Source organism: Neisseriales bacterium (assembly GCA_016699915.1).
Lineage (GTDB): Bacteria > Pseudomonadota > Gammaproteobacteria > Burkholderiales > Q3-R57-64 > Q3-R57-64.
Map to the genome: position 1 here is coordinate 865,071 of CP064990.1, position 47,393 is coordinate 912,463.

A 47,393-nucleotide genomic window follows, 5' to 3' on the forward strand; every position below is an offset into this window, starting at 1 on the left:
TTATTGCCATGTAAATAACTGGCTAATTGATGGTCTGTCTTATAGCGCACAAAGCGACGAATAGAAATATTTTCACCCATCTTCGCAATAGCTTCTTGGCGTAATGCCTCAACTGTCACACCTTGATCAGTCAGGATAGTATGGAGTGCAGCAATATCAACAGGATTGGCTTGCTGTATTGTCTTGATAATTTGCTGCGCAAAAGCAACAAAATTGGCGTCTTTGGCAACAAAGTCCGTCTCACAGTTAATCTCCACCAAAACACCAATAGTCTGATCAATAGATGCAGCCACTAAACCCTCTTTTGCACTACGATGAGCCAATTTTGATGCTTTATGTCCTGATCTAATACGCAAAATATCTTCAGCCTGTCGCATATCCCCGTTTGACTCGACCAGTGCTTTTTTGCATTCCATCATACCCAAGCCCGTTGTTGCACGAAGGCTAGCAACCATACTTGCTGTGATTACAACCATCTTCTTCTTTCTCAATAAAATTAGGTCATTGTTGCACTGATGGGATTATCCATATTTTCAGTAACCGTTTCAGTAACCGCATCCAATGTTTCCTGCAAGGATTGGGCGCGCCCCTCTAGCACAGCATCTGCAATACCTCTAGCGTACAAATTAATAGCTCGACTAGAGTCATCATTACCAGGAATCACATAAGTAATTCCGTCAGGAGAAAAATTCGTATCCACCACACCGATGACAGGAATCCCCAATTTATTCGCTTCAATGATAGCGCCGCGTTGATAGCCCACATCAATCACAAAAATGGCATCGGGTAACCCTTTCATCTGCCGGATACCACCGAGCGATCGCTCGAGCTTCTGAACTGCTCTTTGCAGCATCAGTTGCTCTTTTTTGCTGTACCCTGTTCCTTGAACTGAATTAAGCAATAAGGTCTTCTCTTCCAAGCGTTTAACGGACTGTCGTATCGTTTTAAAATTAGTGAGTGTGCCACCTAACCAACGTTGGTCGACAAACGGCATATTGGCTCGTATCGCCTCTTCCCGAATAATAGATCTAGCTTGACGCTTAGTTCCCACAAATAAAATCGTCCCCTTATTGCTTGCCAAGCGCCTAACATAATCGCGCGCTTGCACAAACATAGGCAAGGTATGCTCAAGATTGATAATATGAATCTTATTGCGACTACCGAAGATATAAGGCGCCATCTTTGGACACCAAAAACGCGTTTGATGCCCAAAATGCACACCAGCTTCTAGAAGCTGGCGCATAGAGATAAGAGTACTCATAAAATAAGTCATTCCTTTTTCAAAGGGTTAAATCAGTACCCGCAAGAACCCTATTTAGGCACCCCTGAAGCGGCGGGTATCTTCGAGTAAGCCAGCATTAGCGCTCACCCTTAACTTATACACAGTGTTTGATGATAGCATTGATTGGAAATTGGCTCAAATATAATTAATCCGATCATGTAGTCAACATTTTTAAGAGTTTATTGATGGGAAATATAATGGCGGATAGTCTTTTCAATACCCGTCGCATCTAATCCAATACTTGCTAACTGCTGGCAAGCTTCGCCTTGCTCAATATAACTATCTGGTAATCCCATTAATAAAATGGGTTGGATGATCTGTTCTTGCTGTAACCATTCTGCGACACCTGACCCAGCTCCGCCTTTGATTGTATTTTCCTCAACACAAACCAGTAATTCATGCTGCTTTGCAAAAGTTCGAATCAGCCTAGTATCCAGTGGCTTAACAAAACGCATATCAGCAACACTTGCATCGAAAGCTTCGGCTGCCTGCATAGCGGATGCCAACAAGCTTCCAAAAACTAAAATCCCAACTTTTCCTTTACCCTTTCGTCTAACTACACCACGACCCCAAGGCAAAATTTGCATCGTCGTTTCTACTGTCACACTAGATCCGCTCCCTCGAGGATAACGTACCACACAAGGACCATCATGCAAAAAACCAGTGTAAAGCAATTGACGGCATTCATTTTCGTTAGAGGGTGTCATAATCGCTATATTGGGTATACAACGTAAAAAACTCAAATCAAATGCACCCGCATGTGTTGGGCCATCGGCTCCGACTAATCCTGACCGATCCACCGCAAATAATACGGGTAAATTTTGTAAAGCAACATCATGAATCAATTGGTCGTAACCACGCTGTAAAAAAGTAGAATAAATGGCCACAACAGGCTTGAGTCCTTCACAAGCCAAACCAGCTGCAAAAGTAATCGCATGCTGCTCGGCAATACCAACATCAAAGTAACGTTTAGGAAACTGTTCTGCAAACGCAACCAACCCCGATCCCTCTTTCATAGCAGGCGTAATGGCAACCAACCGATCATCGGTTGTAGCCATATCACATAACCAGCGACTAAATACTTGCGTATAAGTCAATGCTTTAGCAGTATCTTGCTTCCCTAAGCCATACTTGGGATCAAAACGCACAACACCATGGTAAGCAATCGGATCCTTTTCAGCTAAAGCATAACCATAGCCTTTTTGGGTGACTACATGCAAAAATTGCGGGCCATTTAGTCGACGAACATTGCGCAGTGTTGCAACCAAGCCTGTGACATCATGACCATCAATAGGACCAATATAGTTAAAACCAAACTGCTCAAATAATACACCGGGAGTAAGCATGCCTTTGAGGCTTTCTTCAACTTTACCAGCCAATGTTTGCACCGCTGGCACAACGCTTAATATCTTACGAGAACCCTGTCGCACAGCATTGTAAAAGCGACTGGCTAACAATTGTGAGAGATAATGGGTTAAAGCACCAACGTTATGCGAAATGGACATGGCATTGTCATTTAAAATCACCAGTAAATTGATATGCCGCATGGTACCTGCGTTATTTAGCGCCTCAAAAGCTTGTCCAGCAGTTAAAGCACCGTCCCCAATAATGGCAACATAGCGCTTGGTATCCTTAGGATCACGCAAGTAATTAGCAACAGCCATGCCCAGCGCTGATGCAATAGAAGTAGAAGCATGTCCCACACCAAAAGCATCGTAGGGCGATTCTGCGCGCCTCGGAAAACCAGATAGCCCACCTTGTTGACGTAATGTATGCATGGCCGCACGACGACCTGTTAGTATTTTATGAGCATAAGCTTGATGTCCCACATCCCATACCAATTTATCTTGCGGTGTATTCAAAACATAGTGCAAGGCAATGGAAAGCTCAATTGTGCCTAAATTAGATGCTAAATGACCCCCCGTTTGGCCAACTGATTCGATCAAAAATTGGCGGAGCTCATCGGCAAGTTGTGGAAGTTGCGAAACAGCGAGTGCACGCAAAGAGGTAGGATAGTCAATCGTTTCCAGTAATGTCTTCATGTTATTTAAAACGTCCGATGCGCGATATAATCAGCCAAATATCGCAACATATCAGCTGCTGCATCAAAGGAGTGCAAACAATCTAGTGCGTCATGATGAAGTGTGCGTGCCATTTTTTTAGCACCTGCCAGACCTAGTGCACGCACATAAGTGGGTCTATAACATTGAGCACCATTCGATGGCACAGAAAACGTTTCGGTGTTGTCATCCAATATATCATCCGTCACTTGGAATAATAAGCCGACAGATTCAGCAAATTCATTCAAAGCAGCGTGTTGCGAAGCTGTCAATCGCTGTCCACATAATGCTCCTAACAAAATAGAAGCTTGAATCAGTCGACCAGTTTTAAGTTGATGCATCGCTTGAAGTTGTTGGATGGATAAGAACTGACTAGTGCTGGTTAGATCAATCGCTTGGCCTTGTGCCATGCCCTCTTGACCAATTGCCTGGGACAATAGATGGATCATCGTCAATTGTTGATTGGGCGCTACCGACTCAAGAGGGTTTGAGAGTACTTCAAACGCAAGCGATTGCAGAGCATCTCCTGTCAAAAGCGCAATCGCTTCACCAAAAGCAATATGACAAGCTGGTTTATCACGGCGCCAAACATCATCATCCATACAGGGCATATCATCATGAACAAGCGAGTACGCGTGGATCAGCTCAATCGCACAAGCCACTTGCGCTAATGCATTACTTGCAGCGTGCGTGATGGTGCCAGACGCAAAAACTAAAAGCGCTCGAACCCGCTTGCCTTCTCCGAGCGCAACATAAGCCATGGCCTCAGTTAATTTTCGATCAGAACGATTATTGACCAAGACACAATTTGTCAAAGCACGATTGACACACATTTGATGGTGACGCATCCATGCTTCGAAGGCATGTTCAGTCATCTGATAGCTTTAAGGGCTTTAAAACACCCTCATCGAAAATTTTAAGCTGTTGTTCTGCGGCAACTAATTTATCTTGGCACAACTTCACAAGCTCTACCCCACGCTGGTAGGTTTTAAGGGATTCTTCCAATGTAAGATCGGTGCGCTCCATCTTTTCGACCAGTTGCTCAAGCTCCATAAGTAATGCATCAAAATTAGCGGTAACCTGCTGATTGTCGGTAGTCATGGATTGATCTTAAAAAAATCTATCCTCAAAAAAATTAATTTAGGGAATGCATGATCTATCAATCATAGCACAACAGCATTATTCTAAAACCTAACAGATCATGTTATGATTGGCGCTTGCCCCTGTCTCGTTGGCCGAATCTGCCTAGCATGTTCGGCTACGCTGGTGGTTGGCTTGTGCAAACCAGGGTATTTTATGGAACTTGATAAAAACTTTCAACCAGGTAAGATTGAGCAGGATTGGTATCGGCAATGGGAAGTTTCAGGTCATTTTTGCCCCAATCTTAACCCTCAAGCACACTCCTTCTGTATTCAGCTTCCACCGCCTAACATAACAGGTACATTGCATATGGGGCATGCCTTTGGCCAGACTATTATGGATGGTTTAATCCGATACCAACGGATGAAGGGTAGTAATACGTTATGGATACCAGGAACAGATCACGCAGGTATTGCGACACAAATTGTGGTGGAGAGACAATTATCTCAGCAAGGTATCTCCAAAACTGAGCTCGGTAGGGAAAACTTTATTCAAAAATTATGGGCATGGAAGAAAGTCTCCGGTAATACCATCGCCAGCCAAATGCGACGCATAGGCTGCTCAGTGGATTGGTCAAAAGCTTATTTCACTATGGATCCTACCTATGTTGACAATGTACTGTCCGTATTTATGCAGTTATATCAAGAAGGGTTGATTTATCGCGCTAAAAGGCTAGTCAATTGGGATCCAGTGCTAGGAACAGCAATCTCAGATATTGAAGTTGAAAACCTCGAAGAAACAGGCCAGATGTGGTATGTTCGCTACCCGCTTTTAGAACAACCTGACCAGTATATTGTTGTTGCCACAACACGTCCCGAAACAATGCTTGGTGATGTAGCCGTTGCGGTACATCCTGATGATCCGCGCTATCAGTCTTTTATCGGTAAAAAGTTGTTATTACCGCTTACCGATAGAGCCATTCCAGTCATTGCTGACATGTATGTGGAAACCACTTTTGGGACAGGATGTGTCAAAGTTACGCCTGCACATGATTTCAATGACTATGAAATCGGCAAACGCCATCACACTGATTTAATTAATATTTTAACGCTTGATGGTAAAATACGTGCCAAAGCAGAAGTCTTTGATTGTCATCATCAAACAAAATCTGTTTATCCGATACCTAGAGCCTACATAGGGCAATCCTGTGAAGTTGCGCGTCAAAAAATTGTTGTTGATCTGCAGCAAGCAGGTTGCTTGGTCAAAACTGAGCCCCATCAGATAAAGGTGCCAAGAGGCGATCGAACAGGCGTTGTGATTGAGCCGATGCTTACTAATCAATGGTTCGTTGCAGTTAATAAAGCTATTGATAGCGATCCCCAAAAACGCACACTTGCTCAAAAAGCGATACAAGCTGTTGAAAGCGGGCAAGTACGTTTCGTGCCAAAAAACTGGACTAATACTTATGGCCAGTGGATGCAAAATATACAGGACTGGTGTATCAGTCGACAACTATGGTGGGGGCACCGTATCCCAGCTTGGTATGACAAGGAAGGCCAAGTTTATGTCGCGCGTGATGAACAGCATGCCTACGCACAATATGCTGCACAGCTTGGTTTAACAGACCCTCAAACTGCTCAACCTTTATCAATGGCGCAACTGCAGCAGAAAGGATGGATGCTGAAGCAAGATGAAGACGTCTTAGATACTTGGTTCAGTAGTGGCATTTTGCCCTTCGCAACACTGGGCTGGCCAAAAAAAACCCCGGAAATTGATCAATTCTTACCTTCCAGTGTGCTGGTTACTGGCTACGAAATTCTGTTTTTTTGGGTCGCACGCATGATCATGCTAACCACCCATTTTACGGGCAAAATACCTTTTCGAACAGTCTATATTCACGGTATGGTGCGGGATCACGATGGCAAAAAAATGTCCAAATCGGAAGGCAATGTCATTGATCCTGTAGATCTATTAGATGGTATCACACTTGAAGATTTACTGGCTAAACGGACAGTTGGACTTCGCCGTCCCGAAAAAGCTTCGCAGATCGTTCAAGCCACAACAAAACTATTCCCAGAAGGGATTCCAGATTATGGTGCTGATGCATTACGCTTCACCATGGCCAGTTACGCGAATCTAGGTCGCCAAGTTAATTTTGATTTTAAACGTTGTAGGGGCTACCGCAACTTTTGCAATAAGCTCTGGCAAGCAACCCGCTTTGTGCTTATGCACACAAAAGACCAACCAATCACCATGTCTGCACAATGCATAAATAGGACACATTGGATTAACCAATGGATGCTCAGTTGCTTACAGTCCACCATCATGGACGTGACAAAAGCATTGGATAACTATCGTTTTGATTTAGCTGCTAAGGCATTGTACGCTTTTACATGGGACGAATATTGCAGTTGGTATTTAGAATTTGTCAAAATCCTTTTCAATCATGCTGACGCAACTGAGCAACAAGCAACCCGCTACACCATGCTCTTAACGCTTGAGACCCTATTGCGACTCATGCATCCAATCATGCCATTTATTACAGAGGCATTGTGGCAGGATGTTGCACCGCGTATTCAAGCCAAGTTGACGCCGTTTATCATGAACGCATCCTGGCCAACCGCTGAACAAAGCTTCATAAACGAAGACGCCTTATCCAAAGTCACGCTGCTAAAAGAGATGACCGAAGCTGTTCGTCATTTGCGCGGCGAAATGCAAATAGATCCTGCTCAAAAAATACCACTCTTTATTGAGGGCAATCACGCTTGTGATGAATATCGACCTTTTCTTCAAACATTAGCTAGACTATCTATGATAACAGTGGTAGACAAAATCCCTACCCAACATCATGCACCCCATATATTGACCAACGGCATGCGTTTGATGTTAGACGTTCAGGTTAATCAAGCTATGGAAAGTATCAAACTAACAAAAGCTATCAGTCAGTTAGATAAAGAGATCGGCTTGCTAACCGCTAAATTGAAGGTGCTACAGCAATCACCAACACCACTTTCAGCGCTCGTTCAGCAAACTCAAGCACAGCGGGTGGATCGACAAAATAAAAAAGCAGTCTTTATAGCTCAACTAGCACATCTAGGTAAAAAATAGATAGGTGATGTGATGATTACAATAAAAAATGGGTGACGGTGCATTTTAGATTGCCACGTGGCATCAAGATGAGACGACAGGTCATCTTACGAGGTGATGAAATAGACAATGAGGAATTAATCAAGCGTAAGATTATTTGCTACGCTTTGCGACACTTGCCTGTTGATTATAGCCTAGATGATTACATTACTTACGATCTGAAAACTTTGACCAGCAATCGTCAATTCAACCAATATGTGTTTAAGCTACTTTAAAGGGGGATGGTGATGAACAAGGCTCTTAACGTCATAGCAATCGCTACGTCTGCTGTGATAGCAGTTGCTGGAACATTAGGTATGTATATTATATATAAAGGAAGAATACCAAGCGGAGTAGAGTGGCGCGAATATGAAGAAAACTTATATCGTAACCTTTACACATGGAATTATAATTTGGAAGATCACACTTATACATTTATGGGATCAAAACTAGATCTGCTTCTGGATGGTTATTTGAAGCACGCCTATTCATTAATAGAAAGCCCAATGTTTTTAGTCTGTGGAGTTATTTTAATAGCCGCACTCGTGCTCTTGGTAGTGTTCATTGCCCAATATATACTCGATAAACTTGCTCAGCCAAAGGACAATCATGAAAATCACGCTGATTAGAGTTTCAACCGTAGCATTGCTCATCGCAGCGATGCTACCCGTTACGATATTCTACGATCGGTTTGGTGTGTACAAGCGGGATTGTATCGTTCATATAGAGGCTTGATTAAGTATTGAAGATGAAATACTTTAGTACACGTGGCAAAACATCCAGCCATCGCTTTTTGGATGTTCTATTGACCGGTTTAGCACCAGATGGTGGGTTGTTTGTGCCAGAAACTTACCCAAGAATTACCCAAGAAGATTTAGAAAGGTGGCGAACACTCCCTTATGCTGAGTTGGCCTACCAAGTCATCCGACTATTTATTGATGATATACCCGAGAAAACCCTTCGCGCCATACTTCAGCATACCTATCAACAAGATGCGTTTGATATAGAGACCATCATCACCCTTGATCCATTACATGATGGGCTTTACATTGAGGGGCTGTCACACGGCCCTACGCTTGCCTTCAAAGACATGGCCATGCAACTACTTGGCCATTTGTTAGAATACGCTCTTGCGACTAAAAATCAAACTTTAAATATTGTTGGCGCAACCTCTGGTGACACTGGTAGTGCTGCAGAATATGCTTTGCGAAACAAACGAGGTATACAGGTTTTTATGTTGTCACCATCTGGAAAAATGAGTGCTTTTCAACGTGCTCAAATGTACAGCTTACAAGACGCAAATATTCACAACATTGCTATTACAGGCATGTTTGACGACTGTCAAGATATTGTCAAAGCCGTGCAAAATGACGCACTATTTAAAGAAAAATGCCGAATCGGCACCATCAATTCGATCAACTGGGCGCGCATTTTAGCGCAGATTGTATACTATATCGCAGGGTATATTCAGGCAACCAATCACGGTCATAAACAGGTAAGTTTTTGTGTCCCTTCAGGCAATTTTGGCAATGTTTGTGCAGGGCATATTGCTAAACAGATGGGGTTGCCCATTGCAAGATTGATCGTTGCAACCAATGAGAATGATGTATTACATGAATTTTTTCATCATGGTGTTTACCGTCCAAGGAAAAACCATGAAACCTATACAACGTCCAGTCCTTCTATGGACATATCCAAAGCCTCCAATATAGAGCGTTTTATTTTTGATCTCCTAGAAAGGAAATCCAATATCATTAACGATCTTTGGAAAAATTTATCAAAATTAGGTGGCTTTGATTTATCACATAAATTACCCGATATTCATCAGCATTACGGTTTTTTTTCAGGTAGAAGTCATCATCAAAATCGCTTGGCAACAATCGCTTTAACAAAACAAAAAGATAATCGATTAATTGATCCGCATACAGCAGATGGCATATATGTTGCTCGTGCTTTACGTCAACCGAACGAAACGATAGTTGTGCTAGAAACGGCATCCCCTATCAAATTTTCTGAAACAATAGAAGAAGCAACAGGTCAGCACCAAGTACTACCATTGACCTTTCAAGCAATGATGAAATTACCGCAACGAGTAACAACCTTGCCAGCTAGTACTGCCCTTGTCAAAGATTTTATTCACCAAACATTAAAAAACCGTTAAGGCATCATGCAACCCATATAAAGCAAAAAGCACATTATTGATTTTAATAGCACGACTTAATCAGGAACAGTCATTATGGCTTCTTATATTCTTGTTTTAAACTGTGGTAGTTCTTCTATCAAGTTTGCACTCATCAATCCGGCAAGTAAAGAAACAGAAGTCACGGGTATTGCCGAAAAGCTCAATTTACCCGGTGCACGTTTAAAGTTTGCCCAACATGGCGAAAAAATAACGAGGGATATACCTGCAGCTGATCATCGTTCTGCTATGCAATATGTGTTGCAGGAACTGTCCCAGCGTCACTTATTAAGTGAGGTCATTGCTGTAGGGCATCGTGTTGTACATGGGGGAGAAAAATTTCAACACTCCATACGTATTGACGATCAAGTCCTTGATGCAATTAAAACTTGTTGTCGATTAGCGCCCTTACATAATCCCGCAAACCTGTTAGGTATTGAAAGTGCGCTTCAGTATTTACCAAAGTTGCCGCAAGTTGCAGTTTTTGATACCTCATTCCACCAAACTATGCCCAAGAAAGCTTATTTATACGCCCTACCCATGAAGCTTCACCAGCAACATGGTATTAGGCGATATGGATTTCATGGTATTAGTTATCGCTTTGTTTGCCAAGCAGCCGCTCAAATGCTTAATAAACCGCTCAATGATTGCGCTTTAATCATTGCACATCTTGGAAATGGTTCATCAGTCACCGCCGTTTTGAACGGTCAAAGCGTAGATACTAGTATGGGATTGACCCCATTAGAAGGGCTAGTTATGGGAACGCGATCAGGTGATATTGATCCGGGTATTTCACCATTTTTGGTTGATAATCTAGGCATGAATGTTGCGAGCATCAACAATCTGCTTAATAAAGAAAGCGGACTACTCGGATTGTCCGAATTAACCAGCGATTGCCGAGAATTGGAAGAAGCGGCTATATCAGGGCATGATGGCGCTAGTTTAGCACTCGAAATTTTTTGCTATCGCTTAGCCAAATATATTGCAAGCTACATGGTACCACTGGGTCGACTGGATGCTGTCGTATTTACAGGTGGAATTGGCGAAAACTCGGATATATTGCGTGCTAATGTACTAAATCAACTAGGCTTTTTAGGGATCAAGCTTGATGAAGAAGCCAATAAACGCTGTATTCGTGGTGTAGAGGGTCGTATCGACCAAAAAACAATACCTGCTGCCTTGGTAGTAGCAACTAACGAAGAATTAATGATTGCATTGGACACAGCCATTTTAATCTAAATTGATCCCATCTTGTCTGACATACACATTACAACTGCGCTAACTTAGGTTGTTGTGAGTAAGTTCTAGCAGTGATAGTGATTTATCCATGCTATGAAATTCGCTCATAGAGAAGGTACCCAAGTCTATTTGGTAACACCTGGGGCACCACATAAACCATCCATGTATGAGCATAGCGATTTATTTATCAAAATCAATACCCAACACAGTCATAGGAAGCGCTTTGTTTAATATCAATAACCTGCACAGGAATAAGCGCTCCGGCTTATCCCTGTGAACAGATCACTGTGTACTACATATTCAAAATAGACTTGTAAAGTGGCAACTTAATATTGAATTCCCATTGCCGACAACATCGTAAAAAATAAATCCGTCTGGTCAGTTAATCCCATCACATTCGCTGCATAAGGACCATAAGCGGCCACTCGCAATTGTGCTCCGGTGTGACCTTGTGAAGAAGTCTCAGAATTCCCATAACTGACCGCCATGATGGAACCGTCTTTCGTGCGCAGTGCTTGCGTTAAACCTGGCGCTTTAGAACCGGGCTCAATAATTTGACAAGAGTGCGCATGATCCGCTGTCACGATCACCAAGGTATCTTTATTTTTGCTTGCAAAATTAAGTGCAACTTGAACCGCTTCATCTAAATCAACTGTTTCACCAAATTGCCCGCATGGGTTAGCTGCATGATCTTGTTTATCAATGGATGCTCCCTCTACTTGCAAAAAGAATCCATTGGGATGCGTTTTTAATAAATCAATTGCTTTTTGCGTCATCTGGGCAAGATTCGGTATGTCAGCCGTGTGTGCCGGATTGGGTTGACAGACAACAGGCTCGTGATCAAGATTGCCGTGATAGGAGGCTTGAGGTCCTTCCCAACGTACAGGCAAATTGCCCGGCGCAAATAATCCCAATAGCGGTTTGTCTTGATTCGCTACACGCACAGCACGTAGCGATGCTGAATCACGCACGACATTGTAACCACGTGCTAGAGCTTGCTGCTCTAAAGTAATACCTTTCCATTTGCCCGCTTTGGCTTTCTCTTCAAACGTTGCCCAACCACCTCCTAACGTCACATCTGCTCTCACTTCAAGCAATTGTTCAGTGATGGAACCTAACCCACCTGCCTCCAAAGCATTCTTGGCGCAATGATCACTGGTTGCTTGAGGTCCATAACAACCTCGATTAATAACATGCGCATAAAGTGCTGCGGGGGTTGCATCTTGAATTTCAGAAGTTGTGACATTGCCTGTCGCCTTACCTGCGGCTTTAGCGATTTCCAAAATGGTTCGAATTGGCTTGCCCCGCACATCAACACTTAAGGCGCCATTATAGGTTTTAGTACCTGTTGCCCAAGCAGTAGCTGAAGCAGCAGACTCGGTAACATAATCGGGTTTACGGGTTAATCGATTAAGCGAATAATGGGTATATTGTCCTGTAAATGGCAAGGCATCTATTCCCTTAAAATAACCACCAGCACCCTCATGGTAATTACGTGCTGCGGTAATTTCTGAGTCACCCATCCCATCACCAATCAACAAAATCACGTTTTTTGCTGGATAGTTATTAATCAGCGCTTGAATCATGTCGGTTTGATCTTGATGCAAACGTCGAGCACCGCCATAACCGGTTAATTCTCCTTGTGCATGACGAGCAGATAAATCAGCGGTTTTAGCGGTTGCAGATACGGACCACAGTATCATACAACCGGTAATGAAATAGATCAGTTGCTTCATACCAACTCCTATAACAGTTGAACAGAAAAAACCAAGCGCTTAAGGTAGCAACGCCGCACCGACGCTACACTATAAACTTTATTAAAACAATACGTTTTAACAAAAATTCTTAAAAAATTTCTTATTGGAAGGTTTCGACGCGTAAGCGCACAACGTCATCTACAACGGTTGATAATCGCTCAATCGCTTGGATTGCTGAATTAATGAGATGCTCTTGCACCAAATTGGTCAACACAACAATTTGCGCAATGTTTTCTTCTGCTACTGTACTTTTTTGAATAACTGCTTCAATCGAAATAGCATGCTTCGCCAATAGCTGCGTAATATCTCCTAAAACCCCTGCACGATTAGCAACCTTAATACGCAGATAATAAGCGCTGAATATCTCTTGTATCGGTAAAACAGTTGCGGTTGGCAATAAAGCAGCCTGCATTCCTAAGTAAGGAATATGTGACAGTGGTATATCAATGAATCGTGCTATATCCATCAAATCAGCAACCACAGCTGATGCAGTAGGAAGTGATCCAGCACCAGGTCCATAGTAAAGTGTCTGACCGACCATATCCCCATTGACTAATATGGCATTGTTTACCCCATCTACCTTTGCAATTAACTGATGGGAGGGAATCAGCGTGGGGTGCACGCGCAACTCAATTTTATCGCCGACGCGACGAGTAATGCCCAAAGATTTAATGTTATAACCGAGGGTTTTTGCATAGTCCATATCAACGGTTGATAATGTATTAATTCCCTCTGTATAGCATGCATCACAATGTAACGGTACACCAAAGGCAATTGCGGCGAGAATAGTCAGTTTATGTCCCGCATCATATCCTGCAATATCAGCGGTTGGATCAGACTCTGCATAGCCAAGTTGTTGTGCATCGGACAATGCTTCATGAAAACAGGCTTTTTGCTGGCACATTGCTGTCAAAATATAGTTAGAGGTACCATTGATAATGCCGCGTATAGATTCAATACGATTCGCAGATAAACCCTCTTTAAGAGCCTTGATAATCGGTATGCCACCTGCTACTGATGCCTCAAAACCAACCATGACACCTTTTTTTTGAGCTGTTTGAAAAATCACATTGCCATGCTTGGCCAGCAACGCTTTATTCGCCGTCACGACATGCTTGCCTTGCTCAATAGCACCCATAACAAAGTCGAGTGCCGCTGTGGTTCCGCCAATTAATTCCACCACAATGGCAATAGCGGGATTACTCAGTAATTGGAAAATATCTTTCACTAAGACAACAGAATCGCCAAGCACTTGTGCAGCACGCGATAGATGATGATCCCCTGCAGCATATAGTGTAATGGGTCGACCAATACGGTGCTCAATTTCCTTCGCGTGACGCTTTAATATAATCGCCATACCGCTACCAACAGTACCTACACCTGCTAATCCAACCAAAATTGGCTTACCATTCATCGTTTGATTATCCATCCTGCCCTACATTAAAATGTAATGCTGGTGCAACCTTTACCACTTTCTGAAAATATCTACTTTCTTCAACCAATATAAAAACGCTGTGTATGCAACTTGATAAAACAAACTATGTGGGTAAAAATTACTTTACTGGCTATGGTGATCAATATGTTCTCATCAACCAAGTACGCTATGAGCAAGCACTAGTTGTATCACCCAATCATATTGAGCCTTGGTCTGTCAAAAGTTTTGATGATTTAAAGGCGAGCCATTTTACTACACTTATTCGCTACGCTCCTGAAATCGTATTGTTCGGTAGTGGTACAGTATTGCGTTTTGTGCATCCTCGTTTAACCAGCACTTTAACCCAAAAAGGGATCGGTTTTGAAGTCATGGATACACAAGCAGCTTGTCGTACATTTAATGTGCTGAACCATTCAGAGCGCAATGTACTGATCGCCTTGTTGTTGGTATAAAAAGCCTGGAGTACTATTTCGTATAACAAAGGCTTAGCAGATCAGACTTGTGCAGTAACATAAGCCACGGCATCAGCCAATCTCTTAACAGGTGTCACTGTCAACCCTTTAATTGCAGAACGCGGAGCATTAGAAGCAGGAATAATCGCAGCAGAAAAACCTAGTTTGACTGCCTCTTTGAGTCGTTCCTGGCCTCGCATTACAGCACGAACTTCGCCAGAAAGCCCCACTTCACCAAATACCACCGTTCTTGCAGGCAATATATAATTTTTATAGGAGGAAACGATTGCTAAAATCGTTGCTAAATCAGCGGCAGGCTCAGTAATTTTAACGCCTCCTACTGCATTTAAAAAAACATCGTGATCATATAAGGCCATTCCTGCATGACGCTGCAATACAGCAAGCAGCATCGCAAGGCGCGTTGACTCTAGGCCAACAGAGAGTCGCTTTGGTTGAAAACCGTAAGAAGCATTCACTAACGCTTGAATCTCCACCAATAAAGGCCTTGTACCTTCTTGCGTCACCAGTACACAGGAACCCGGTACTTCGCTGTAAGCAGATAAAAAGAATTTAGAAGGATTTTGCACGCTTCTTAATCCCGTATCAGTCATCGCGAATACCCCAAGTGCATTAACAGCGCCAAAGCGATTTTTGATGGCGCGCACAAGACGAAAACGAGAATGGTTATCTCCTTCAAAGTACAGTACGGTATCAACAATATGCTCAAGCACGCGAGGTCCGGCAATAGCTCCTTCTTTGGTTACATGTCCGACCAAAAAAATCGTTACACGGTGCGCTTTAGCAAACTGGGTCAGTTGTAACGCACATTCACGCACTTGCGTAACCGATCCGGGCGCAGAATTAGCACGGTCTGATACCATGGTTTGGATCGAATCGACTACTACCACTTCTGGCTTTTCCTGCTGCAAAATAGCTAACATAGTCTCTAGATGTGTTTCAGTCAGTAAATGCATATTGCTCGCCGTTAAACCCAATCGATCTGCACGTAAAGCAATTTGCTGCACCGATTCCTCGCCTGAAATATAAAGCGTCTTGTGCTGTACACTCATTGCCGCCAAAGCTTGCAGCAACAGGGTGGATTTACCAATACCTGGGTCGCCCCCTAACAACACCACCGCACCTAGCACAAATCCACCTCCCAGTACGTGATCCAATTCATGCACTGTTGTTAAGAAACGGGGTAACGCTTCAGAGCGAATATCGGATAGTCTATGCACGGTACTTTGCTGACTACTCCAATTACTAACATGATTATGATCAAGCTGCACTCTATGTTCCTTCAAACTGTTCCAAGCCTGACAATGTGGGCACTGACCTTGCCACTTAGGGCTATCCACACCACATTCTTGGCACATATATACTATTTTCTGTTTAACCATTTGCCTATCCGCTCTGCTTTTTTTTAAGTTGACGACAACACTATATCATTGCTCTACAACGTCAGTTTGTTGTGACACTTAAACACATGCTACGTATACTACAGAAGTAAAAGATAAAAATGTGAGAATTGATACGGCACTTGAAATTTGCCTAAAATTTCATTAGAATACTTGGCAAATTTAGAGACGAATGGCTATGTTGGTGGTGTCGCCCGATACTTTACGCGCTACTTTGTTGTCTAAAAACAGGGTAGCTACAAAATCTCCCCTTTTTCACATCAGCATAATTGTAGTGATTAAACTCATAGCACTCACTACATTATGGTATTGCTTTTTTAGCCAACCGATTTCACATAATATGACCGTTAAAACGGAGCATATGGCTCACCATCTCTTAGCCGCACCTGCCCATCAAAAAGCAGCGAAGAACCTATTCAGTCCACTATTTCACCACCTAGAGCTTATATTGCGCCATGAATGAACTCGTTGATCTTTCCCGTTTGCAGTTTGCGCTCACCGCTATGTATCACTTTCTTTTTGTCCCATTGACTTTAGGCATGACTTGGCTATTGGTGATTATGGAAAGCCTGTATGTCATCACCCATAATTCGCTTTACAAAGATATGACCAAGTTTTGGGGGAAATTATTTGGTATTAATTTTGCTTTGGGTGTTACCACAGGCCTTACCTTGGAATTCCAATTTGGAACAAACTGGGCCTACTACTCTCATTATGTAGGAGATATTTTTGGTGCACCCTTAGCCATTGAAGGCATGATGGCTTTCTTCTTAGAATCCACATTTATTGGGCTTTTTTTCTTTGGCTGGGACAAAATGTCCAAAGCAAAACATTTGCTCTCTACAACCCTCATGGCCATTGGAACGAACCTGTCGGCATTATGGATTTTGATAGCCAATAGTTGGATGCAGAACCCGGTTGGCGCCCAATTTAATTACCTAACTATGCGCATGGAACTAGTTGATTTTTGGGCTGTTCTATTTAATCCCGTAGCCCAAATTAAATTTATGCATACCGTATCGGCTGGTTATGTCACAGGTGCGATGTTTATGTTATCGATATCAGCGTGGTATCTATTGAAACAACGTCATGTTGCATTTGCTCAAAAAAGTTTTTGCATTGCAGCAATTTTTGGTTTGATATCAATCATCTCGGTCATTTTGATGGGTGATGAGTCTGGATTGCATGTCAATAAAGTACAACCTTCAAAAATGGCTGCGATGGAATCCATCTGGGAAACAGATAAGGCACCCGCCCCTTTTAATATCATTGCTATAGCCAATGAAGCACAACAAAAAAATGACTATGCATTGCAAATTCCTTGGGCTATGGGACTCATTGCTACGCATTCCATGACTCAAACGATTCCAGGTATCCTTGAGATTCGCGCTCAAAATCGTCGTCGCATTGAATCGGGTATTAAAGCAGTATCAGCACTGGAAGCGTTAAGAAAAGACCTTCAAAACACCGCCTTAAAGCAGCGCTTTGAGCGCTATCAACAAGATTTAGGTTTTGGTTTATTACTTAAAAAATATACGCAAGATGTACGCCAAGCAACACCCGATATGCTTGATCAAGCTGCTCATGACACGGTGCCTTTGGTTACGCCATTATTTTGGAGTTTTCGTCTAATGGTTGGATTAGGGTTTGCTATGTTGATGTTATTCGGTATAGCAACTTGGTGCGCTCTTAAAGGCAAAGTAGATCAAAAACGCTGGCTTTTGCACTGGTCTTTATGGTTTTTGTTAGTGCCTTGGATATGCTGCGAATTAGGTTGGTTTGTTGCCGAATACGGCAGGCAACCGTGGTCTATTTATGGCATACTGCCAACACATCTATCCGTATCAACGCTGTCCATTACATCACTATATGCTTCTTTAATGGGTTTTATCGCGTTTTACACCATCTTATTTATTGTAGAAATTTATTTGATGATGCGGTTTGTTCGACAAGGACCAATTGTTGATGTGCATTGAGGGCATTCAACCATGTTAGATTATGAAATCCTAAAAGTGATTTGGTGGCTTTTAGTGGGCATATTATTGATCGGTTTTGCTATTATGGATGGGCACGATATGGGTGTTGGTACGTTGTTGCCTTTTGTCGGTCGCAATGATGTGGAGCGCCGGGTTGTCATCAATACAGTCGGACCGCACTGGGATGGCAACCAAGTGTGGTTTATTACAGGGGGAGGAGCCATTTTCGCAGCATGGCCGCTTGTGTATGCTACTGCATTTTCGGGCTTCTATTGGGCAATGCTTGCCGTTTTATGGGCGCTTTTTTTTCGACCAGTCAGTTTTGACTATCGGAGCAAAATTAATCATCCCGCATGGCGCAGTACTTGGGATTGGTGCTTATTCATAGGAAGTGCTGTGCCACCAGTTATTTTTGGAGTTGCGTTTGGTAATCTCCTACAAGGTGTTCCATTTTACTTTGATGATAATATGATCTCGTTTTACACTGGCTCTTTTTTTGCATTATTGAATCCTTTCGCTTTACTGTGCGGTATGGTCTCTTGTGCAATGATTACATTCCATGGTGCAATTTATCTTGCACACCGCACAGAAGGGGCTATACAGCGCCGAGCAAAATTAGCTGCATATATTTTTGGGATGTTACTTTTAGCCACTTTTTCGCTAGCCGGTATTTGGTTATTAGTTGACATTGATGGCTACGCTATTACATCAGCCGTAGATATAGGCGGTGTATTAAATCCAACTCATAAAACAGTGGTTCACCAAACAGGGGCTTGGCTGAATAATTATTATCGCCTGCCGATCACGATGGCTATCCCGACCCTTGTTTATATCGGAGTTGTTGGAGCACTGATTTTAAGCCGCTTGAGTAAAAATGCCTCAGCATTTATTTTTTCAGCGCTATCGTTAACAGGTGTCATTGCTACCGTTGGCGTATCGATGTTCCCTTTTATCATGCCATCTAGTAGCCATCCAAACGCTAGCTTGACAGTGTGGGATGGTACATCAAGCCAGCTAACTTTGATGATTATGTTATGTGTAGCAGTATTTTTTATGCCCATTATCTTGTTTTACACAGGTTGGGCTTACCGCGTGATGTCTGGTAAAGTCACAACAGACTACATCCATAAAAATAATCACTCGACTTATTAAGGGTCAATCATATGTGGTATTTCATTTGGATCGTTGGTATTACCTTAACCATCGTGGTTACGATTATGAGTGTACTAAAAAGTGAACGAGCTGCTGAAAAACATATTGGCAAAAAATAAATGGGTAATATGGGCACGGCGGCTTAGCTTATGTATTGCTATAACTATTACACTCACCGTTATCATCTATCCACATATTCTGTCGCAATCAGGACATCCCGATCATTTGGCGGCGATGTTTTTGTTTTGGACTATGAGCGCAGGATATATTTATGGTGTAGGCTATGTTCCAAAACGATGGCTTTTTCGTTGGTTGTTTGGTTTTACTGCCTGCTGGATTGCCTTAGCTGCTTCACTTTATCAATTAGGTAACTGGTAAGTAGTATTTAGCAGTTATGTATCGTTAGGGTTATGACTTCATCATGCCAAATACTACACTTGTTGTTTCATCACCCCACCTTGCCTCGCTGGATTTATCGCCTCTTATTCAGCTAGCCAAAGGCCAGCAAATAGTATACCCAAACCCAACCATTGCAAAATTGATAGGTGCCGTATCGGATCAAGCAGAGCAAATTACACAATGGGTTATGGCACAAAAAGTCGATATTGCTTGGGTCAATGCAAACACCCGCTTCACCGATTTTAGTCTAATTTTTTGCGATATGGATTCGACTTTCATCCAAGAAGAATGTATTGATGAAATTGCAGCACAGTGTGGTTTTAAATCACAAGTTACTGCCATGACTCAAGAAACCATGGCAGGCAATATCGATTTTGCAAGTGCTCTATGTCAGCGGGTAGCTTTATTAAAAGGGTTGCCCGAATCCGCTTTGGATGCCGTATACAAAAATTGTATTACGCTAACACCAGGCGCTAAAAACCTCGTTGATATGGCCCATCAACACGGTATACGCTTCATGCTTCTTTCGGGAGGTTTTAGCTATTTTGCGCAACGCCTAAAACAAGATTATCAATTGGATGCTGTGTTTGCGAATGAATTAAAAATCCGCAATGGACAATTAACAGGTTCCGTTAAACACCCTATTATTGACGGTCAAGCTAAAGCAAATTTACTCATCAAGGTAAGTCAATCATTAGGGTTATCTCTACAACAAGTAATTGCTATTGGTGATGGTGCTAATGATATATTGATGCTTCAAAACGCTGGCGTTGGTATTGCGTTTCATGCCAAACCTCAAGTCGTGCAAGCGGCCCGCTATGCTTTGCAATATAGCAACTTGGATGCAGTCAGGTGGCTTTTTCAATAGAGTAGCTTGTTGGCCTAAAATCAGGTAAATCATCCATCACCCATTGTGGCCAAAATCCGTTGTTCACCGCTTGGTCACTTGCCACACGAATAGATGGAATGGCAACACAGCATTGATTGGTATTGAGCAAGACTGGCCAGCGCTTTTGCAAAAAAATAGGAAGGTGCACAGTTTGAAATAGCTTATTTAAACGCTTGGCTCCAGATTTTGTATAAAACCTAGTACCAGCTGGGGCACGCATCAAATAGAGCCCGGCTTGAATAAGCGGATAAGGCAGACCATCTTTAGCAACGCACCAACTCAGTACCCCTCCCCATTGCGGCAAAGCCACCGTATCGGTATGATCAATGCGTACAGGCCCACAAGATAATTTTGCGTCAGGTAATGGCCAAAGCATAGAACGATAGCAGTAGACTTGGCCATTTGGTAAATGCCAAGTGGGTAATTTGTCCAATTTAGCCTGTTGGATTTGACGCAAAAATTCATCTAGCGATCGCTTGCTTGGTGTTCCCAAAGCGCTTTTTTGTGCCCATCTTAATAAAAGTTGCTTTTGTCGAGGATTGGAGAGCCTCTGCAATCGCTCAATAAGGAGGCACCCTTGATGCATGCAATCCGACAAATCCTGTAAAATGATTTCATCAAGTAGTGCCGCAGCATCAGCCATACAAGTTGCGCTATGTTGAAGATGCCGTTGGTAATTTGGCACACCCTTCCCCAAAACAGGCATCACAGCATGGCGTAACCAGTTACGTCGATAATGAGTATTCGCATTACTACCATCTTCAACCCAACGTAGTTTAGCTGCTTTGGCATAAGCAATCAATTCAGCTTTGGTTAGCATCAAAAGCGGACGCCACAATAAGATATCGGGCGTTAAAGCGCGACACATCTGCATGGCACAGAGCGCATGTACACTGCCTCCACGCAACGCTTGTAACAAATAGGTTTCCGCTTGATCATCTGCGTGATGGGCTAACAAAACAGCATGGGCTTGGCTACGGCAGAAAATAGCATAACGCGCTTGGCGTGCTGCCGCTTCTATCCCATTTTTGTGATGGGTAATGTTAACATGGGCTATCTGTAATGGTACTTGATAGTCAGTACAGACCACTTCGCAATGTTCAGCCCATTGATCAGCACAATTATTTAGCCCATGGTGTACATGGACAGCACTGAGCCTAAAACCAAACTGCTCTCTTATTCGGACAAGACCATCCAACAGCACTGTCGAATCCACGCCACCCGAAAAAGCTAATTCGACCGTACCACTCAAAGCAAGCGTACGAGGCCATTGTTGCATAAAAAGTGCTGGCCAATCAATCGGACTAGCGCCGACCTTTTTTAACCTTACCATAGCCCATCAGGCGATCGAAGCGATTTTGTAGAAGTGTTTCAATAGGTAAAGCAAGCAAAGCATTGAGTTCTTCTTGTAACACCATTTTTACTTGGGCGATCGCTTCGTCAGGGTAGCGGTGTGCACCACCACAAGGCTCTTCAATAACACAATCAATCAGTTTAAGAGATTGCAGATCATCGGCTGTCAGACTCAGTGCTTTGGCCGCATCAGCAGCTTTTTCGGCTGTTTTCCACAAGATCGATGCACAGCCTTCAGGAGAAATAACTGAATACACCGCATACTGCAACATATTGACCTTGTCGCCAACAGCAATGGCTAGTGCACCACCGGAACCCCCTTCGCCAATCACTGTACAAATAATAGGCACCTTTAAACAGGACATTTCATGCAAATTACGACCAATGGCCTCAGCCTGCCCTCTTTCTTCTGCCCCAATACCAGGATAAGCACCTGGTGTATCGATGAACGTCAAAATCGGTATCTTAAATTTTTCCGCCATGCGCATCAAACGCAATGCTTTACGGTAACCTTCGGGACGAGGCATACCAAAATTCCGCCCCACTTTCTCTTTAATTTCTCTACCCTTTTGATGGCCAATCACCATCACCGTATGGTCATTAAAACGCGCCAATCCACCGACTATAGCAGCATCATCTGCAAACCGGCGGTCCCCATGCAATTCTTCAAAATCAACACATAGTCCCTTGATGTAATCAAGAGTATAGGGGCGCTGAGGATGGCGTGCAACCTGTACAATCTGCCAAGGTGTCAAACAGGCATAAATGGATTTGACCAAAGACTGACTTTTTTTTTGTAAGCGGACAATTTCGTCGGTAATATCCAAACCAGAGTCGCCACGAATAGACTGCAAGGATTGAATTTTGTTTTCAAGTTCAGCAATCGGCTGTTCAAATTCCAGCATGGTCAAAGGCATCTTGCATCGTCACCATAAATTGGTTCAAAACTGATTAATCATACAGCAAGACTTCGCTAGTCGCTATAGTCTCATTCAATAAAATCAACTTCACGTTGTTCGTCCAATATCGTTCCATATCAATACGCAATATATAAGAAAGATTCATGTATAATGATATCATGGGTGGCATGGGTGGTTAGCTCAGTGGTGGAGCGCTGCCTTCACATGGCAGAGGTCACTGGTTCAAATCCAGTACTACCCACCATTGATTCGGAGCGGTAGTTCAGTTGGTTAGAATATCGGCTTGTCACGCCGAGGGTCGCGGGTTCGAGTCCCGTCCGCTCCGCCAGTTAATACGAGCTATTTCAAAAGAATAGGCAACTTGCTTTTTGATTTATATCCCAAAGTTTGGAATATGCGTTTCACTGTGAACTAAAATAGCTTGTCATCATTGTGCCCTATTTAATTTGATGGACTGGGTGTTTTTTTGTTACTTTATCTTACTGTCCTTGCCCTCTTCACTATTCTTCTGTCATAAACTTGTTGAATCATCCGATCACTGATGTGTCCTGTTGCAACTTGTGTATCCTTGTATATCCATTTGTCCATCTGAAGACTAAAGTGAGTAAAAACTGCACCCTGTTCTTGAGCTTTAGCAACACACAGCATCACCAGTCTATGTAAAATCGCTTTCCAAAAAAGAACCTAGAATAGTATCTCTGACATAGCTAAACAATTGAATGCATCTTTTGGGTAGTTCAAGCGGAAACGTTGCAGGACGCCCTATGCGTTTTGTGCTGTCACCATGAAATGTCCACAGTCCATTTATCCAATCAAGTTATCTCGTGTAATATCGGATTACCCACTGCGATTTTTCTTCTATTGCTCTTTGTGGAAAAACACTACCATCTCCACCAGTGCGATCACATAGGGACAAAAGCTGGCACACAAGAACCCCAAACTGTTCTTCTTGAGATATTGCCTTCATTCCAGATAATGGTGGTGAAATAATTCCAGTTCACTCTTTTGGCAATGTTAACTAAATCAGCATAGATGCTATGGTGGCTACTCTTATTCTTATCAAGGGAGATATTTAAGCAAAATCGAATCTTCTTTAGCGCATTTATAACACTTTTGCATCCAGTGCTGACTAAAAAATAAATACTCGGTGCCATTGGTTTATTGTCTGTGGATGAATACTGAATCCACATGATAAGGGAGTGAAGTAATGATGAGATCAACAGAGGGCTTCTCAACCAGCGTATCAAGGATATTGGTATGATAAACATTCAGCCACTCGTTTTGGAAAAAAGGCATTGGGAGGAGTTATTTGAGGCATACCATTCTTGTTTGAAGAAAAAAGATTCACAGCGTGCAGTGTTCACCAATGATACCACTGATTTAATGGGTTACTGATTTATCCTTCCCTCCCCTCTATCACTCGGTAGATTCGTGTTGACACTGCCACAACAATCCCTCTTTAACTAAACAAAACCCCCTCTTAAAAGAGGGGGTTAGGATTAACCCAAAAAATGTCAAGGGTAAAACAAGAGCGAGACTAAAACACAAAACCAAGACCGAGGGTAGTAGTCCAAGAAGGATCAGTATCCTTTTCTTTACTCATGTCTTTGTTAATAGCCAAAGTCAAACTGGCACCATCTAGGATCTTCCAAGACACTCCAGCACCAATAACGTATTCAAATGGGGAGTCAGTAGCGAAGCCAGCAGGAACAGCATCTTGTGCTTTCAAGGCAGCTTGTGCTGCCACGGCAGGCTGAAGCACCAGAGGCTCTTTTTGCACCACATCCCTTTCATACTTCACACTCAAGCCTAACTTAAGGCCTGCTCCATCTTTTTCAGTAGCTAAATGGGTAAAGTATCCTCCAATACCAGCACTACCCATTTTAAGGTCAATGTCTGCCATAATCCCGGCGATGAGATTACCGTCATTGACAAGATTCTTTCCCGCAAAGAATGTTTCGTTGGAAAAGTCAAAGTCAGCCAGATCCGTCAGATCCAATTGGGGATCTGTTCCCAATTCCATTCCTACAAAAAAGTCTCCTTGGATATATTCCTCAACTGGTGAGAAAACTTGTGAAGGTAAATAAAAAACGTTTTTATTAGCGAAAACTTGTGCTGGCAAAGACAAAACAGCAACCAAAGCTACAGGTGCCACCAGACCCAATTGGATTAAAGATTTCTTCATGGCCATACAACTCCTTCTATTGATCACTAGAGTGCTCTGGATCCTGGTAAAGTAGGAAAGTTCAAAACCTTTAAACCAAAAAATAAACCAAAAAAACTAAATTAAAAAACCACCAAGAGCTTTCCTATGCTACAAATCCTTTGATAAAGGTTAGCCTATTTTTTTCAAGGGGATATGGAAAAAATCCTAAAACAAAGAACAAGACCTAGAGGATGAAAAAATGACATTAGCGTAACTGGGGAGGTTGCTTGAGTGCTTTAGTCAGCTGAATTAATAAGTTTTGAATAAAAAACCCTCAGGTTTTATTCCTGAGGATTTAGAAAAGCGAAGCAAATCAGAAGTAAATCAGTTGTTAACTCTACTAATCCTCCGTACAACCGCATGTACAGCTTGTATCGTTACAGGTACAACCACAGGCAGCAAAGGCACCTTGTGCTAAAATAGAAAGCGAAAGGCACATTAACAAAGCAGCTATCTTCGATTTCATAGACTGCCTCCCTAAAATAAATACATTGCCAACCAAAAACAACTTCCTCAAGAACCAAACTACCCTTAAAATGATTCCTCACCCAAGAATCATTTTACAGGTTGCAATCAAAACTCTTCCAACATCTGGCACAAACTGCGAACCTTCTCACTGCGGTAAAAATCATCTTCGCTAAGTTCTTTGCAACGCTTTTTCATTGCACGCAACTCTTTTTCGTTAATTTTCAGATGGCGTAGCTTGTTTAGTAAACGGGCATTATTCAACCCTATCGCCTTTAAATTCTTTTCTGTTGCGATGTATAGATCCTCTAGGGTTTCTTGAGAATGATCTTTAGGCACTCCGATGAGGACAGTATCGCCTATCACAGCAATACCATCACCCACATACCGAACCTTTTCTAACGGATCATCCTTTGCACTGGCTGATGTAGCAATAAGGCTCAAGAATAGACCTACTAGACCCACCAAAACTTTGCTTTTCATAACTAACCTCCCACCAAAAGATAAACTCTGCACATTACCCTTACTTAGGAAACAAAACTCACATGTTCGGCCACAGAGGCTCTGTTGGTACAGGCTGACCTGGCAACGGTATACAAGCCCTCATCATCAACATAATAATCTATGCTCGTACTCCCTACATCCAATTGTTGTGCGTAAACAGTGGATGCTGATATCCCAAGTAAAATGAATGAGCAACAAGCCACAAGTATCTGCCTTAATTTCACAACAAGCTCCCCATAAAAAACAACACAGCTTCCAAAGTCTAGAAAAATAGGATTTCCCCCTATGCTGAGGGAATTCTATAAAATTTTATTTGGAATATTAACTACATCAGGACGAAATCTAAAAATTTTTTTTGGGATGGAAATTGTTAGACGCACATTCAATTTCTTGAGAAACTTTCTCTATGGATAAGCAAGCCAATGCGGTGGCTACCAGAGGATAGCATGACCGTCTATAACCAACGGCGTAGAACGTGTGCTGATAAATACTTGCAGAAGATTGTTGATTACAACAAAGTTGACTGCGTTTCGACCCGCTTGTTGTGCAACTAGCTCCTAATAAAGCTTAAAAAACCGAAGACACAATGGGTTAAAAGCTCGCCTGAGTATACTCACGATGAGCACTTGTAGCGTATCTTCTATCAATAAATGCTTAGCCCACTTGCTTAACCATTAGGCAAAACAACAATGGCGGAGTAGTTTTGAGCGCTAGAAGAAGTGGGGGTAGGAACTGATTGATGGCTCTGCATCTCTTGCTAGTTTGGAGCCAACTGGTTCTTCCGAACACAAAAAGCATTCCCTAATTTATACATTTGGTTTTCAGCCACAAAGAACCAAGCTGAAAATTGGTGACCGAGTCGTTGATGTTGCTAGCATGGAAAATGCAGGCACTATTGTTCATATTATTGATGAGGATACTTGTATTGTTAAAATCAAGCGTGAAGACCGTAAAAAAACCACCGCTAGAAAGCTTATCGATTGATCCATCAGAACCGATTAATACCAAAATTATTTATGCAACTATTTACAGCTATATTGATCATGTGCTTGATACTCCAAATCAACTCATGCCGCTTACGAGCAACTCCCGCGGAATTTGCCATGTATTCAAGGAAAACGATTCCGGTAACGCTATCATCACTTCCGATGACCTACAAGCTGATACGATAGAGGCAATTAGAGCTGGTTAAAAATAACCCTATGCCTGCTATACATGGTCGAGTTTGCTATCATCCTTGTGAGACTTTTTGTAATCGAGCTGAAGTTGATGAAGCCGTCAGTATCCATGCTGTTGAGCGGTTCCTAGGGGATGAAGCTTTGGAGAAAGGTTGGCCAATTCCTGAACCTGCGCCCCTAACGCATAAACGGGTACTCATTATTGGTGCAGGTCCTTGTGGTCTAGCAACTGCCTATTATTTAGGCCTCGCAGGACATGATGTGGAGATCCATGAAAATGGTCCAATGGCCGGTGGCATGATGCGTTTTGGAATCCCCACTTATCGATTGCCTCGACCCATTTTAGAAGGTGAAATTAGGCGCATTGAAAATATGCCAATTAAGATAGCAACAAATATGCTTTGTCATCAAATAATAACATTAGTGGCTTAACTACTAATTAGTTAGCAAAACACTTGGCTTAATTGTAACTATTCTAGTATCCTGCCACCGATAAATGGATTGGGAAACTCAATCGGCGTTTTGGTTCCTGTGAATACGGGAGCCTTTCGCTTTTTTAGGGAAATATTTTAAGTCCATACCCCTTTATTTTTCCTTCAACGCTATAGAATTTACCCTTAATGATCTCATAGGCTCTGTTTTTCTGTTCTGGCTTGAGAATAGAGCGACCAATCGGTCGTGCGATGAGATCGGATAATTGAAGGCCAAAATAGTTTGAGGTTTTTTGAAGTATTTTCAAATCAAATCTTTTGCCGAAAGTAGTGTAGTATCTTTTTTCACTGTTTATCGCCGGAAAGACAACTCCAATTCATCATCTTCTTTTTTGCCCCTTGTTTCAAAAACGATGGTCAGCTCTCTGTCTTCCTTCGTATTTTTTAGAAAAAGCTGTAAACGTTCTAAACAAAATTTAGTACTAAACTCGTATGGATTTACCGGAGAATTGTAATGGCTCTGTAAGTTCTTTTTGTCAATAATACAGGCGATGATTTTATATTTTGCTCGCTGCATAAAATCATTTAAATCATCAAAAAACCCTTCACGCAATGAAGTTTCTGATAAAAAAGTAAACTGTCCAACTGCTTTGTGGATTTCTCGTTCATGAAAAACAATGTGTGGATCTTGGAAATATTTAAGCTTCAATTCCAAGAATTTTGGAGTAATAAAATTAGCATAATGAGCACGCTCAATAATACAAAATACTAGAACAAATAAAGGGAATTCTTGATTATGAGGGCATAAATGATGGTCACCAGACTCATCAACAAAGACCAGATATTTATTAAAAATAGGAAGTATCATAATTTCAGCTTACTACGCAACAGACGATCATTGTACACCGTTCGCATAAAGCCTTGTATGGTAAGTAATATGCAAATATGTAATCAATATTACAATTTTTCGATACTTCTTTTCTAATAACACAAATTAATTAATTTGAAGTAATGTTGTTCTACACTTAGCATGTCAACTTATAACGAAAAAGGTTGCCTTGGTAAAAATTTACCCCAACCGCGCCTACCGATAAATTGACCATTCTTAGCAACTACTTGACCACGTGATAGTGTAAAAATAGGCCAGCCATTTATCACGAATCCTTCAAAGGGCGTATAACCCGCATTGCTATGTAAAGCTTGATGCCTCAAAACAGTCCGGCGTTTGGGATCCATGATAACGATATCAGCATCACTGCCTTGAGCAATACAGCCTTTTTGAGGGAATAATCCAAAAAGTTTTGCGGGCATAGTACTGACTAATTCAACAAAATGACGAACCGATATGCGACCACTGACTACCCCTTCTGAAAACAGTAACGGTAATCTTGTTTCAACCCCAGGCAGTCCATTTGGACATTTGGTAAAGTCATCCTGACCAATTTGCTTTTGTTGTACGGTAAAAGCACAGTGATCGGTTGCTATGGTATCAATATGGCGGCTTGCAATGCCTACCCAAAGTTTATCGCATTCAGCTTTAGGTCTTAAAGGTGGACTGGCAATATAATACTGCCCATTTTGTTTTTCATAATAGCGCATATCTAACAGTACATATTGTGGACAAGTCTCGCACCATATAGGCTGGTTGGCCGCCTTAGCAAGCTTTATATAGTCAAGCCCTAAACCGTTTGAAAGATGCACAATATAAAGTGGCGCATTATTAGCTAGTTTAGCTAAATTGATGACGCGAGCAATAGCTTCGGCTTCACACTCCAAAGGGCGGCTGATTGCATGATAAATAGGCGCTGTACACCGCGTATTAACTAAGTGCGATCGATTGCGAGCAATTGCAGCATCATTTTCCGGGTGTACTGTTGTTACAGCACCCGCAGCTTGCATTGCCTCTAGCACATCTAAGATTGCTGCATCTGATAATTTAAATTGGTAGGTTAAATAAATCTTGAAACTACTAATACCAGCTTGATGCACCATTTGTGGAATTTCGCGCAAGATAGATGCATCAACATGTTGAATGACACCATGAAAACTATAGTCAATGACACTATTTTGTGCAGACACTTGATATTGATCCAACTGGTGATGTAGTGAACATCCAGAAGGACCAAAACCCATGTGATCAACAATTGTTGTAGTACCGCCACAAGCAGCAGAGACGGTGCCTGTATAAAAATCATCACAACTTTTAGCTAAACCGACATCAATATCAAAATGCGTATGTACATCAACGCCGCCTGGCATGACATAGCAGCCTTTCGCATCAATCGTTTCAATATTTTTGCTCAGTAATGATTGATGCGGCATCAGCTCGCGAATAATACCTTCTTCGATCAGTAAATCGCATGGTACTTCGCTATTAACATTAACCACGATACCATTTTTAATGAGTAACTGATCCATGATGATATGTTGACCTATTAATAAAGGCAAACCGCTTATCCAGTTTGCCTTTATTCTACTAGCTTTAGGCGACTTATTTTGCTAATTTATTCAGATAGACGAGTGGGATGACAGCATACATCGCAGCACTGACCACCAAATCTTTTTTCCAAGTTTTTTCATTGGGTGCGTGTGCTTCTTTTTCAAGCCCAGGTCCAAATCCGACAGTTGGAATACCATAGCGACCCGTGATGGAAACACCGTTTGTTGAGAATACCCACTTATCAATAACTGGTTTTTTGTTGAACAGTTTTTCATAAGCCGTTGCAACAGACTGTACCGCAACATTATCCTCTTCGACTCGCCAAGCTGGAAAATAGCATTCTGTTGGGTAGACAAGACCCGTATAGGAGGGTTTATCATAGTCATACATGGAAACTTTGGCGTTTGCCGCTTTGACCGCTGGCAATGCTCGAATTTCATCCAAAGCTCCTTCCCAAGTCTCTCCCCAAGTCAAACGACGGTCAATGGATACAGCGCAACTGTCCGCAACAGCACAACGGGATGGCGAGGTAAAAAAGATTTCAGAAACAGTCAATGTGCCTTTTCCCAAGAAAGGATCATCGCCGAGTCGGCCACTAAGCTCCTTTAATTCATTGAGAATAGGACCCATTTTGAAAATAGCATTGTCACCACGTTCAGGTGCTGAACCGTGACAGGATATACCTGTAACTTCAACACGAATTTCCATTCGTCCACGCTGACCACGGTAAATTTTACCATCAGTCGCTTCGGTACTAATCACAAATTCAGGACGAATCTTATCTTCTTGGACAATATATTGCCAACATAGTCCATCGCAGTCTTCTTCTTGTACTGTTCCGACGACAAGCAAAGTATATTCATCCTCTAATTTCAAGTCTTTGATGATTTTACCTGCATAGACCATGGAGGCCATACCACCTTCTTGATCTGACGAGCCGCGCCCGACGATCACTTCATCATCTTCCATTCCTTTGTAAGGGTCACATGTCCAGTTTTTGATATTACCAACACCTACCGTATCAATGTGAGCGTCCATAGCAACCAGATGTGGGCCGTGCCCAATCCAACCCAGCACATTACCTTGTGGATCAATTTCCACTTTATCAAAACCCACTTTTTCCATTTCTGCTTTAATGCACAACACTACTTCTTTCTCTTGACAACTTTCACTAGGAATAGCGATCATATCACGCAGAAATCGGCTCATATCTGCTTTATAAGACTCTGCTTTTTGAAGAACCTCTTTAAAAGGAATGTCTCTCATTCATTGCTCCTCAGGTGTTGGTTAGTCATTTTAAGTACACTACTTAGTTTTTTTAAAATCAGGGATTTGCAGCCCATTTTCCTTCCCAAACCACTTCTCGGTAGTGTTTTGTATCAGTATCCCCTTCTGTGCTAAAGCATAGCACAACGGAATCCTGATTTAAGCTAAGCTGTTGGAATAAAGCATGACGTTTCGGGTGATGGGCGATAGCACAAAGCAATCCAACACCAACAGCACCTGATTCACCAGAAACAACTTTTGCATCATGGCTTAGCGGATTACCCAAAACACGCATACCTAAAGCGGATACCTTGTCTTCACAAGAAGCAAAGTGACGCGCACAGCGCTTAATGACTTCCCAACCGAGTGGGCAGGGTTCGCCACAGGCAAGCCCTGCCATGATGGTTGCCATATCTCCGGTAACATTAACAGGTACTCCACTGGGATTTTTTCCAGAACGGTAGAGGCAGTCAGCTTGATCAGGCTCTACAATGGTAACATTGAGTTTTTCTGCACCATAATAGTCACTCAGTACACCAAGTACACCGCCTGCCATGGCTCCAACACCTGCTTGTAAAAAGACATGTGTTGGGTTAAGCCATGCTTGTTGTTTGACTTGATCAATAGCTTCCATGGCCATTGTTGCGTAGCCTTGCATAATCCATGTAGGAATCTCGGTATAGCCTTCCCAAGAAGTATCTTGCACTATAAACCAATTATTTTTGTCAGCCAATTCGCTGGTCATGCGTACTGTGTCATCGTAATTCATATCGGTCACATAACACTCAGCACCCAATGCTTTGATGCGATCAACGCGCTCTTGTGCAGAACCTTTTGGCATATAGATAATACACTTTTGACCCAATTTTTGAGCTGCCCACGCAACACCACGACCATGGTTTCCGTCGGTCGTTGAAATAAAAGTCATTTTTCCAGCAATTTCTTGTTGTAGTTTTGCAAAATCAAATTGATCAATCGACAAATTCAATCGTTGGCAGATCAAGCGAGCAATGGCATACGCTCCACCTAGCATTTTGAAAGCATTTAAGTCAAAACGCTGAGATTCATCTTTAACCAAAATTTTGGCAACACCGATTGTTTGAGCAAGGGCATCCAGTGAATAAAGTGGTGTTGGTCGGTAACCTTGGATTTTGCTGTGAAAAGCCAAAGCTTTGCTGGATTCTTTAACGTTGAACAAGGTAGATAACTCGCCTGTAAAATGCGCGTTGTCCACAATATCCATCTTGAGCGAGAAGGTTGACACTGAGATAATCTCCTTTTATTTCATCAACTCGTCATTTATCTAATGGTTGATTTTTAAGTAGCTCGTCCGAAGACAAGCTACTTATTGAGGTTAGAGAATACGCTTATCTGCTTTTTGTATGAGTTTTTCAAAAACTTCACCAACATGCTGGAATTTTCGATTCATAATCATAGCAGCGATAATGTAGGGCTTCCAACTTGCTTCCTTGTAAGTTGCAATGCGATATCTTTCAAAAACGCTATCTGCTACTTCACCTTCTTTACACGATACACCTGTGATATCAGCAGGCAAACAGTGCATATACAGTGCTTTGGCATTCTTGGTTAACTGCATAACCGCTTCAGTGCAATGCCAATCTTTATGTTTTGCGTTTTGTGCAAGCGCTTCTTGTTCAAGTGTTTTGAGACCAGCATGATCATGAGCGCGCAATAATTCCGTTCGTTTGCCCATGATATGGTAGGGTGCCCAAGATTTTGGATAGACAATATCGGCTTCTTGGAAAGCTTTTTCCATGCTATGACTGTGTTCAAAGCTACCACCCGATAGGGTAGCATTTTTGCGAGCTTCATCCACAACATCGGGAATAAGATCATAGCCTTCGGGATGTGCAAGCGATACATGCATGCCAAATCTTGTCATCAAACCAATAATTGCCTGCGGGACAGACAGGGGTTTACCATAACTTGGAGAATACGCCCAAGTCATCGCAATTTTTTTGCCTTTCAAATTATCTAATCCACCAAAATGCTCTTGTAACCAAGCCAAATCTGCCATGGATTGGGTAGGGTGATCAATGTCACACTGTAAATTAATAATGGCTGGCCTTTGCGGTAAGACACCCTGTTTAAATCCGTCGTCTAATGCATCGCCGACTTCCCGCATATAAGCGTTTCCTGCACCTAAGTACATATCATCACGAATACCAATAACATCGGCGCAAAACGCAATCATGTTAGCCGTTTCACGCACCGTTTCACCATGTGCAATTTGCGACTTTCCTTCATCTAGATCCTGTTGTGCTAAACCCAACATGTTAATGGCAGAAGCGAAAGAAAAGCGCGTTCTTGTTGAGTTATCACGAAAAATTGACACGCCAAGCCCATTGTTAAAAACATTGGTCGCAATATTAGCGGCACGTAGTTTTCGAATGGCTTCTGCAGTCTTTAATATGCGTTTGAGTTCCTCTGGAGTTTGCTGCCAAGTAAGCAAAAAATCCTTTTCATGTAATTGGGAGGGGAGCGCTTTGAGTTCTGCAATAATTTGTTGAATGTCTTTCATTATCTAATTCCTAAAGGTATTAACACTAAACATGTACTATCCACAAAAAATAGGCCAGCTCTCTATGGTCTAAGGGGGCGAGCCTACTGTCAAGCTACCATTGGCTAAAAAATTGGCAAGATGCATAGCGTTGCGCGTGAATCACTAGATTTCCGTTTTTTTGTTAATTTCTATATCGAACAACCCAACAGCCACTGCTATGCAAGAAAAATAACATCACGGGCGAAGTTAAGTTCAGGTTGCAATTATGATAAAAAAACAAGCATTTTGCAATCAATAATTGATTGGATGGGGTATGATGAACGTCCCTAGAATAGGATTTTATGGCTGCGATTAACGTGCATCGCTTGCATGGGTTGGTCGTCAAGTAAGGCTATTAATTTTATATAGCATGAAACATTTTTGTGGATTTTTTACGTTTATTTGACAGGTCAGTATGACATTGATTGTTCAAAAGTATGGCGGTACTTCGGTTGGCTCTGTTGAGCGTATTAATGAAGTAGCAAAGCGTATGGCGTGGTGGAAGTCAAAGGGGCATAGATTGGTAGCAGTTGTCTCTGCGATGAGTGGTGAGACCAACCGCTTGTTGGATCTTGCTTACCAAATTGATACTGCACCTAACCAGCGCGAGTTAGATGTTGTAGCAGCAACAGGCGAACAAGTTACGGTTGGGCTACTAGCTATTGCTCTTCAAAAAATAGGGATTAAGGCAAAAAGTTATTGTGGTTGGCAGGTACCTGTGATAACAGACAATGCCCATAATAGAGCACGCGTTGCTAAGATTGATGAGACAACTATACGTGCTGACTTAAAGGCAGGCTATGTTGTGGTAGTTACAGGCTTTCAAGGTATTGATGAAAATCATAACATTACCACACTAGGGCGAGGCGGATCGGATACCTCAGCAGTAGCACTAGCTGTTGCATTAAAAGCAAAAGAGTGTCAGATTTATACTGATGTAGATGGAGTTTATACTACCGATCCTCGCATTGAGCCACATGCGAGACGGCTTAATACGATTACCTTTGAAGAGATGTTAGAAATGGCCAGTTTAGGCTCTAAAATTTTACATCCTCGATCCGTAGAGTTAGCGGGTAAAAACCATCTACGTTTACGCGTTTTATCCAGCTTTGAAAAAGATGGGGATGGTACGTTGATTACTTTTGAAGAAGATGAAAATATGGAAGAAGCTATTGTTTCGGGTATTGCTTTTGATAACAATATTATGCGCATTAACGTAAAAGAGGTGCCTAATAAACCAGGTAGTGCCTACCAAATTTTAGGCCCCATTGCTGATGCAAATATTGAAGTGGATATGATTATTCAAAATGATAGTAATCATGGTGTGACAGACTTTTCTTTTACGGTGCCTCGTGCTTATGGCCAACAAGCAGTGGCTATTTTACAAAAATTACAAGCAAAAATTGGTGCCTCTGATGTTAATATTGCTGATCAGCTGGTTAAATTATCCATTATTGGTGTGGGCATGCGTTCACATTGTGGTGTTGCTGCGACCGTGTTCCAAGTTTTAGCACAACAAGGCATCAATATTGAATTAATTGCGACGTCTGAAATTAAAATTTCTGTATTAATTGATAAAAAATATCTAGAATTAGCAGTACGAGTGCTGCATAAAGCATTTAAGCTTGATGCGCCTCGGTCTTGATTCAGTGTATTGTTAAAATCGGAGAAATGGCCGAGTGGCTGAAGGCACACCCCTGCTAAGGGTGCATACGGAAAACCCGTATCGAGGGTTCGAATCCCTCTTTCTCCGCCAGTTTACACGGCTCGAACTTTTTTGGCGTGAATTTCTAAATTATCAAATATCTCTCTGAACCCAATTATTCATAAGCTTTGGCACGTTTTAGTCAACCGACACATACGTACTTAGAGAATCGCAAAATCACCGATTTTACCCAACAATCTCCCTTTTTAATCTCCGTTTCTCCATTAGATGCGAATGTCCGACCCGAATGTATTGTGGGTCGTGTGATGAATAAAAAACACGCAGGCCAAAATTGATCAGAAGTCTTGAAACATGATGCCACTTTGGCTATCTGCACTGATTGCAGCTATTCGCGAATTTAGTCAGATATTTTAGCTTATTTGCTGGGTCGAGAGTGGTTGAAGCGTGGACAAGCGGAAAAAAACGTAGAGCTCCATGAAACCTATGGAAAACTGGATGGACAAAATAAATCTTATCATGATCGGGGTAAGTCTGGCCTGCTTGAGCGGCTGCGCAAGCGCAGGGATGCAGAATCAAAGTAGTTGTCCAGCTTATCCCCATTATACCCAAGAAGAATGGCAGAAGATCGAGCAGTCCGTGACTGAATTGCCAGAACAAAGCCCACTGATTCCTACGCTGCAGGACTATATGGACTTGCTGGATAAGTTGGAAGCTTGCCAAAAAATTGAGATTGAATTATTTTCTAAAATAGGGTACCGTGTAAGCATAGTATGCTAGAAATGTCAATTTGAGGTTTATCCGTATCATGAAAATAATCTCTTAAAGTAGCCCTGCGGAGGGTATAAGATCAAAGCTCTTCAGCTTACGTCTTAATTTGTTATAGCCCTAAATACTTTAAGAGGTGCGTGTGATACATAAACCGATTCAGATCAAAAATCTTCAGCTGTCCTTCACACATAAAACCTGTTTTGACAATTTTACTGTGCAAATCCCCTATGGTAGTCGTATCGCCATTATTGGTTGTAACGGTAGTGGAAAAACGACATTGCTCAAAATATTGAATGGCATGGTGGAACCCACAAGTGGTGATATTGGGTGCACTGACGATGTAGTCTTTGGATTTGTGCCACAGATTATTGAAGATTTTGATGCGTTAAGCGGTGGCCAGCGTCTTAATCAGGCCATTACACAAGCATTGAGTCTTGATCCTAACGTATTGCTGCTGGATGAGCCAACCAATCATTTAGATAGATATAACCGTAAAAGCCTGATGCGAATGTTGCAATCATACCCTGGCACTCTCATTGTTGTTTCCCATGATACCGAACTGCTCAGAAATTGCATTGATACCTTATGGCATATCAATAATGGCCAAATCCGTATATTCAATGGCGCTTATGATGATTACATTTGTGAATTAAGGAGGCACAGAGCTTCTATAGAGCAAGAATTAGCACGCCTCAAACGACATAAGAAAGACATGCATCACGATTTAATGAAAGAGCAAAAACGTGCTGCTAAAAGCAAGGACAATGGTGAAAAAAGCATTCATCAAAGAAAATGGCCAACTATCGTAAGTCATACCAAAGCCGGAAGAGCTGAGGAAACTTCAGGTCACAAAAAATCCACCATCGATCATAAAAAACAAGATTTAACTGAACAACTTTCAAATCTCCACCTGCCCGAAATTATTATGCCTAAATTTTCATTAACCAGTGCAAGCGTTGGTGATCGGACGATTATATCGATTAGTGATGGGTATGTAGGATATGCGGAACAAGAGCCCCTGCTTCAAAAAATCAATCTATCAATAGGCTCAAGAGATCGCGTCAGTATTCAGGCGATAATGCCAGCGGCAAATCAACACTGATTAAGGCAATTTTAGATGATGTCAGTGTTATTAAAGCGGGCAATTGGCATACACCAAAGGTCAGTGCTATTGGATATTTGGATCAGCATTACAGTACCTTGTCTGCTAAAAAGACGGTATTAGAGACCATTGCTGAATTGGTGCCAACCTGGCCCCATATTGCAGTGCGTCGTCATTTAAACGATTTTCTATTCCGCAAAAATGAAGAGGTCAACAGCCTGGTTGCTCGGCTATCAGGCGGTGAAAAGGCACGTCTGTCACTCGCACAAATTGCAGCTAAAACACCTAAACTTCTGATCTTGGATGAGATCACGAATAACCTTGATTTAGAAACAAAAGAACATGTAGCGCAAATCCTCAAAGCTTATCCCGGAGCGATGATTATCATCTCCCATGATGCTGATTTCCTGAAAGAGATAGGTGGGATTCTTTTTTTTAAAATTAGTGATGGCTATGCAAGTTTTAGCACCAGATGATGGCAATTAAATTCGAACCCTCGTTTTAGGTAAACTTTATGCGCAGCATGTCTTGCATATCCTGTGTCCAAATGAACCTCTTGGCACAAAAGTTCCCTTGCAATTTGTATGACATGATCTAATAAAATTTAACCATATCCTTTACCACGGTTTTTTCTTTTGTGATCAAATCATCAATATAAAGAATTTCCCCCCATGCAAGCATTGTAAGAAAAGGCTGTGTTTACGGAGAAGATAATTGAACATCATAATAAAATAACTTTTTTCAAGATCTACCTATTTTTTAATGAACCCAACTAATCTTACTGGAGCTTCTGTCCCGTCTTTAATTTTGATGGGAAGAACCATAGTAAAACTGTTTGTAGGTAGCATACTATCCAAATTTGCTACATTTTCTATGATTATCTTATCCGAGCCTAAAAAGGTTTTATGCACTTTAAAGCCATCCTCAGGGCGATCGGGTGAAAGTGTATCAATGCCAAGAGCATTCACGCCTCGTTCAAATAAAAGTGACGCGGCTCCAGAAGATACGGATGGAAATACATGGTTGTTATGGTATTTCGAAGGTGTATGCCAAAATTTGCTCCAACCAGTTTTAACCATCGCACATGAGCCTTTTGGAATAAGCCCATACTTACTTTCAAAATCCAATACATCTTGGGCGCTTAAGGAATAGCGTTCGTGGCATTTATCTGATACATTGATGACCACGCACGGCATTATCAAGTCATTCACATCAAAATCATAAATGAATTTTCCTCCAAGAATACAGTGGCTTGGCGCGTCCATGTGCGTGCCGATTCCAGCATGCATTTTTACTTTCATCACACGGAATTTATCTTCGCTCGTGCAATCAGAATAATCTATATGCACATCATGATTAAACCCGCATCCACCATTCCAGGTAGGGATAGTGCTATCGAGCGCGTGGGTTAAGTCAATAAGTTTATAGGGGAAAGTCATAATTTACTCCTGATGCTTTTGATCTAATCTTGCGGGCCAAATAGTAGTTGCATCACCAAACTTTGGATCAGCTGATCAGCTACTTTATGGTCGATTAAAAAACCCTTTAGGTTACTAATAGACATAAATGCTATAGCAAGTACTAAAAAGTGTCATATTTCGTTATTTTAAGAACATAGCAAGCTTAGTTTGAGTAAGAATCCTTATCATCAAAAACAGCAAAAATCAATAATAGCGGCATTTCTCATCACCACGGATGGTGATAATGGGTAGCATTATTATCGAAATCTGCTAGAATCCTGGTCGGCGAAGTTGACATTCCCCACCCAGTTTGGGGGTGATTATTTGAAGGAATACCAACCTTCTCCAGTTAATCATTTTGCACAATTACCCTCCCCCCTCAAAAATAAAAATGAGCGCCTTAAATAGGTAATACGTAATATGCGTTACAATTGGAAAATTTTGTTAATCGGGTCACTTCACTAATATAGCGAGCATCACGATGAAATCATCTAAATCATTTTTTGGGATCATTTTTACTGCCTCTTTACTGATCCTCAATCTTGCTGGCTGTTCTTCGAAACCGAATGAAAAAGAAAAAGCCAATGTATCCAACAAAACATTGGTTATTGGTTTGTTAGCTGGTCCAGCTGGTTTTGACCCAGCGCAGTATACAACACATGATGACCTAGTTCCTTCCAACCCAATTTACGACCGATTGGTTTCTTTTAAACGCGGAACCACTACCATTGTCCCAAGCCTTGCCGAAAATTGGAAAGTTTCCAAAGATGGTTTAACTTATACCTTCTATTTAAGAAAAGGTGTTAAGTTCCATACCACCAATTACTTTAAACCCACAAGAGATTTTAATGCTGATGATGTGGTGTTTACCTTTAATCGTATACTTGATCAAAAACACCCCTTTAGAGTCGCCTATCCTGCAGAATTTCCTAACTTTGAAGATACTGATCGAAATTTGATCAAAGTAGTGAAGGTGGATCCTTACACTGTGCAATTTGTCTTACGTAAACCGGAAAGAATGCTAGGGGATTTGGCTGCACCTTCTTCCTCCATTTTATCTTGGGAATATGCCCAGCAGCTTCTTCGACAAGGTAAAGCGTCAGACATTGGCGTAAAACCGATTGGCACTGGCCCTTTTATCCTCAAAGAATATCGTAAGAATCAGCAGATTCGTTGTGTTGCTAACAAAAATTATTGGGATCAACGTCCTGAAAACCAGTTAAAGCTTGATGGGCTGGTTATGTCCATTGTTCCTGAGTTAGCGATCCATGTCAAAAAACTACAAGCAGGTGAATTGCATGTGCTTGGAAAATTACTACCCTTAGATATTCCAAAATTCAAAAAAGACCCGAATTTTGTTGTGCATCAAGCCCTTTCCATAGATGCTTGGTTTATTGTGTATAATACACAAAAGTCCTTTTTAAGGGACAAACGAGTTCGCCAAGCACTAGATATGGCTCTTGATAAAAAAGCCATTTTGAAGGTCTTTAACGGTGCTGCCGTGCCACTTGCTACGCAGGTACCTACCCTTCAATGGGGGCATGATCCTTCCATTCAAAACCGGCCTTTTAATCCCACTAAAGCCAAACAATTGCTCAAGCAAGCAGGTTATCCAAAAGGTTTTAATCTTAAATTTTTGATTGCACTGAAACTGGTACCTACGAATGATTTAATTGCACAAATTATTCAAAGTAATTGGGCCAAGATTGGCGTGAAAGTTCAACTTGTTTCCTACACAGGAGGTGAATTTTGGCAACACGCCCGGGCAGGCGAGCACGACGCCATGTTTATGGGTGGTATAGGTAACAACGGTGACCCCGGTAACTTTCTCATTGCGCATACTTGTCAAGCAATTGCCATTGGCCAGAATTTATCTAAATGGTGCCACAAGCCTTTTGATCGTTTATATGATAAGGGACGCTATTCACTTGATCATACTGAGCAGGTTAATATTTATAAACAAGCACAGCAACTTCTCAAAGAAGAAGTGCCTCTATCACCCTTTTCACCAGAATGGACGCGCATGTTACCCATAAATCCGTCAAGGGCTATGTGATACCTCTATTAACACCACAACAATATACGGGTATTTCAATTGAGTAAGGTTGATTTGAATCCCACGCTAGCTTTTGGATAGCGTGGGATTTTCTAATTGATTCTTCAGGTAGGGCGAGGATATAAGACTAAAAAGCTGTTAAATGACAAGAAGAGTAAATAAACTGATTTAACTTAATCTTTATAAATCCTACGACGTTATTTTCAGATTTATGCAGAGCTTAAGCGCTCTTGGAGTATTCTTTGGTAAGCTTTAAAATTTTTAATCGGTTTTTGTGCGACTCCACTGACCATAGCAGCTTTCGCTACAGCAGATGAGACAACATAAATGAGTCTTGGATCGAATATACTGGGCATGATATATTCAGACCCATATTCCATTTTTTTGCCTTTATGAGCAGCAAAGACAGCTTCTGGTACTGGTTCACGTGCCAGCAAAGCAATAGCTTGTGCTGCGGCAAGTTTCATAGCCTCATTAATCGTTGTGGCACGAACATCTAAGGCACCTCTGAAAATGTAGGGAAATCCAATCAAATTATTAATTTGATTGGGATGATCTGATCGACCAGTAGCAATCAATACATCAGGTCTTATTGCTTTAGCAGCTTCTGGGAAAATTTCTGGATTGGGATTCGCCAAAGCAAAAATAATCGGGTTGGGTGACATGAATTGGATAAGCTCAGGCGACAATGTGTTTTGCAGTTGATAGACCAATAAATACATCAGCTCCTTTCATTGCATCAGTCAACGTGCGGGCATTGGTTTTAATCGCATGCTTGGTTTTCCAAGGGTTCATGTTTTCCTGCCGACCTTCATAAATTACGCCTGTTCTATCCAAAGCAATGACATGTTCATGTGGCACGCCATAATGCTTGATCAGATTCATACAAGCCGTACCAGCAGCGCCCGTACCGCTTAATACAACGCGGATCATTTTCATGTTCTTTTTAGTAAGATGCATAGCATTAATAAGTCCCGCTAAAACGACAATAGCTGTGCCATGTTGATCGTCATGAAACACAGGAATATCCATCATTTTTTTGAGCGCTTCTTCAATGACAAAGCATGCTGGTGAGGCGATATCTTCTAAATTAATGGCACTAACCTGGGCCAAGGTAACGCACAGCATTGATGAAAGTATCCGGATCAGTTGTATCCACTTCAATATCAATCGCATCAATATCAGCAAAACGCTTTGATAAAGCTGCTTTACCTTCCATCACTGGCTTGGAAGCTAGTGCACCAATTTTACCGAGCCCTAGTACAGCTGTACCATTATTAGAAATGACGGCAACCATATTGCCTTTTGTGGTGTAGCGATAGGCTGATAGAGGGTCTTCGTGAATCGCTAGACAAGGCATAGCAACACCTGGTGTATAGGCAAGTGATAAATCATGTTGGTTAGCAAGTGGTTTAGTCGGTATAATGGCAATTTTTCCAGCTTTACGCTTTTCGTGAAAACGCAAAGCTTCTTGCTTTAGTTGCTTTTCGAGCTTGATCATAAAAAAGTACCGTCCATTTTAATTATAGTATGCATTGGATGAGCATTTTAAAACAATTTTGTATAATGTTGCTGGTAATCTGATACAAGTTGAGGCGCTCAGTTGGCTAAATACTTTCTAACAAACGATAATCCATTTTTGAATTGAGCTAACAATGACTACAGTTCCAAGTTTCATTTTTGATAAGCGTAAGGCTTATTCCATATTGGCTGTTAGCACGCTAACCTTTATCATTGGTTACATGGTATGGATGATGTTTGCGGTCATTGGCGTCTTTATCAAGAGTAGATTGAATCTGAACGCAACAGAATTTGGTTTGCTGATGGCTGTTCCAGTTTTTACTGGTTCTTTGATGAGAGCACCTTTAGGTTTTTTAGTAAATCGTTTTGGTGGTCGTATCGTCATGTTTGTGGTGTTGCTGTTTTCAGTTATACCGATTTGGGTAGTTGGTTTGCTAAGTTGTATTGGCATTTTTAGCATTGAGGAATGTTTACGGGCATCGTTGGCGGTACCTATGGCATAGGTATCCCTATCGTTGCTCACTGGTTGCAAGCATCGTCAGGATTGGCCATGAGTATCTACGGAGCAGGCAGTATTGGGACAACTCTTAATAAAATGCTTGCTCCTTTATTGATTGCGCTATCTAGTTGGGTCATTGTTCCGCAAGTTTATGCTTGCCTTGTGCTCGTCGCGGCTCTACTATTTTGGCTATTTAGTTATCAAAATACCGATCATATTACTACGAGTAAAGTAACACTTAGAGAACAAATTGGAACCTTAAAAGACAAAATTGTGCTGTGTTATTGTCATTACTATTCTATTTCTTTCGGAGCATTTGTAGCACTAAGTTTATGGATGGTTCAGTATTATAAGGACGAATTTAGTTTGAGTCTTGAACAAGCTGCTTTCTTGACAGCCGTTTTACCTTCCCGGCCAGTATGTTTAGAATACTGGGTGGGTGGCTCAGATAAAGTATGATGGCCAAGTTGTTACGTTGTGGACAATGCGCATTGGCTGTCTTTGTACATTTTTCTTGTCTTTTCCCAGTGCGAGTATTACATTTTTCTTCAGGGTTTTTACGTCGAATTAGTCCCCTACATTTTGCTGTACTGATGTTCATTTTGGGCATCTGTCTCTCCTTAGTAAAGCTAGTGTCTACAAATTTATTAGTGACAACTATATAGCTAAAATTAGGCGCCGTATCGGGCATTGTTGGTACAGTAGCTGGTATCAGTGGCTCACTTTGGTTGTTTTTTTGGTTTTTGTTTGATTTAACAGGCATTAGATCAACTACTTTTATGTTTTTATTTTTGATGATTTTTTTAGCGCTATCTTATTACGTGCTACTAAAACAAAATAGATTTTTATATGTTGAATGTCTAGAAGATCTAGCGATAACTGAGAAATTATCCAGTCTAACCTTCTTACTTGCTACAACAACTTTGAATTTTGTGCCTAGTTAATGCATGGATTCAGTTTTAGGCGAAAGCTTGTTGGTGAATAAATTTTATTTTGCTATCAATCAAGCGCATGAATGATAGTTTTTCTTAATTTTGGAAAGGGTTGACGATGACGTCGTGGATAACTCAAATTGTGCGTCCCGAAATTCGACTTTAGTGCCTTATAGTTCAGCACGTAGCGAATACAGTAGCCAAGGGGCACAACGAAGTTCAACTAGATGCCAACGAAAATCCTTGGAAGCCTCGCGGGCAAAGCGTATCAATTAACCGTTATCCCGAACCGCAGTCCATCCAGTTAAAACAAAAAATAGCAAGTTATACAACTTATAGCGCCTGAGCAGTTATTAATCTCAAGAGGTGCTGATGAAGCCATTGATTTATTAATTCGCACATTTTGTCGTCCTGGAAAAGATGCCATTATTGCTCGCCCACCTACCTTTGGCTCTTACACTGTTTATGCCTCATATCCAATCAGCAAAGTCATTAATATTCCATTGGATACGAAAGATTTTTCGTTGAATTTATCGGGTATGATGTCGTTGTTCAAGACGTCAAGATTGTTTTATTTGTACGCCAAATAATCCAACAGGTTCAACCGTATCGTTGGATCAGATCCAAGCTTTATGCGAAAATTATAAGGGTCGAGGCTATTGTTGTGGTTGACAAGCTTATATTGATTTTGCTGATATGCCGCTGCCTTAACGCTATTAAAACAATATGCTAATCTTGTTGTATTAAAGAACATTTCTAAAGTATATAGCTTGGCTGGGGCGAGAGTTGGCGTTTTGGTTGGCAATGCCGATATTAGTTGCTCTAGTGAGAAAAGTTTTGGCGCCTTATCCTATTTAACGTTCTGTTATAACGCGGCTTTTGATGTATTAACGCCGGAGAATTTGGTTGATGTTAAAGAACGCATTGCCATTCTCAAAGAAGAAAATATCTATCAACGTTTACGGCAATCCAGTGTGCTGACAAAGTTTGGCCAAGTACGCCAACTTTTTATTGGTGATTGCAAAAGGGGCGGATGATCTATATCAAAACTCAAAAGACCAAAAACGTGATTGTGAGAAATTGGAATAAAGTCATCCCCTGGCGGCTTAAGAATTACGGTTGGAGCGCTTAAGAGAATCAAAGGTTATTAGCAGCACTGGATTGGTTGTAGCAAGTAGTCTTGCTTGATATATTAAGCGTTTTCTTAGCAAACTTGGTAGTATTGATGAAAAAACTTGCCAAGGCTACGATCAGCATTGGCTGATGGTGTTAGCGTATCTCCTCAAAAGCAGCTTCTTTGTTTAAGACTGATTCGGGATGTTATACGGCTCATGACCAGTTCATAGGTGTGACCGTTCCAACCATCAGAAAAATTGAAAACAATTCGAGTTCTACTGATTAAGGCGATCACAAGGTTTTATTGACCTCTTCTATTAACGAACGAAGGTTTTTAGCGCTCACTATTCTGATTATGCAGTATCAAAAATCAGACCTTGTGCAACGCGAAAAACTGTATAAGTTTTGTGGATCGCCTTCAACATATCAATAATTGGAATTTGGTTTCCTCAGCACATTGGATTATTGGTGCGCATTTGTTTGATAAAGATCGTTGTTTATTAGAACAACTAGCACAATCGATAATTATAGTCGCGAAGGTTGCTATGGTAGCGGCTTGGTATTTTATTCGGCAGGGCGATATATTATGGACATTCAAAATTGCAACCAGCTTTTGGCAGATCAAAGAAGATCTTATTCATAAAGCGGTAGGTTGGATGCTAAGAGAAGCTGGGAAGCGTGATGAAAGCGCGCTTACTCAATATCAACAGAAATATGCTTCAATCATGCCAAGAGTAATGCTGCGTTATGCCATTGAAAAATTATCACCAACGATTCGTCAAGTATCTCGCAATGCGTTAAATCGTGCCAATAAAAATTGCAATACTTCATCTAATCCATTGTTGTTGGTTGTGTTGATGCTAATTTAGCTCGAGACCAGCGACAAAACCTGACCACTCCATAAGAAAGTGTATGCCACATATGGTGAAAACAATTTCCAGCCATAACTATTTATAAATAATGGCCACAGGTGTTCTTTAGGAAAAATACCAGCAGGCAGAAAGGGTTATTACAACTCCCGTATCAAGTAAAGTGATACCATGGTACTACCACTAGTTCTTCCACAAGTATCTTCCCCAGGGGAGTTTTTCGGATGGCTAAGTAAAGGAAAATATCAAATGATTGTGAGGAAATATAACAGGCAATCGTAGTGATATGATGAACATTTCAACAAACATACAAAAGTATTGTGAAAAGATAAACTGGTCATTTTGACCATGTGGTGTAGGTAAAGTATCTATAAATAAAACCAACAGCTACCTTGGCACTGGCTATATAGCGCTACTCACTAAAAAACCTCGCTTTTTTCTTTGCCATGGAGTTCTGTAATTAAATCACTGATAAAGATGAAATCGGATACAAAGCCGCACCACATAGTTCAAATTCAGGATCAACAGAAAATTTAGCGCAACAAACCACAGTAAACCAAATTTGATAGTACGATCACCAGCGCAAATAGTGGCGCACAAGTCCCGTGAAGATTCTTTCATTAGAGAACATAGAAAATATCCATTTCGTAAGTAATAGTGAAATAGTATTTTATCACGCTCATCTTTTCTCATCAATTGTTTGGATATTGCTGACTAAATACTCACCTATTAGCGTAATAAGGAGCTGGAAGAACGCTTTATTTAATGTGAGAAGCGCTTTATATCTCTAATTTGCAATGTTTCCGGGGATTTACTGGGCAGATGCAGTATTCCTTTACCAAAGATGATTGACCTAAGTAATAGTTGGACAATGGACAGCTTTCATTTACAGTGCCATTAGCAATATCATCCTTACTATTTGTAATCTGAGTCATTAGAATAAAGCAGGCACCATAATATAACCAAGATGTTCTTCAAAGTAAACCAAATAGGTTTCCGACAGCAGCACGTAATGATCAGTACACTAATTAATTAATGGCTGTCAAAACGCCATTGAGACGTTTCTAATGACTTGAATTGAGCGAGATTTTAAGATAGCACGTAGATACCTTTTCCTCTAAGATTTGATACCATCCCAGACATTAGGGGCTTGATTTGAAGCTTAGCTGCGATTTCTTGAAGTACATTGGGAGCAATACCTCCTACTTTTTAAGTTTTGCATTACCTGCAAAGTCTATGCTGCGCAGAGAAAGCTTAGGGACTTTGGATCCTTATATATTATTTTCCTTTCTAACTCCTTTAAATTTTTGTATCGTGCTTGACATCCATAAACCGACCCGTTTGAGTATCGCGCTTAGTAAAGCGTTCGTTTGTGGTTTTTACTTGACTCTTCCTTTAACTGCACCCCGACAGCTCCCATCACCAGACAGTGGATTCTTTGCCATGTAGCTTGTACCTCCTGATTTGATAGTAAATTTTAATTTCCTTTATATATTTATAACTAGATAAATCTAAACACAATATCACATGCAAAAGTTGAAAATCATTAGTCATTATTATGAAACAGTATTTTCAAATACCAACACCTGTCTGATTTGATACTTAACAAATTATCTTTAAATTCCTTATTTTTT

38 protein-coding genes, 3 tRNA genes and 3 pseudogenes (1 of these 44 only partly in view) are annotated in these 47,393 nt (G+C 41.4%); 25 read left to right on the forward strand and 19 right to left on the reverse strand.

All coding sequences use genetic code 11. From position 1 onward, the window contains the following. The 5 genes from IPK86_04200 to xseB all read right to left on the reverse strand — a co-directional run. A protein-coding gene (locus IPK86_04200) for an elongation factor Ts (protein ID QQS16615.1) crosses the window boundary here: on the reverse strand, nt 1-476 show its 5' portion. Its footprint begins 361 nt before the window's first position; 476 of the gene's 837 nt are visible here — the first part of the coding sequence; it begins with the start codon at nt 474-476; its stop codon lies off the left edge, out of view. 20 nt (nt 477-496) lie between these two features. Continuing rightward, nucleotides 497-1,261 (reverse strand): 30S ribosomal protein S2, encoded by a 765-nt coding sequence (rpsB, locus tag IPK86_04205; GenBank protein QQS16616.1) that lies wholly within the window; start codon nt 1,259-1,261, stop codon nt 497-499. 200 nt (nt 1,262-1,461) lie between these two features. After that, nucleotides 1,462-3,324 (reverse strand): 1-deoxy-D-xylulose-5-phosphate synthase, encoded by a 1,863-nt coding sequence (gene dxs / locus IPK86_04210; protein ID QQS16617.1) that lies wholly within the window; start codon nt 3,322-3,324, stop codon nt 1,462-1,464. A 5-nt stretch (nt 3,325-3,329) separates the two neighbouring features. Continuing rightward, entirely contained in the window at nt 3,330-4,217 is an 888-nt protein-coding gene (locus IPK86_04215) for a polyprenyl synthetase family protein (GenBank protein ID QQS16618.1), read from the reverse strand. Further along, on the reverse strand, nt 4,210-4,443 hold the full coding sequence (xseB, locus tag IPK86_04220; protein ID QQS16619.1) for an exodeoxyribonuclease VII small subunit: 234 nt from the start codon (nt 4,441-4,443) through the stop codon (nt 4,210-4,212). Before xseB ends, IPK86_04215 begins: the two co-directional genes overlap by 8 nt. A gap of 195 nt (nt 4,444-4,638) precedes the next feature. Here xseB and IPK86_04225 point away from each other — a divergent pair, with 195 nt between their 5' ends. The 5 genes from IPK86_04225 (at nt 4,639) to IPK86_04245 (ending at nt 10,966) form a co-directional block, all read left to right on the forward strand. Continuing rightward, nucleotides 4,639-7,530, forward strand: a complete 2,892-nt coding sequence (locus IPK86_04225) for a valine--tRNA ligase (GenBank protein QQS16620.1) — start codon at nt 4,639-4,641, stop codon at nt 7,528-7,530. 68 nt (nt 7,531-7,598) lie between these two features. Further along, entirely contained in the window at nt 7,599-7,784 is a 186-nt protein-coding gene (locus tag IPK86_04230) for a hypothetical protein (protein QQS16621.1), read from the forward strand. A gap of 12 nt (nt 7,785-7,796) precedes the next feature. Beyond that, nucleotides 7,797-8,177, forward strand: a complete 381-nt coding sequence (locus tag IPK86_04235) for a hypothetical protein (GenBank protein QQS16622.1) — start codon at nt 7,797-7,799, stop codon at nt 8,175-8,177. A gap of 119 nt (nt 8,178-8,296) precedes the next feature. After that, nucleotides 8,297-9,709: a threonine synthase gene (locus tag IPK86_04240; GenBank protein ID QQS16623.1), complete on the forward strand. Its 1,413-nt coding sequence runs from the start codon at nt 8,297-8,299 to the stop codon at nt 9,707-9,709. A 72-nt stretch (nt 9,710-9,781) separates the two neighbouring features. Next, the gene (locus IPK86_04245; protein QQS17074.1) at nt 9,782-10,966 is read left to right on the forward strand and encodes an acetate kinase; all 1,185 of its coding nucleotides are present in this window, start codon (nt 9,782-9,784) and stop codon (nt 10,964-10,966) included. Nucleotides 10,967-11,292: 326 nt separating this feature from the next. On the opposite strand, the gene phoA is transcribed toward IPK86_04245, so the two are convergent. Together phoA and IPK86_04255 are read right to left on the reverse strand one after the other, a co-directional pair. Beyond that, complete coding sequence (gene phoA / locus IPK86_04250) at nt 11,293-12,702, reverse strand: alkaline phosphatase (GenBank protein ID QQS16624.1); 1,410 nt, start codon at nt 12,700-12,702, stop codon at nt 11,293-11,295. A 121-nt stretch (nt 12,703-12,823) separates the two neighbouring features. Then, nucleotides 12,824-14,137: a homoserine dehydrogenase gene (locus IPK86_04255; protein QQS17075.1), complete on the reverse strand. Its 1,314-nt coding sequence runs from the start codon at nt 14,135-14,137 to the stop codon at nt 12,824-12,826. Nucleotides 14,138-14,241: 104 nt separating this feature from the next. Here IPK86_04255 and IPK86_04260 point away from each other — a divergent pair, with 104 nt between their 5' ends. Beyond that, nucleotides 14,242-14,610: an Mth938-like domain-containing protein gene (locus tag IPK86_04260; protein QQS16625.1), complete on the forward strand. Its 369-nt coding sequence runs from the start codon at nt 14,242-14,244 to the stop codon at nt 14,608-14,610. A 41-nt stretch (nt 14,611-14,651) separates the two neighbouring features. On the opposite strand, the gene radA is transcribed toward IPK86_04260, so the two are convergent. Next, nucleotides 14,652-16,010 carry a DNA repair protein RadA gene (gene radA, locus IPK86_04265; GenBank protein QQS16626.1) on the reverse strand — a complete coding sequence of 453 codons (1,359 nt, stop codon included), beginning with the start codon at nt 16,008-16,010 and terminating at the stop codon, nt 14,652-14,654. 473 nt (nt 16,011-16,483) lie between these two features. Between radA and IPK86_04270 the strand changes: the two genes are divergently transcribed. From IPK86_04270 to serB, 5 genes are all read left to right on the forward strand, one after another. Next, on the forward strand, nt 16,484-18,004 hold the full coding sequence (locus IPK86_04270) for a cytochrome ubiquinol oxidase subunit I (protein QQS16627.1): 1,521 nt from the start codon (nt 16,484-16,486) through the stop codon (nt 18,002-18,004). A 12-nt stretch (nt 18,005-18,016) separates the two neighbouring features. After that, nucleotides 18,017-19,156: a cytochrome d ubiquinol oxidase subunit II gene (cydB, locus tag IPK86_04275; protein ID QQS16628.1), complete on the forward strand. Its 1,140-nt coding sequence runs from the start codon at nt 18,017-18,019 to the stop codon at nt 19,154-19,156. Nucleotides 19,157-19,167: 11 nt separating this feature from the next. Next, entirely contained in the window at nt 19,168-19,275 is a 108-nt protein-coding gene (locus IPK86_04280; GenBank protein QQS16629.1) for a cytochrome bd oxidase small subunit, CydX/CbdX family, read from the forward strand. After that, a complete protein-coding gene (locus IPK86_04285) occupies nt 19,262-19,534 on the forward strand; it encodes a hypothetical protein (GenBank protein QQS16630.1) in 273 nt (90 codons plus the stop codon). Before IPK86_04280 ends, IPK86_04285 begins: the two co-directional genes overlap by 14 nt. Nucleotides 19,535-19,742: 208 nt before the next feature. Further along, nucleotides 19,743-20,423, forward strand: coding sequence for a phosphoserine phosphatase SerB (gene serB / locus IPK86_04290; protein QQS17076.1), 681 nt, complete (start codon nt 19,743-19,745; stop codon nt 20,421-20,423). On the opposite strand, the gene tilS is transcribed toward serB, so the two are convergent. Together tilS and IPK86_04300 are read right to left on the reverse strand one after the other, a co-directional pair. Beyond that, nucleotides 20,404-21,777, reverse strand: coding sequence for a tRNA lysidine(34) synthetase TilS (tilS, locus tag IPK86_04295; GenBank protein QQS16631.1), 1,374 nt, complete (start codon nt 21,775-21,777; stop codon nt 20,404-20,406). The genes serB and tilS overlap by 20 nt on opposite strands. Then, nucleotides 21,749-22,714, reverse strand: coding sequence for an acetyl-CoA carboxylase carboxyltransferase subunit alpha (locus IPK86_04300; GenBank protein QQS16632.1), 966 nt, complete (start codon nt 22,712-22,714; stop codon nt 21,749-21,751). Before IPK86_04300 ends, tilS begins: the two co-directional genes overlap by 29 nt. Before the next feature lie 172 nt (nt 22,715-22,886). Between IPK86_04300 and IPK86_04305 the strand changes: the two genes are divergently transcribed. Continuing rightward, nucleotides 22,887-22,961: transfer RNA gene (locus IPK86_04305), tRNA-Val, on the forward strand. Between the two features lie 7 nt (nt 22,962-22,968). Next, nucleotides 22,969-23,045: transfer RNA gene (locus IPK86_04310), tRNA-Asp, on the forward strand. Nucleotides 23,046-24,254: 1,209 nt separating this feature from the next. Here IPK86_04310 and IPK86_04315 read toward each other — a convergent pair. Together IPK86_04315 and IPK86_04320 are read right to left on the reverse strand one after the other, a co-directional pair. Continuing rightward, complete coding sequence (locus IPK86_04315) at nt 24,255-24,908, reverse strand: hypothetical protein (GenBank protein ID QQS16633.1); 654 nt, start codon at nt 24,906-24,908, stop codon at nt 24,255-24,257. Between the two features lie 588 nt (nt 24,909-25,496). Beyond that, nucleotides 25,497-25,871, reverse strand: coding sequence for a hypothetical protein (locus tag IPK86_04320; protein QQS16634.1), 375 nt, complete (start codon nt 25,869-25,871; stop codon nt 25,497-25,499). A gap of 961 nt (nt 25,872-26,832) precedes the next feature. Between IPK86_04320 and IPK86_04325 the strand changes: the two genes are divergently transcribed. Both IPK86_04325 and IPK86_04330 read left to right on the forward strand, forming a co-directional pair. Then, on the forward strand, nt 26,833-27,084 hold the full coding sequence (locus IPK86_04325) for a hypothetical protein (protein QQS16635.1): 252 nt from the start codon (nt 26,833-26,835) through the stop codon (nt 27,082-27,084). A 10-nt stretch (nt 27,085-27,094) separates the two neighbouring features. Beyond that, complete coding sequence (locus IPK86_04330) at nt 27,095-27,502, forward strand: NAD(P)-binding protein (GenBank protein ID QQS16636.1); 408 nt, start codon at nt 27,095-27,097, stop codon at nt 27,500-27,502. 351 nt (nt 27,503-27,853) lie between these two features. Here the strand turns inward: IPK86_04330 and IPK86_04335 are convergent, their stop codons facing one another. From IPK86_04335 to ygeW, 5 genes are all read right to left on the reverse strand, one after another. Continuing rightward, a complete protein-coding gene (locus IPK86_04335) occupies nt 27,854-28,369 on the reverse strand; it encodes a DUF3800 domain-containing protein (GenBank protein QQS16637.1) in 516 nt (171 codons plus the stop codon). Between the two features lie 170 nt (nt 28,370-28,539). Further along, the gene (hydA, locus tag IPK86_04340) at nt 28,540-29,919 is read right to left on the reverse strand and encodes a dihydropyrimidinase (protein QQS17077.1); all 1,380 of its coding nucleotides are present in this window, start codon (nt 29,917-29,919) and stop codon (nt 28,540-28,542) included. A 73-nt stretch (nt 29,920-29,992) separates the two neighbouring features. Beyond that, entirely contained in the window at nt 29,993-31,207 is a 1,215-nt protein-coding gene (locus IPK86_04345) for a YgeY family selenium metabolism-linked hydrolase (protein ID QQS16638.1), read from the reverse strand. Between the two features lie 58 nt (nt 31,208-31,265). Beyond that, nucleotides 31,266-32,471, reverse strand: coding sequence for a diaminopropionate ammonia-lyase (gene dpaL, locus IPK86_04350; protein QQS16639.1), 1,206 nt, complete (start codon nt 32,469-32,471; stop codon nt 31,266-31,268). Nucleotides 32,472-32,561: 90 nt separating this feature from the next. Next, nucleotides 32,562-33,749 (reverse strand): knotted carbamoyltransferase YgeW, encoded by a 1,188-nt coding sequence (ygeW, locus tag IPK86_04355; protein ID QQS16640.1) that lies wholly within the window; start codon nt 33,747-33,749, stop codon nt 32,562-32,564. 436 nt (nt 33,750-34,185) lie between these two features. On the opposite strand from ygeW, the gene IPK86_04360 reads away from it, so the two are divergent. The 4 genes and pseudogenes from IPK86_04360 (at nt 34,186) to IPK86_04375 (ending at nt 37,782) form a co-directional block, all read left to right on the forward strand. Next, on the forward strand, nt 34,186-35,415 hold the full coding sequence (locus tag IPK86_04360) for an aspartate kinase (protein ID QQS16641.1): 1,230 nt from the start codon (nt 34,186-34,188) through the stop codon (nt 35,413-35,415). Nucleotides 35,416-35,435: 20 nt separating this feature from the next. After that, nucleotides 35,436-35,526: transfer RNA gene (locus tag IPK86_04365), tRNA-Ser, on the forward strand. A 384-nt stretch (nt 35,527-35,910) separates the two neighbouring features. Further along, entirely contained in the window at nt 35,911-36,213 is a 303-nt protein-coding gene (locus tag IPK86_04370; protein ID QQS16642.1) for a hypothetical protein, read from the forward strand. A 133-nt stretch (nt 36,214-36,346) separates the two neighbouring features. Then, nucleotides 36,347-37,782, forward strand: a pseudogene (locus IPK86_04375) (ABC-F family ATP-binding cassette domain-containing protein). A gap of 276 nt (nt 37,783-38,058) precedes the next feature. Here IPK86_04375 and IPK86_04380 read toward each other — a convergent pair. Further along, on the reverse strand, nt 38,059-38,745 hold the full coding sequence (locus IPK86_04380; GenBank protein QQS16643.1) for a cyclase family protein: 687 nt from the start codon (nt 38,743-38,745) through the stop codon (nt 38,059-38,061). Between the two features lie 502 nt (nt 38,746-39,247). Between IPK86_04380 and IPK86_04385 the strand changes: the two genes are divergently transcribed. Then, a complete protein-coding gene (locus IPK86_04385) occupies nt 39,248-40,822 on the forward strand; it encodes an ABC transporter substrate-binding protein (protein ID QQS16644.1) in 1,575 nt (524 codons plus the stop codon). A gap of 209 nt (nt 40,823-41,031) precedes the next feature. On the opposite strand, the pseudogene IPK86_04390 reads toward IPK86_04385, so the two are convergent. Then, nucleotides 41,032-42,323 (reverse strand): annotated as a pseudogene (locus IPK86_04390) (hypothetical protein). A 154-nt stretch (nt 42,324-42,477) separates the two neighbouring features. Between IPK86_04390 and IPK86_04395 the strand changes: the two are divergent. From IPK86_04395 to IPK86_04415, 5 genes and pseudogenes are all read left to right on the forward strand, one after another. Then, nucleotides 42,478-42,846, forward strand: a complete 369-nt coding sequence (locus IPK86_04395) for a hypothetical protein (protein ID QQS16645.1) — start codon at nt 42,478-42,480, stop codon at nt 42,844-42,846. After that, nucleotides 42,810-43,301, forward strand: coding sequence for a hypothetical protein (locus tag IPK86_04400; protein ID QQS16646.1), 492 nt, complete (start codon nt 42,810-42,812; stop codon nt 43,299-43,301). Before IPK86_04395 ends, IPK86_04400 begins: the two co-directional genes overlap by 37 nt. A gap of 799 nt (nt 43,302-44,100) precedes the next feature. Continuing rightward, the gene (locus tag IPK86_04405) at nt 44,101-44,364 is read left to right on the forward strand and encodes an aminotransferase class I/II-fold pyridoxal phosphate-dependent enzyme (protein ID QQS17078.1); all 264 of its coding nucleotides are present in this window, start codon (nt 44,101-44,103) and stop codon (nt 44,362-44,364) included. A 180-nt stretch (nt 44,365-44,544) separates the two neighbouring features. Next, the gene (locus IPK86_04410) at nt 44,545-44,811 is read left to right on the forward strand and encodes a hypothetical protein (protein ID QQS16647.1); all 267 of its coding nucleotides are present in this window, start codon (nt 44,545-44,547) and stop codon (nt 44,809-44,811) included. 434 nt (nt 44,812-45,245) lie between these two features. After that, a pseudogene (locus tag IPK86_04415) lies at nt 45,246-45,759 on the forward strand (DNA alkylation repair protein). Nucleotides 45,760-47,393: the final 1,634 nt, after the last annotated feature.

What these genes read in the sequence shown, in the direction of transcription:
- serB (QQS17076.1), top strand. Translation starts at nt 19,743, where the DNA reads ATGGCACAAAAAGTCGATATTGCTTGGGTCAATGCAAACACCCGCTTC.
- IPK86_04360 (QQS16641.1), top strand. Translation starts at nt 34,186, where the DNA reads ATGACATTGATTGTTCAAAAGTATGGCGGTACTTCGGTTGGCTCTGTT.
- rpsB (QQS16616.1), bottom strand. Translation starts at nt 1,261, where the DNA reads ATGAGTACTCTTATCTCTATGCGCCAGCTTCTAGAAGCTGGTGTGCAT.
- IPK86_04315 (QQS16633.1), bottom strand. Translation starts at nt 24,908, where the DNA reads ATGGCCATGAAGAAATCTTTAATCCAATTGGGTCTGGTGGCACCTGTA.
- IPK86_04385 (QQS16644.1), top strand. Translation starts at nt 39,248, where the DNA reads ATGAAATCATCTAAATCATTTTTTGGGATCATTTTTACTGCCTCTTTA.
- IPK86_04280 (QQS16629.1), top strand. Translation starts at nt 19,168, where the DNA reads ATGTGGTATTTCATTTGGATCGTTGGTATTACCTTAACCATCGTGGTT.
- IPK86_04335 (QQS16637.1), bottom strand. Translation starts at nt 28,369, where the DNA reads ATGATACTTCCTATTTTTAATAAATATCTGGTCTTTGTTGATGAGTCT.
- IPK86_04270 (QQS16627.1), top strand. Translation starts at nt 16,484, where the DNA reads ATGAATGAACTCGTTGATCTTTCCCGTTTGCAGTTTGCGCTCACCGCT.
- ygeW (QQS16640.1), bottom strand. Translation starts at nt 33,749, where the DNA reads ATGAAAGACATTCAACAAATTATTGCAGAACTCAAAGCGCTCCCCTCC.
- radA (QQS16626.1), bottom strand. Translation starts at nt 16,010, where the DNA reads ATGGTTAAACAGAAAATAGTATATATGTGCCAAGAATGTGGTGTGGAT.
- IPK86_04370 (QQS16642.1), top strand. Translation starts at nt 35,911, where the DNA reads ATGAAACCTATGGAAAACTGGATGGACAAAATAAATCTTATCATGATC.
- phoA (QQS16624.1), bottom strand. Translation starts at nt 12,702, where the DNA reads ATGAAGCAACTGATCTATTTCATTACCGGTTGTATGATACTGTGGTCC.
- IPK86_04235 (QQS16622.1), top strand. Translation starts at nt 7,797, where the DNA reads ATGAACAAGGCTCTTAACGTCATAGCAATCGCTACGTCTGCTGTGATA.
- IPK86_04395 (QQS16645.1), top strand. Translation starts at nt 42,478, where the DNA reads ATGACTACAGTTCCAAGTTTCATTTTTGATAAGCGTAAGGCTTATTCC.
- dxs (QQS16617.1), bottom strand. Translation starts at nt 3,324, where the DNA reads ATGAAGACATTACTGGAAACGATTGACTATCCTACCTCTTTGCGTGCA.
- IPK86_04255 (QQS17075.1), bottom strand. Translation starts at nt 14,137, where the DNA reads ATGAATGGTAAGCCAATTTTGGTTGGATTAGCAGGTGTAGGTACTGTT.
- IPK86_04380 (QQS16643.1), bottom strand. Translation starts at nt 38,745, where the DNA reads ATGACTTTCCCCTATAAACTTATTGACTTAACCCACGCGCTCGATAGC.
- IPK86_04345 (QQS16638.1), bottom strand. Translation starts at nt 31,207, where the DNA reads ATGAGAGACATTCCTTTTAAAGAGGTTCTTCAAAAAGCAGAGTCTTAT.
- IPK86_04400 (QQS16646.1), top strand. Translation starts at nt 42,810, where the DNA reads ATGTTTACGGGCATCGTTGGCGGTACCTATGGCATAGGTATCCCTATC.
- cydB (QQS16628.1), top strand. Translation starts at nt 18,017, where the DNA reads ATGTTAGATTATGAAATCCTAAAAGTGATTTGGTGGCTTTTAGTGGGC.
- IPK86_04230 (QQS16621.1), top strand. Translation starts at nt 7,599, where the DNA reads ATGAGACGACAGGTCATCTTACGAGGTGATGAAATAGACAATGAGGAA.
- IPK86_04215 (QQS16618.1), bottom strand. Translation starts at nt 4,217, where the DNA reads ATGACTGAACATGCCTTCGAAGCATGGATGCGTCACCATCAAATGTGT.
- IPK86_04300 (QQS16632.1), bottom strand. Translation starts at nt 22,714, where the DNA reads ATGCCTTTGACCATGCTGGAATTTGAACAGCCGATTGCTGAACTTGAA.
- IPK86_04225 (QQS16620.1), top strand. Translation starts at nt 4,639, where the DNA reads ATGGAACTTGATAAAAACTTTCAACCAGGTAAGATTGAGCAGGATTGG.
- IPK86_04330 (QQS16636.1), top strand. Translation starts at nt 27,095, where the DNA reads ATGCCTGCTATACATGGTCGAGTTTGCTATCATCCTTGTGAGACTTTT.
- xseB (QQS16619.1), bottom strand. Translation starts at nt 4,443, where the DNA reads ATGACTACCGACAATCAGCAGGTTACCGCTAATTTTGATGCATTACTT.
- IPK86_04320 (QQS16634.1), bottom strand. Translation starts at nt 25,871, where the DNA reads ATGAAAAGCAAAGTTTTGGTGGGTCTAGTAGGTCTATTCTTGAGCCTT.
- tilS (QQS16631.1), bottom strand. Translation starts at nt 21,777, where the DNA reads ATGGTAAGGTTAAAAAAGGTCGGCGCTAGTCCGATTGATTGGCCAGCA.
- IPK86_04240 (QQS16623.1), top strand. Translation starts at nt 8,297, where the DNA reads ATGAAATACTTTAGTACACGTGGCAAAACATCCAGCCATCGCTTTTTG.
- hydA (QQS17077.1), bottom strand. Translation starts at nt 29,919, where the DNA reads ATGGATCAGTTACTCATTAAAAATGGTATCGTGGTTAATGTTAATAGC.
- IPK86_04260 (QQS16625.1), top strand. Translation starts at nt 14,242, where the DNA reads ATGCAACTTGATAAAACAAACTATGTGGGTAAAAATTACTTTACTGGC.